The organism is Mesorhizobium sp. Pch-S (assembly GCF_004136315.1).
Lineage (GTDB): Bacteria > Pseudomonadota > Alphaproteobacteria > Rhizobiales > Rhizobiaceae > Mesorhizobium.
Map to the genome: position 1 here is coordinate 6,299,643 of NZ_CP029562.1, position 56,050 is coordinate 6,355,692.

Genomic DNA, 56,050 nt, shown 5'->3' on the forward strand with positions numbered 1-56,050 from the left:
CCGATCGGATTGATTTTCTGACCCATTATGCGGCCTCCCCTTTCTCTTCAACCTCACGCACGACGATCGTGAGGTGCGAAAACGGCTTTTCGATACGGCTGGCGCGACCGCGGCCACGAGCGTGGAAACGCTTCATGACGATCGACTTGCCGACGTAGGCCTCAGCCACGATCAGCGCATCGACATCGAGGTCGTGGTTGTTTTCCGCGTTGGCGATCGCCGATTCCAGCGTCTTCTTCACGGTGTCCGAAATCCGCTTGCGCGAGAATTCGAGATCGTTGAGCGCAGCCGCAACCTTCTTGCCGCGGATCATCGCAGCAACCAGGTTCAGCTTCTGAGGGCTGATGCGGATCGTGCGCAGAACGGCACGAGCCTCGTTATCAGCAAGCCTGCGCGGAGCTTTGGCCTTGCCCATGATTACTTCCTCTTCGCTTTCTTATCCGCGCCGTGACCGTAATAGGTCCGGGTCGGAGCGAATTCACCGAACTTGTGACCGACCATGTCCTCGTTCACGGAGACCGGGACATGCTTCTGGCCGTTGTAGACACCGAAGGTGAGGCCGACGAACTGCGGCAGGATGGTGGAGCGGCGGCTCCACATCTTGATCACCTCACTACGACCACCTTCACGAACCTTGTCTGCCTTCTTCAGAAGGTAGCCGTCGACGAAGGGGCCTTTCCAAATCGAACGAGTCACTTGGCGTTACCTCTTCTTAGCTCTTGCGCTGATGGCGCGAGCGCACAATGAACTTATCGGTCGCCTTGTTGGACCGCGTCTTCTTACCCTTGGTAGGCTTACCCCACGGCGTGACCGGATGACGGCCACCCGAGGTGCGGCCTTCACCACCGCCGTGCGGATGGTCGACCGGGTTCATGGCAACACCGCGGTTGTGCGGACGCTTGCCGCGCCACACCGAACGACCGGCCTTGCCGTCGTTGATGTTGCCGTGGTCAGGGTTCGACACGGCGCCGACGGTCGCAAAGCACGAGCCGTGCACGATGCGCTGCTCACCGGAGTTCAGGCGAAGGATCGCCATGCCCTGGTCGCGGCCGACGAGCTGGGCATATGCACCAGCCGAACGGGCGACCTGGCCGCCCTTGCCGGGCTTCAGCTCGATGTTGTGCACGATGGTGCCGACCGGCATGGCCGAGAGCGGCATCGCGTTGCCCGGCTTCACGTCAACCGATTCACCAGCCACGACCTTGTCACCGGCCTGCAGGCGCTGCGGGGCGATGATGTAGTTCAGCTCGCCGTCCTCATACTTGATGAGAGCGATGAAGGCCGTGCGGTTCGGGTCATATTCCAGGCGCTCGACCGTGCCGACGACATCAAGCTTGCGACGCTTGAAGTCGATGATGCGGTAGGTGCGCTTGTGACCGCCGCCGATGAAGCGGGCCGTGATGCGACCGTAGTTGTTGCGACCGCCCGACTTGGTCAAGCCTTCGGTCAGACCCTTGACGGGCTTGCCCTTGTGCAGGCCCGAGCGGTCGACGATGACCAGCTGGCGGGTGCTTGGCGTTACCGGGTTATATTTCTTCAGTGCCATTGTCGTTGTCCTCGCGGCCTAGCTCAGAGACCCGTCGCGACGTCGATCGACTGGCCATCGGCCAGCGTCACCACTGCTCGCTTGACGTCGCCCTGGCGGCCGATCGTGCCGCGGAAGCGCTTCACCTTGCCCTTGCGGACCAGCGTGTTCACAGCCGTCACCTTGACGCCGAACAGCGCCTCGACTGCTGCCTTGATCTCCGGCTTCGACGCCTTCTTGGCGACGTTGAAGACCACCTGGTTCTGCTCGGACGCCATGGTCGACTTTTCGGTGATCGCCGGCGAGACGATCACGTCGTAATGACGAAGGTCGGTCATTTGAAGCGCTCCTCGAGAGCCTCGACGGCGGCCTTGGAAAGGACCAGCGTGCCGCGGCGCAGAATGTCGTAGACGTTGATGCCCTGGATGGGCAGCACGTCGATGTTCGGGATGTTCGAAGCAGCCCGCTTGAAACCCTGGTCGAGTTCGGCACCGCCGATGAACAGAGCGTTGGTCAGGCCGAGCGACGCGAAGTTCTCGACCAGAGCCTTGGTCTTGGCTTCGGCCAGCTTCAGCTCGTCCACGACGATGAGCGAAGAGCTTTTCGCCTTGGCCGACAGAGCGTGCTTGATGCCGAGCGCGCGGACCTTCTTGGGCAGGTCGTGCTCGTGGCTGCGGGCAACCGGGCCATGAGCCTTGCCACCGCCGCGGAACTGCGGAGCGCGTGCCGAGGAGTGACGGGCGCGGCCCGTACCCTTCTGCTTGTACATCTTGGCACCGGTGCGCGCGATGTCGGCGCGGCCCTTGGCCTGATGCGTGCCCTGCTGCTTCTTGGCGAGCTGCCAGCGAACGACGCGGGCGAGGATGTCCTCGCGGGGCTCAAGGCCGAAGATCTCTTCCGAGAGCTTCACCTTGCCGGCGTCCTTGCCGGCGAGAGTGGTGATCTTGAGGTCCATTATTCCGCTCCCTCGGTGGCCGGAGCCTGATTGTTGGCGGCGGCGCGGATCGCGGCCGGCTTCGGCGCGTTGGCAGGCAGAGCCACCTTGGCGGCGTCGCGAACCAGGATCCAGGCGCCCTTGGTGCCCGGAACCGCGCCACGGATGAGGATGAGGCCGCGATCGGCATCGGTCGAAACGACTTCGACGTTCTGCGTGGTCACGCGGGTAGCACCCATGTGGCCGGCCATCTTCTTGCCCTTGAACACCTTGCCGGGGTCCTGGCGCTGACCGGTCGAACCGTGCACACGGTGCGACAGCGAGTTACCGTGGGTCGCGCGGCCACCACCGAAGTTGTGGCGCTTGATGACACCCTGGAAACCCTTACCGGTCGAAGTACCGGTGACGTCAACCTTCTGGCCGGCGACGAAGTGGTCGACGGTCAGCTCGGCGCCGACGTCCAAGAGGTTGTCCGGCGAAACGCGGAACTCGGCAAGCTTGGCCTTCGGCTCCACGGAGGCGGCGGCGAAATGACCGCGCATGGCCTTCGACGTGTTCTTCACCTTGGCAAGCCCGACGCCGAGCTGAACAGCGGTATAGCCGTTCTTTTCCTGCGTACGCTGCGCGACAACCTGGCAGCTCTCCATGCGGAGAACGGTAACGGGGACATGCTCACCGGCATCATTGTAGATGCGGGTCATTCCCACCTTCTGTGCAATTACACCTGAACGCATAGGTTCATCTTCCTTCAGAGGAGCAGGTCGGGTAACCCCGCCGGCTCATGGTTCAGCTCTTAGAGCTTGATTTCGACGTCCACGCCGGCGGCCAGATCGAGCTTCATCAGCGCATCAACCGTCTGCGGGGTCGGGTCCACGATGTCGAGCAGGCGCTTGTGGGTGCGCATCTCGAACTGTTCGCGGCTCTTCTTGTCGACGTGCGGCGAACGGTTGACCGTGAACTTCTCAATGCGGGTCGGCAGCGGAATCGGGCCGCGGACGTTAGCGCCGGTGCGCTTGGCCGTGGAAACGATTTCCCGCGTCGAAGCATCGAGCACGCGGTGATCGAACGCTTTAAGTCGGATGCGGATATTCTGTCCGTTCATGCGTCTATTCCTTGTTCTGGCGCGGCGCGGGCGTATTCCCGCCCGCGACAGATCTCTTGTTCTTCTTACTCGACGATGGAAGCGACGATGCCGGCGCCGACGGTACGGCCGCCTTCGCGGATAGCGAAGCGCAGCTTCTCTTCCATGGCGATCGGCACGATCAGCTCGACGTCAACGGTGATGTTGTCGCCAGGCATCACCATCTCGGTGCCGGCCGGCAGCGAGACGATGCCCGTCACGTCCGTCGTGCGGAAGTAGAACTGCGGACGGTAGTTCGTAAAGAACGGCGTATGACGGCCACCCTCTTCCTTCGTCAGGATGTAGGCTTCAGCCTTGAACTTCTTGTGCGGCTTCACCGAACCCGGCTTGGCCAGAACCTGGCCGCGCTCGACGCCTTCACGGTCAACGCCACGCAGCAGCGCGCCGATGTTGTCGCCAGCCTGGCCCTGGTCCAGCAGCTTGCGGAACATCTCGACGCCCGTGCAGGTCGTCTTCGTGGTCGGACGGATGCCGACGATTTCCAGTTCCTCGCCGACCTTCACGATGCCGCGCTCGACGCGACCCGTCACAACCGTGCCGCGGCCCGAGATCGAGAACACGTCTTCGATCGGCATCAGGAACGGCTTGTCGATCGGACGCTCCGGCGTCGGGATGTAGGCGTCAACCTCTTCCATCAGCTTGCGGATCGCAGTCTCGCCGATCTCCTTGTTGGAGTCTTCCAGAGCAGCAAGCGCCGAGCCCTTGATGATCGGAATGTCGTCGCCTGGGAACTCGTACTTCGACAGAAGCTCGCGAACTTCCAGCTCGACCAGCTCGAGAAGCTCGGCGTCGTCGACCTGGTCGACCTTGTTCAGGAACACCACGATCGCAGGAACGCCAACCTGACGCGCAAGCAGGATGTGCTCGCGGGTCTGCGGCATCGGGCCGTCAGCGGCCGAAACAACCAGGATCGCGCCGTCCATCTGGGCGGCACCGGTGATCATGTTCTTCACATAGTCGGCGTGGCCGGGGCAGTCGACGTGCGCATAGTGACGGTTCGGCGTCTCGTACTCGACGTGCGCCGTCGAGATCGTGATGCCGCGCGCCTTCTCTTCAGGAGCCGCGTCGATCTGATCGTAAGGCTTGTATTCGCCAAAGTACTTCGTGATCGCTGCCGTCAGCGACGTCTTGCCATGGTCAACGTGACCAATCGTGCCAATGTTCACATGAGGCTTCGTACGCTCGAATTTACCTTTTGCCATGTGAGGTCTCCATTTCCTGCATGCCCGAAGGCGTTAAACCTGGTTACTGACGCAATTCCTCGGAATTACGCGTATTTCTTCTGGACTTCCTGAGCGACCGCAGTCGGAACCGGCTCGTAGTGGTCGAACTGCATCGTGTACTGGGCGCGGCCCTGCGACATCGAGCGCAGCGAGTCGACGTACTTGAACATGTTCGCCAGCGGCACCATTGCATTGACGACGACGGCGACACCGCGGGTCTCCTGACCCTGGATCTGGCCACGACGGCTGTTCAAGTCACCGATGACGTTGCCGACGTAATCCTCTGGCGTAACGACCTCGACCTTCATGATCGGCTCAAGCAGCTGGACGCCAAGCTTCGGGGCAGCTTCCCTGAAAGCAGCACGCGAAGCGATTTCGAAGGCCAGGACCGAGGAGTCGACGTCGTGGAAGGCGCCATCGATCAGCGTCGCCTTGACGCCGATCATCGGGAAGCCAGCGAACGGGCCGGAAGACATCACCGAACCGATGCCCTTTTCGACACCCGGGATGTATTCCTTCGGAACCGAACCGCCGACGATCTTGGACTCGAACACGTAGTCCTCGCCTTCCGGATTCGGCTCGAATACCAGCTTGACGCGGGCGAACTGGCCCGTACCGCCGGTCTGCTTCTTGTGGGTGTAGTCCTGCTCGTGGGTACGGGTGATCGTCTCACGGTAGGCAACCTGCGGCGCGCCGACATTCGCCTCGACCTTGAACTCGCGACGCATACGGTCGACGATGATATCGAGGTGAAGTTCGCCCATGCCGGCGATGATGGTCTGGCCCGATTCCTCGTCGGTCTTGACGCGGAAGGACGGATCTTCGGCAGCCAGGCGATGCAGCGCGAGGCCCATCTTTTCCTGGTCGCCCTTGGTCTTCGGCTCGATCGCGATCTGGATGACCGGATCCGGGAATTCCATGCGCTCCAGGATAACCGGATGCAGCGGATCGCACAGCGTGTCGCCGGTGGTGGTTTCCTTGAGGCCGGCCAGAGCGACGATGTCGCCGGCAAAAGCCTCTTCGATGTCGGCGCGCGAATTGGCGTGCATCTGCAGCATGCGGCCGATGCGTTCCTTCTTGCCCTTCACGGTGTTGTCGAGCGACGAACCCTTGGTGAGCTTGCCCGAATAGATGCGGGCGAATGTGAGCGAGCCGACGAACGGATCGTTCATGATCTTGAAAGCGAGCATGGACAGCGGCTCGTTGTCGTCCGCATGACGCTCGATCTCGGCATCGGTCTTGGCGTCAACGCCCTTGATGGCGGGAACGTCGATCGGCGACGGCAAGTATTCGACAACGGCGTCGAGCAGCGGCTGCACGCCCTTGTTCTTGAAGGCCGAGCCACAGAACATCGGGAAGAACTTCACTGCGATGGTGCCCTTGCGGATCAGCGCACGCAGCTGGTCGTTCGACGGCAGATTGCCTTCGAGATAGGCATTCATCGCATCGTCGTCCATTTCGACGGCGGCTTCGATGAGCTTCTCGCGGAACTCCTCGGCGCGAGCCTGGAGGTCGGCCGGGATCTCGACGACATCCCAGGCAGCGCCCAGCGATTCGTCACGCCAGACCAGTGCGTTCATCTCGATCAGGTCGACAACGCCCTTGAACTCGGACTCAGCGCCGATCGGCAGCTGCATGACGACAGCCTGCGCACCGAGACGCGAACCGATCATCTCCACCGAGCGGTAGAAATCGGCGCCGATCTTGTCCATCTTGTTGCAGAAGATCATGCGCGGAACGCGATACTTGTCGGCCTGACGCCAGACGGTCTCGGTCTGCGGCTCGACACCGGCGTTGGCGTCGAGCAGCGCAATGGCGCCATCGAGCACGCGCAGCGAACGCTCGACTTCGATGGTGAAGTCGACGTGGCCGGGGGTGTCGATGATGTTGAAGCGGCGCATCTTGCCGTCACGACCCTGCCAGAAGGTGGTGGTCGCAGCGGACGTGATGGTGATGCCGCGTTCCTGCTCCTGCTCCATCCAGTCCATGGTGGCAGCGCCGTCGTGGACTTCGCCGATCTTGTGCGACTTGCCCGTATAATACAGGACGCGCTCAGTCGTCGTCGTCTTGCCGGCGTCGATGTGCGCCATGATACCGAAATTGCGGTAGTCTTCGATTTTATATTCGCGGGCCATGGGAGGTGCCTCTCAAGTCTCGTTCGCGCTTACCAGCGGTAGTGCGCGAAAGCGCGGTTGGCTTCCGCCATCTTGTGGGTGTCTTCACGCTTCTTCACAGCGGTGCCGCGGTTGTTGGCCGCGTCCATCAGCTCGCCGGAGAGGCGGTCGACCATGGTGGTCTCGTTGCGGTTGCGTGCAGCCGTGATCAGCCAGCGGATGGCGAGAGCCTGACGACGCTCCGGGCGAACATCGACCGGAACCTGGTAGGTCGCACCACCGACGCGACGCGAACGCACTTCGACGTGCGGAGCGACGTTGTCGAGCGCCTGATGGAAAACCGACACCGGCTCCTGCTTGGTCTTGGATTGCACCTGATCGAGCGCACCATAGACGATCGTCTCGGCAACCGACTTCTTGCCATCATACATGACGGCATTCATGAACTTGGTGATCACCAGATCGCCGAACTTCGGATCCGGGTTGATCTCACGCTTATCTGCACTGTGACGACGGGACATGGTTCTTGTCTCTCAATCTCGCAGGCTTGGCGCACAAACAAAAAGCGCCGAAGCCGGAAAACCTTACTTCGGACGCTTGGCGCCGTACTTCGAACGGCGCTGCTTGCGGTTCTTGACGCCCTGGGTGTCGAGCACGCCACGGATGACGTGATAGCGCACACCCGGAAGGTCTTTCACGCGGCCGCCACGGATCATGACAACCGAGTGCTCCTGAAGGTTGTGGCCTTCACCCGGGATGTAGCCGATCACTTCGAAACCGTTGGTCAGACGAATCTTGGCCACCTTGCGCAGAGCCGAGTTCGGCTTCTTCGGCGTGGTCGTGTAAACGCGTGTGCAGACGCCCCGCTTCTGCGGGTTCTGCTGCATGGCCGGGACCTTGTTTCGCGTTGCCGGCACCTGGCGCGGCTTGCGGATCAGCTGGTTTACGGTAGGCATTAAACCTTCCTTCTAGTTCTCAATCTCGTGTCGCAAACCCGTTATGGGCCGTTTCAAGCGGCTTTCCATACGCAAATTCGGGCCGAAACCGCGCGTTTGCGGTCTTGCCCGAACAAAAAGCAGAGGAAGCGTTGCCGCTTCATGCGTGACGGAAATGTCATTCGCTCGTAAAACGAACCCTGTTTGAGGCAAACTCCAAGGCGCGACGCCTCGGAAAAGCTGACCTCACATCGGTTCAGACGTCGCGGCTTCTACTCGCAACATCGCAAACCGTCAAGCCCGCAAGCCTAGAAATTCCGCTTCGGCCGAGGCTTGGCTGCCATGCGCGCAACGCATGTAATATTCTTGCGCCTTTTTGCATATGCGAGGAAGAAAGTGACCGGGTTGCGGCTGTCCCCTGGCACGGCTTCATGCAAAAAGGGGCAAAACGTCCGTGTGGGCGGCCCATATGAAGGAATCAGTCTTTGCAGGACCCTCTCAACGACAATGACGAGCCCCGTCCGGTCATGATCATCACAGGTCGGGTCTGGAAGAAGAAAAACGGCAAGCCGGAAGGTGTCCATGTGATGCTGATGGCACCCGACGATGATTCTGCCGTGCGCCGCGCCCTGGAATCACTCGCGGCCGAGGGGTATGCCGAAGCCGAGCTCGACCAGATCGGCGAGATGCAGGAAGAACCCGACGAGGAACCACACCTTTCAGCCTATCAAGGCGCGCTCGAGGGTGAAGTCTCGATCGTCACCTTCGACGAGCCGATCTAGCGGAAGACGACGGTGGCTGGGGAGCAGGGCCAAACGGCAACATCGCGGGATTGGGCGGACCGCGCCGTCGCGGCCATCGAAGCCGACCAGCATCGATCAGCCGACACCCATCTGTGGAAGCTGGACGTGACGCCCCTCCCCGGCATCGACCTGTACCTGAAAGACGAATCCACGCATCCGACCGGCAGCCTGAAGCATCGGCTGGCGCGCTCGCTCTTTCTCTATGCCCTGTGCAATGGCCTGATCCGTGAAGGCACGGCAGTGATCGAAGCATCCTCCGGATCCACCGCTGTTTCGGAGGCCTATTTCGCACGCATGATCGGCTCGCCCTTTTATGCGGTGATGCCGCGTTCGACGTCGCGCGAAAAAATCGCCGCGATCGAGCACTATGGCGGCAAGTGTCATTTCATCGACGACGGCCGGCGAATCTACGCCGAATCCGCGGAGCTCGCCGAACGACTCGGCGGCTACTTCATGGATCAGTTCACTCACGCAGAACGTGCCACCGACTGGCGCGGCAACAACAACATCGCCGAATCCATCTTCCAGCAGATGCGGACGGAGCGCTTCCCGATTCCCTCATGGGTGGTGATGGGAGCCGGCACCGGCGGCACCTCGGCGACCATCGGCCGCTACATCCGCTACAAACGCCACGCGACGAGGCTCTCGGTCGCCGACGTCGAACATTCTGCGTTCTTCGAAGGCTATTCGACCCGCGATGCGGGCTGCTCCAGCGAACGGCCTTCCCGCATCGAGGGCATCGGCCGGCCGCGGGTCGAGCCGTCCTTCGTGCCCGGCGTCATCGACCACATGCTGCGCATACCGGACGCGCTGTCGATCGCAGCCAAGCGGGTGCTTTCACGCCGGCTTGGCCGCCGCGTCGGTGGTTCGACCGGCACCAATTTCGCAGCGATGTGCTTTCACGCCGCGCGCATGGTGGCAGCTGGACAAAGCGGCTCGCTGGTGACGCTGATCTGCGACTCAGGCGAGCGTTACGCCAACACCTACTATTCGGACGATTGGTTGCGCGCCAACGCCATCGATCCTTCACCTTTCGAACCGGTGCTGGAGAGCTTCCTGGCCGGTGGCCCATTCGAACTCAAACTTGAAGAAAGCTGGCGATGACTGCTGCACGCCCCATCAACATAGCCATTGTCGGTGTCGGCAAGATCGCCCGCGACCAACATCTGCCGGCACTTGCCCGGGACGAGGACTACAAACTTGTCGCAGCGGCCAGCCCACACGGAAAGGTGGATGGCGTCGCGAACTATCCCGCCATCGAAACGCTGCTGGCGGCCGCGCCGGAAATTGAGGCCGTATCGCTTTGCATGCCGCCGCAGTTCCGGCATGACGCGGCGCGCGCAGCGATCCTTGCCGGCAAGCATGTCTTCCTGGAAAAGCCACCCGGCGCAACGGTGAGCGAAGTCGAGCAGCTCAAGGCACTCGCCAACGGCAAAGGCGTGACACTGTTCGCCTCCTGGCACTCGCGCTACGCGCCCGCTGTAGAAGCAGCACGGGCTTTCCTTGCATCGGCGCGGATCAAGACTGCAGCCATCAACTGGAAGGAAGACGTCCGCCGGTGGCACCCGAACCAGGACTGGATCTGGCAGCCAGGCGGTTTCGGCGTCTTCGACCCCGGCATCAATGCGTTGTCGATTGCCACCCATATCCTGCCGCCGATGTTCATCACCGCGGCGACGCTCGACTTTCCCGAGAACCGCTGCGCACCGATCGCGGCTCAAGTGAGCTTCCGCACCGACACCGGCATCCCGGTCGCCGTCGACTTCGACTGGCGCCAGACCGGACCGCAAAGCTGGGACATCCTGGCCGAGACCGACAAGGGTTCGATGGTGCTTTCAGCCGGCGGCTCCAGGCTCGCCGTCGACGGCAAGGTGCTCCAGGAGGGCCCGGACACCGAATATCCGACACTGTACCGGCGCTTCTCCAAACTGGTGCGCAGCCATGAATCCGATGTCGATCTCGCGCCGCTCCAGCACGTGGCTGATGCCTTCATGCTCGGCAAGCGCAACGTCGTGGAGGCCTTCTTCGACTGACACATCGGGAAGATACAGCACACGAAAACGGCGGGCTTAGACACCCGCCGTTTTCAATCGAGCCTGTCGATCGCCTAGTTGACGGGACCGGGCATACCGCCCTCGCCTACCGTCGGCGCTTCCGGTTTGACACCCGTTGCACGATTGATGAAAACGGTGACCACCCACAACACCACGCCGATCGCCAGGAGCACACCGGCGATCTTGTACTGGTCGGGATTGCGGCCGGTCCATGGTCCCGTCAGGAAACCGCAGGCGATGGCACCGATCACTGGCAGGATGGTCGGCGCCGTGAAATGGTCATGGTCGACCTTGTCCTTGCGCAGCACCAGCACCGCTACGTTGACGACGGTGAAAACGCAGAGCAGCAGCAATGCCGTCGTGCCACCCAGTTGCGGCACCGAGCCGACGAAGGTGATCAGGCCGAAGGCGAGCAGTGTCGTGAAGATGATGGCGATATACGGTGTCTTGCGGCTCGCATGAACCTTGCCGAGCACTGGCGGCAGAACATGCTCACGGCTCATGCCATAGACCAGACGGCTGGCCATCAGCATGTTGATCAGTGCGGAGTTCGCCACCGCGAACATGGTGATGAAAGCGAATATCCAGATCGGGAAGCCCGGTGCGCCGGTAGAAACCACTTTCAGCAACGGCGCTTCGCCCTCACCGAGTTCGGCCGGCTCGACGAGCGTGACCGCCGAGACCGAGACCAGGACGTAGATCACGCCGGTGATCAGCAGGCCGGCAAGCAGGATCTTGGGAAAGATCTTGGTCGGCTCCTTGGTTTCCTCGGCCATGTTCACCGAATCCTCGAAACCGACCATGGCGAAGAAGGCCAGCGTGGTGGCGGCGATGACAGGCCAGAAGGCGTTGACGCCCTCAGGCGTATGGAACTCGGTGACCCGCGAAACGTCGCCCTGCCCCATGCCGATCGCCCAAAGGCCGATGGCGATGACGATGAGCAGGCCTGTAAGTTCGACGCAGGTCAGGACAACGTTCAGCTTCACGCTCTCGCCGACGCCGCGGAAATTCACCGCCGCCACGATCGCCATGAATGCAAGGCCGAGCAGGATGATCCCGGTGCCGCCTTCCAACCCGAGACCGAAAGCAGAAGAAAAGTTGACCGCGAAAGCGCGCGAAGCCGTCGAGGCCGACGTAATGCCGGAACACATCACCGCGAAGGCCACGATGAAGGTGACGAAGTGGATGCCGAAGGCCTTGTGGGTGTAGAGCGCGGCGCCGGCTGCACGAGGATATTTGGTGACCAGCTCCAGATAGCTGAAGGCGGTGATGACGGCGACGATAAAGGCGACCAGGAACGGCAGCCACACCACGCCGCCGACCTGTTTGGCCACCTGCCCGGTCAGCGCATAGATGCCGGTGCCCAGGATGTCGCCGACAATAAAAAGCAGCAGCAGCCATGGCCCCATGACGCGATGCAGGCTGGGCTCCGCCGCATCCGTTTGGCCTGATTTCAGGGTTGCATCGGTCATCGGTCCCTCCTCGCTGCGGCACCGCGACCATCAGGCCGGACAGGAGACCGCATCCTCGTTTCACGCATGAGCCGCTGCCGTGCCGGCCGCGGATCAAACTTCGGACCCACCCTTCATCCCCGGGGCGAGTATGAAGCAGCGGCAAGCGATGTCAAACTGCCGCACCCATGATGCACAGGCGACCAAAAATGCAGTGGAGGCAGCTCGCCCTGGATCGGAGACGCTGGCGATTCAGGCCCCGGCGCAACGCGCTTCATGATCAAGCAACCAGCGCTTGCGCTCCAGCCCGCCACCGTATTTGGTGAGTGCACCGTTGGCGCCGACCAGGCGATGACAGGGTACGACGATCGAAAGCGGATTGGTGCCGTTGGCATGGCCGACGGCACGCGCTGCATTCGGTCGCCCCAGCCTCTCGGCGAAAGCGCCATAGGCCAGTGTTTCGCCCGGTATCACCTCACGCAAGGTCGTCCACATCTCGTTCTGGAATGATGTCCCGTCGAGCCTGAGGGGCAAGGTGCGAAGGATGCCGACCACGCCGTCGAAATAGGCAGCGAACGTCTCTCTTGTCCTGGCCGAGATCGTCCCTGCGCGCAACCGATAGCGGCCGGAAGCAAGCCGATGCCGGAGCCAGCGGTCCATGCGGTGGTCGCAGTCAGCGAATTCGACCATGAAGAGCGCGTCGGCTTCGTCCTCGATCACGACAAGCGGGCCGATCGGCGTGGTCACCGTTCCGGACACCAGCCCGAACTGTTCCTTGCTTTTCCGTGTCATCGCTTCCTCTGCAGTTCTTCAGCGTCTTGTCGGCAACCAACACCAACCGAGATTAGCCGCGACGCGTCTCTTTTCCTGTCAGGAGTGTTCCGAACCTCACGGAAAAAGGCGCGAACCTCTCAGCGCGCGTCATGGAAGATGATCCCGACCGTGTGTCGGTGCCCAGAACGAATCCTGCTCACGCCATGGCGCAGGTTGACGCGGTAATTACCTTTCGTGCCCTGCACCGGCCGGTTGTGAACAGCGAACGCGACGGCATCACCCTGGCGCAACGGCACCACCTCCACCCGGCTCTGCATGCGCGGGCGCTGCTCGGTCAGCACAAATTCGCCACCGGTGAAATCGCGACCGGGCTCGGAAAGCAGCACCGCGACCTGGATCGGGAAGGCAAGGTCGCCATAGAGGTCCTGATGCAGGCAGTTGAAATCGCCTGCCTTGTATTGAAGAAGAAGCGGCGTCGGCCGTTGCTGACCCGCGTCATGGCAAAGATCGAGATAGTCCTGATGTCCGGTCGGATAGTGCTGGTCTATCCCCATGCGCAGATTCCACCGATTGGCAACTTCCGAAAGATGCGGATAGAGCGCCGTACGCAGTCCGCCGATCACGCCCGGGAGCGGGTATCTGAAGTAGCGGTACTCGCCTTTGCCGAAACCATGGCGGGCCATCACGACGTGACTGCGGAAGTGCTCTTCATGCGGGTAGAGCGCGGCGATTTCCGCGCATTCCTGCGGGGACAGCAAATTGCCGATCACCGCGCAGCCATGAGCGTCGAGTTCGGCGCCAAGCACCTCCCAATCATAAGCAGCGACACGCTGTTCAACGGATTGACCGATCGATTGACGGATGTGGACGCTGGCATTCATGGCGGTCTCCCTGGCGTGGCCGCTCTCCACCCAAAGGCTGGAGCGGATTTCTGCCGCCAAAGTTAGAAGCCTCACTACGGTCCCGCATTCCGTTTCTTGCGTTGTTTCAACAATCCCCGCTTCGGAACGATTTCGCCAGACGGGCGACAATCGGATCGAACGCTTTCGCTCTTGCCTGGTCGTACTCGAGACGAAAGTAAGCGACCGCTTCCTTGCAGACCAGGATCGCACGTTCGTAGTAGACGCGATTGCCCTTCGAGCCCGACCACACCGCCCAGCTGGATTTCTGCCGCTGATAGGCAACCGACCAGCCGTCTGCCTCATCCTGGTCGATGCGCCACTTCACGTCCTTCGCAAAACCACCGTCGCTCGGGTAGCTGCCCCACACGGCGAGCCTGGCGTTCCCATCAACCGATTGCGCGATACCACCGTCGCCATTGCCGGATTCCTCGATGGCAGAGAAATCCGTCGGAACATCGATCCAATAGTTGTAGCGGGCATTTCCGTAGGACTTCCAATCGCCGGCCGATGCCTGGGCGGTCGCAAGTGCAAGAACGACGGCAAGCGCAACGTGTTTCATCGCAACCTCGCAATGGGACCGTGATCGACGCGAAGCAGCATCATGCTGCGCACCGATCCTAATCGCCAAAAGAAAAAGGGGCCCAAAGGCCCCTTTTTGCATCGTTTGATAACCGCTTACTGCGCGGCGGTGACCATTTCGGTCAGCATCGGCTCGGCCACTTCAACGCCGGACGTCTTGCGACGCTCGTCGAGGATGAGCTCGTCGCGATGCGTCGCAATGCGACGGATCTGGCTCATCTGGCCACCGGTACCGGCCGGGATCAGACGGCCGACGATGACGTTTTCCTTCAGGCCCTGCAGCATGTCGGTCTTGCCGGCAACGGCAGCTTCCGTCAGCACGCGGGTCGTCTCCTGGAAGGAGGCGGCCGAGATGAAGGACGGCGTCTGCAGCGAGGCCTTGGTGATGCCGAGCAGCACCGGCTGGCCGGCCGCTGGCTTCTTGCCTTCCTCGATCAAGCGCTCGTTGATCTCGTCCAGCTCGATCACGTCGACATGGTCGCCCGGGATATAGGTCGAGTCGCCCTGTTCGGTGATTTCCACCTTCTGCAGCATCTGACGGACGATCACTTCGATGTGCTTGTCGTTGATCGTCACGCCCTGCAACCGGTAGACTTCCTGGATTTCGTTGACGAGGTAGGAGGCCAGAGCCTCCACGCCCTTGATCGCCAGGATGTCGTGCGGCGCAGGATTGCCGTCGAGGATGTAGTCGCCCTTCTCGATGACGTCGCCATCCTGGAGATGGAACGGCTTGCCCTTCGGGATCAGGTATTCGACCGGCTCCAGCGTCGAGTCATGCGGCTCGATGATGATGCGGCGCTTGTTCTTGTAGTCGCGGCCGAAGCGGACCGTACCATCGATCTCGGCGATGATGGCGTGATCCTTCGGACGGCGAGCCTCGAACAGTTCGGCCACGCGCGGCAGACCGCCGGTGATGTCCTTGGTCTTGGCGCTTTCCATCGGGATACGAGCGAGCACGTCGCCCGGCTTGACCGTCGAACCCGGCTCGACCGAGAGGATTGCCTCGACCGAGAGCAGGAAGCGGGCATCGCCACCCTTCGACAGCTTGCCGACCTTGCCCTTGGCGTCCTGGACGACGATCGCCGGCTTGAGGTCCGAACCACGCGGCGTGGACCGCCAGTCGATGACCTCGCGCTTGGTGATACCGGTCGACTCATCGGCAGTCTCCTGAACGGAAATGCCATCGACCAGATCTTCGAACGCCACGCGACCCTCGATTTCGGTGAGGATCGGACGGGTGTACGGATCCCACTCGGCGATACGCTGGCCGCGCTTCACCTTGTCACCGTCGTCCACGTAGATGCGCGAACCATAGGTGACCCGGTGCGTGGCACGCTCCTTGCCGGTTTCGTCAAGGATCAGGATCGCCATGTTGCGGCCCATCACCACGAGGTTGCCATCGGAGTTGCGGACAACGCTGCGGTTGCGAACAGACACGGTGCCTTCATACGACGCCTCGAGATAGGAGGAGTCAACCACCTGGGCGGTGCCGCCCATGTGGAAGGTACGCATGGTGAGCTGCGTGCCCGGCTCGCCGATCGACTGTGCGGCGATGACGCCGACAGCCTCGCCCTGGTTGACCGGAGTACCGCGGGCAAGATCGCGACCGTAGCAGACCGCGCAGACGCCGATGCGGACTTCACAGGTCAGCGCCGAGCGGATGCGGACCGACTGTACGCCTGCCTTCTCGATCTGCTCGACATCGCGCTCGTCCATCATCGTGCCAGCCTTGACCAGCAGATCGCCGGTGACCGGATGGTTGATGTCGTCGAGTGCCGTACGACCCAGCACGCGCTGGCCGATGGACGCGACGATCTGGCCCGCATCGACGATCGGCTGCATGGTGAGGCCCTTTTCGGTGCCGCAATCCACGGAGTTGACGATGCAGTCCTGCGCCACGTCGACCAGACGACGGGTCAGGTAACCCGAGTTCGCGGTCTTCAGAGCGGTGTCAGCCAGACCCTTGCGGGCGCCGTGCGTGGAGTTGAAGTACTCCAGAACCGTCAGGCCTTCCTTGAAGTTCGAGATGATCGGCGTCTCGATGATTTCACCCGACGGCTTGGCCATCAGGCCGCGCATACCGGCGAGCTGACGCATCTGGGTGGGCGAGCCACGCGCACCCGAATGCGACATCATGTAGATCGAGTTCATCGGCTTCTGACGGCCGCTCGGATCGAACTCGACCGCCTTGATGCGGCCCATCATTTCGTCGGCGACCTTTTCCGAGCACTTGGCCCAGGCGTCGACGACCTTGTTGTACTTCTCGCCCTGGGTGATCAGGCCGTCATTGTACTGCTGCTCGTATTCCTTGGCCAAAGCCTCGGTCTCGGCAACCAGCTTCTCCTTGGTGTCCGGGATCAGCATGTCGTCCTTGCCGAACGAAATACCGGCGCGGCAGGCATGGGCGAAGCCGAGGGCCATGATACGATCGCAGAAGATGACCGTCTCTTTCTGACCGCAATGGCGGTAGACCGTGTCGATCATCTTGGAGATGTTCTTCTTGGTCATCTCCTGGTTGGCGGTCTCGAACGGCACGTTGACGTTCTTCGGCAGCAGTTCGCCGAGGATCATGCGGCCGGGCGTGGTGTCGTAGATCTTCGACACGACATTGCCTTCCGCATCAACGGTCCGGAAGCGGCCCTTGATCTTGGCGTGCAGGGTAACGGCCTTGGTCTCCAGCGCATGCTGCAGTTCGCCCATGTCGGCGAAAGCCATGCCCTCTCCCGGTTCGTTCTGGTTGACGATCGAGAGATAGTAGAGGCCCAGAACCATGTCCTGCGACGGCACGATGATCGGTGCGCCGGAGGCCGGGTGCAGGATGTTGTTGGTCGACATCATCAGCACGCGGGCTTCAAGCTGCGCTTCCAGCGACAGCGGCACGTGGACCGCCATCTGGTCACCGTCGAAGTCGGCGTTGAAGGCCGTGCAGACCAGCGGGTGAAGCTGGATCGCCTTGCCTTCGATCAGGGTGGGCTCGAACGCCTGGATGCCGAGGCGGTGAAGCGTCGGCGCGCGGTTGAGCAGCACCGGATGTTCGCGGATGACCTCGTCGAGGATATCCCAGACTTCCGGACGCTCCTTCTCGACCAGCTTCTTTGCCTGCTTGACGGTCGAGGAGTAACCCTTGGCGTCGAGGCGGGCGTAGATGAAGGGCTTGAACAGCTCCAGCGCCATCTTCTTCGGCAGGCCGCACTGATGCAGCTTCAGCTCCGGACCGGTCACGATGACCGAGCGGCCGGAATAGTCGACGCGCTTGCCGAGCAGGTTCTGGCGGAAGCGACCCTGCTTGCCCTTCAGCATGTCGGACAGCGACTTCAGCGGACGCTTGTTGGCGCCGGTGATGACGCGGCCGCGGCGACCGTTGTCGAACAGTGCGTCGACGGCTTCCTGCAGCATGCGCTTTTCGTTGCGCACGATGATGCCGGGCGCGCGCAGCTCGATGAGGCGCTTCAGACGGTTGTTACGGTTGATAACGCGGCGATAGAGATCGTTCAGGTCGGACGTCGCAAAACGGCCGCCGTCCAGCGGAACCAGCGGGCGCAGGTCCGGCGGGATGACGGGGACGACCTTCATGATCATCCATTCCGGACGATTGCCGGATTCCATGAAGTTCTCGACCACCTTGAGGCGCTTCAAGAGCTTCTTCTGCTTCAGCTCCGACGTCGTGGAAGCGAGTTCCGAACGCAGGTCGCCCGCGATCTTCTCCAGTTCCATGCCGGCGAGAAGGTCATGGATGGCCTCGGCGCCGATCATCGCGGTGAAGGAATCTTCGCCGTACTCGTCGACGGCCAGCATGTACTCCTCCTCGCTGAGAAGCTGATGCTCCTTCAGCGCGGTGAGGCCCGGCTCGGTGACGATGTAGTTCTCGAAGTAGAGGACGCGCTCGATATCCTTCAGCGTCATGTCGAGCAGCGTGCCGATGCGCGACGGAAGCGACTTCAGGAACCAGATGTGAGCGACCGGAGCGGCGAGCTCGATGTGGCCCATGCGCTCGCGGCGAACGCGCGACAGCGTGACTTCCACGCCGCACTTTTCGCAGATGACGCCCTTGTACTTCATGCGCTTGTACTTGCCGCACAGGCATTCGTAGTCCTTGATCGGACCAAAGATGCGCGCGCAGAACAGACCGTCACGCTCGGGCTTGAACGTGCGGTAGTTGATCGTCTCCGGCTTCTTGATCTCACCGAACGACCAGGACAGAATCTTGTCAGGCGACGCCAGCGAGATGCGAATGGAATCGAACACCTGCGCGGGCGCCTGCGGATTGAAGAGATTCATGACCTCTTGGTTCATGCCATTCTCCTTTTCGGGGTCCTCGAAAACCCCTTTGCATGTGACTGCGAGCCACCGCTCGCGAAACCCGGCCTGAGCCGGAAAATCTCATTCTTGGTAGACATCGGGGCGGGCGCGAATATCTCCGCGCCCGCTATATGTCTTACTCGGCCGCGTCCGGCAGGCTCTGCGGACCGTTCTCGACCTTGGTGTTCTCGAGCTCGACGTTGAGGCCCAGCGAGCGCATTTCCTTGACGAGAACGTTGAAGCTCTCGGGAATGCCCGCCTCGAAGGTGTCGTCGCCGCGGACGATCGCTTCGTAGACCTTGGTGCGGCCAGCCACGTCGTCCGACTTCACGGTCAGCATTTCCTGCAGCGTGTAGGCGGCGCCGTAGGCTTCCAGAGCCCAGACCTCCATTTCGCCGAAGCGCTGACCGCCGAACTGCGCCTTGCCGCCCAGCGGCTGCTGGGTAACGAGCGAGTACGGGCCGATCGAACGGGCGTGGATCTTGTCGTCGACCAGGTGGTGAAGCTTGAGCATGTAGATATAGCCCATGGTCACCTTGCGGTCGAACGGCTCACCCGTGCGGCCATCATACAATTGAGACTGGCCGGAAGTGTGCAGGCCAGCCTGCTCCAGCATCTCGTTGATGTTGACCTCGTGCGCACCGTCGAACACCGGGGTCGCGATGGAGACGCCGCGCTTCATCTGCTCGCCGAGGCGAACGATGGACTCGTCGTCATACTCGCGGACCGGCTCGTTGCGGTCGTTGGCCGGGATGATCTGCTCGATCGTCTGGCGCAGCGGCTTGATATCGCCACCGCCCTTATAGGCTTCGATCAGCTCGCCGATCTTCCTGCCCATGCCAGCGCAAGCCCAGCCCAGATGCGTCTCCAGGATCTGGCCGACGTTCATGCGCGAAGGCACGCCTAGCGGATTGAGCACGATATCGGCATGCGTGCCGTCCTCGAGGAACGGCATGTCCTCGACCGGAACGATGCGCGAGACCACGCCCTTGTTGCCGTGACGGCCGGCCATCTTGTCGCCCGGCTGCATCTTGCGCTTCACAGCCACGAAGACCTTGACCATCTTCATGACGCCCGGAGGCATCTCGTCGCCGCGCTGCACCTTCTCGACCTTGTCCATGAAGCGCTGCTCGAGCGCCTTCTTGGAGTCGTCGTACTGGCCGCGCAGGGCTTCCAGCTCGCTCTGGAGCTTCTCGTTCTCCACGGCGAACTGCCACCACTGCGAACGCGGATAGTCGTCCAGCGTTTCCTTGGCCAGCGTCGAGCCCTTCTTGAAGCCCTTCGGTCCGGCGATAGCCTCCTTGCCGATGAGCACATCGGACAGACGTGCGTAGACGTTGCGATCGAGGATCGCCTGTTCGTCGTCGCGGTCCTTAGCCAGACGCTCGATCTCCTCGCGCTCGATCGCCATCGCGCGCTCGTCCTTCTCCACGCCGTGGCGGTTGAAGACGCGCACTTCGACGACGGTGCCGAAGGTTCCGGGCGGCATGCGCATGGAGGTGTCACGGACGTCGGACGCCTTTTCACCGAAGATGGCGCGCAGAAGCTTCTCTTCCGGCGTCATCGGGCTTTCGCCCTTCGGCGTGATCTTACCGACCAGGATGTCGCCCGGCTGCACTTCCGCACCGATGTAGACGATGCCGGCTTCGTCGAGGTTCTTCAGCGCTTCTTCCGAAACGTTCGGAATGTCGCGGGTGATTTCCTCTGGCCCGAGCTTCGTATCGCGCGCCATGACCTCGAACTCCTCGATGTGGATCGAGGTGAAGACGTCGTCGGCGACGATGCGTTCGGACAGGAGGATCGAGTCCTCGTAGTTGTAGCCGTTCCACGGCATGAACGCGACGAGCACGTTGCGGCCGAGCGCCAGATCGCCGAGATCGGTCGAAGGACCGTCAGCGATGATGTCGCCCTTCTCGATGCGGTCGCCCACCTTGACCAGCGGACGCTGGTTGATGCAGGTCGACTGGTTCGAGCGCTGGAACTTCATCAGCCGGTAGATGTCGACGCCGGACTTGCCCGGATCGAGATCTTCGGTGGCGCGGATAACGATACGGGTCGCGTCCACCTGGTCGACGATGCCGGTGCGGCGAGCCGCGATGGCAGCGCCGGAGTCACGAGCAACGATCGGCTCCATGCCGGTACCGACGAACGGAGCCTCGGCGCGCACCAGCGGCACGGCCTGACGCTGCATGTTCGAACCCATCAGCGCGCGGTTGGCGTCGTCGTTCTCGAGGAACGGGATGAGCGCGGCTGCGACGGACACCATCTGCTTCGGCGAGACGTCCATCAGGTCGACGTTTTCGCGCGGCGCCATCATCACTTCGCCAGCGTTACGGCAGATGACGAATTCGTCGACGAAACGGCCTTCCCTGTCGAGCTCGGCGTTGGCCTGGGCAACGTAGTGCTTGGCCTCTTCCATGGCCGACAGATAGACGACCTCGTCGGTCAGCTTGCCGTCAACGATCTTGCGGTACGGGCTCTCGATGAAGCCGTACTTGTTGACGCGGGCAAAGGTGGCCAGCGAGTTGATCAGACCGATGTTCGGGCCTTCCGGCGTTTCGATCGGGCAGATACGGCCGTAATGCGTCGGGTGCACGTCGCGGACTTCGAAGCCGGCGCGCTCGCGGGTCAGACCGCCAGGTCCGAGCGCCGAGAGACGACGCTTGTGCGTGATCTCGGAGAGCGGGTTGGTCTGGTCCATGAACTGCGACAGCTGCGAGGAACCGAAGAACTCGCGCACCGCAGCAGCCGCGGGCTTGGCGTTGATCAGGTCCTGCGGCATGACCGTGTCGATCTCGATCGAGGACATACGTTCCTTGATCGCGCGCTCCATACGGAGCAGACCGACGCGGTACTGGTTCTCCATGAGCTCGCCTACCGAACGCACGCGGCGGTTGCCGAGATTGTCGATGTCGTCGATCTCGCCCTTGCCGTCACGCAGTTCGACCAGCGTCTTGACCACGGCAAGGATGTCATCCTTGCGCAGTACGCGCACGGTGTCCTCGGCGTCGAGTTCCAGACGCATGTTCATCTTGACGCGGCCGACGGCCGACAGGTCGTAGCGCTCGCTGTCGAAGAACAGCGAGTTGAACATGGCCTCGGCGGTCTCGAGCGTCGGCGGCTCACCCGGACGCATGACGCGGTAGATGTCGAACAGTGCGTCCTGGCGGCTCTCATTCTTGTCGGCAGCCAGCGTGTTGCGAATGTAAGCGCCGACATTGACGTGGTCGATGTCGAGAATCTGGATCTCGGTCTCGCCCGTGCCGAGCAGGACCTTGAGGGTCTTTTCATCGATCTCGTCGCCGGCTTCGAGGAAGATCTCACCGGTGGCGTAGTTGACGATGTCCTCGGCGAGGTAGTTGCCGAGGAGATCCTCATCCGTCGCCTTGATCGCCTTCAGGCCCTTCTCGGCCAGCTGGCGTGCCTGGCGGGCGGTGATCTTCTTGCCCTGTTCGACGACGATCTCGCCGGTGTCGGCATCAACCAGATCGTTGACGGCCTTCAGGCCGCGGAAACGGTCGACACTGAACGGGATGCGCCAATGGTCGCCGGTGCGCTTGTAGGTGATCTTGTTGTAGAAGGTCGACAGGATCTCTTCGCTGTCCATGCCGAGCGCCATCAACAGCGACGTCACCGGAATCTTGCGACGACGGTCGATGCGGGCGTGAACGACGTCCTTCGAGTCGAACTCGATGTCGAGCCAAGAACCGCGATAGGGGATGACGCGCGCGGCAAACAAGAGCTTGCCCGACGAGTGCGACTTGCCCTTGTCATGGTCGAAGAAGACGCCCGGCGAGCGGTGCATCTGCGAGACGATGACGCGCTCGGTGCCGTTGACGATGAAGGTGCCGTTCATGGTCATGAGCGGCATGTCGCCCATGTACACGTCCTGCTCCTTGATGTCCTTGATGGACTTCGAGCCGGTATCCTCATCGATATCGAACACGATCAGGCGCAGCGTCACCTTGAGCGGCGCAGCGTAGGTCAGGTCGCGCTGACGGCACTCGTCAACGTCGAACTTCGGCGCTTCGAACTCATACTTGACGAATTCCAGCATCGAAGAGCCGGAAAAGTCGGAAATCGGGAACACCGACTTGAAAACGGCCTGCAGCCTTCGTCCGGACGGCCACCCTTCGGCTCGTCCACCATCAGGAACTGATCATAAGATGCCTTCTGAACCTCGATCAGGTTCGGCATCTCCGCAACTTCCGGGATCTTTCCGAAGAACTTGCGTACGCGTCTGCGGCCATTGAAAGTCTGCGTCTGGGCCATCGTCGCTCCTTGGCTAGCTCTTGGGGCAGGCATTCGCCTCGACCTGCCTTGCAATTCTCGACCGCCTCCGCCTGGCGGTCCCTTCGGGTGCCCTTGCCTTGCGGCTCCGGGCCAGAACGGTTGAAAACCCGTTTCCTGAAAGCCGGATTTCGGCCCTCAGGAAAGAGGTTTCCAGAACGTCCCTTCAGGACCGGTGGACGGCATGTGCCGTCCACCGAAACCCTGAATTACTTCAGCTCGACCTTGGCGCCGGCTGCTTCCAGCTGGGCCTTGATCTTCTCGGCGTCGGCCTTGGCCACGCCTTCCTTGACCGGCTTCGGAGCGGCCTCGACCAGGTCCTTGGCTTCCTTGAGGCCCAGGCCGGTGATGGCGCGCACTTCCTTGATGACTTCGATCTTCTTGTCGCCCGAGGCAGCAAGAATGACGTCGAATTCGGTCTTCTCTTCAACCGGAGCAGCAGCAGCGGCACCGCCGCCAGCAGCAGCAACAGCCACCGGAGCGGCAGCCGAAACGCCCCACTTCTCTTCCAGAAGCTTCGAGAGCTCAGCCGCCTCGAGGACGGTCAGGCTCGAGAGGTCGTCAACGATCTTTGCGAGATCAGCCATTTTGATATTCCTTTATAAGGTTCGAACGTGTTGTTGTGATGAGGAACGGCCTCACGCCGCCTCGTCCTTCCGGGCATAGGCGCCAACGACGCGCGCGACCGAAGCCGCCGGCGCATTGACAATCTGAGCGATCCGGGTTGCCGGGGTGGCGATCATGCCAACCAGCTTGGCGCGCAGCTCGTCGAGCGACGGCAGCGAGGCGAGAGCCTTCACACCGTCGGCGTTGAGCGTGGTCGAACCCATCGCGCCGCCGAGAATGACCAGCTTGTCATTTCCCTTGGCGAAATCGGACGCGACCTTCGGCGCCGCAACCGGATCATCCGAATAGGCGACCAGCGTCTGTCCCTTGAACAGATCGATGATGCTTTCGGATTCCGTGCCCTGAAGAGCGATCTTGGCGAGGCGGTTCTTCGCGACTTTGACGGTGCCGCCGGCCTGACGCATCTTCGTGCGAAGATCGTTCATTTGCGCGACGGTGATACCGGCATAGTGGGCCACGACCACTGAGCCGGCGCCCTTGAAGGCGTCGTTCAGGTCCGTGACGAGTTCGCGTTTTTCCGCTCTGTCCACTGCCTATCTCCAGTAGACCGCTTTTCCCATTTGCGAGAACAGCAGTCGGGTTGCCTTTTGCCGGGCGGGCTATCCAGAAATCCAGATCTCCCGAACGGCGCTCGAGGATCCTGCCCCCTTTCGCCACACCGGACGGGTTTCCCCGGCGCGATGCGCAGACAAAAGGCAAACACGGTTCGAACCTTCCATGGAGCAGAAGCTCCGGTGTCGGGTCCTACCCCGTCTCATGCAGGCCATTCCAATTAAGGTCCGCCCTTTCGGGACTAGGCCGCCTGCAATCTCGGACAGGATGCCGGATCTCTTTCGATTTCCGGCATCCGGTCCCCACTTGCGCAGGGACCGGAATTCTTCAGACAAGCCAGCATTTCAGAAGCCGGCTTGCATCAAACTTGTCAGGCGACCGCCAAGGTCGCGACGTCCAGCTTCAGGCCAGGCCCCATCGTCGAGGTGACCGACACCTTCTTGACGTAGTTGCCCTTGGCGCCAGCAGGCTTGGCCTTGGTGACCGCATCGGTGAAAGCGCGGATGTTCTCTTCCAGCGCCTTGACGTCGAACGAGACCTTGCCAACGCCGGCATGCACGATGCCGGCCTTCTCGACGCGGAACTCGACCGCGCCGCCCTTCGACGCCTTGACCGCAGCGGCAACGTCAGCCGTAACGGTGCCGACCTTCGGGTTCGGCATCATGCCGCGCGGGCCGAGCACCTTACCCAGACGGCCGACCAGCGGCATCATGTCCGGGGTGGCGATGCAGCGATCGAAATCGATCGTGCCCTTCTGGACGATGTCGACCAGTTCCTCGGCACCAACGATGTCGGCGCCAGCAGCCTTGGCCTCTTCAGCCTTGTCGCCACGCGCGAACACGGCGACGCGGACGTTCTTGCCCGTGCCGTTCGGAAGGTTGACCACGCCGCGCACCATCTGGTCAGCGTGACGCGGATCAACGCCGAGGTTCATGGCGATCTCGACGGTCTCGTCGAACTTCACCTTCGAGCGATCCTTGAGGATCTGCAGGGCCTCACCCAGGCCATAGGCCTTGTTCGGGTCGATGCCTTCGCGGGTCTTGGCTACACGCTTTGCAATCTTTGCCATCGTCTCAGCCCACCACTTCCAGGCCCATCGAACGGGCGGAGCCTTCGACCATGCGCATTGCTGCTTCCACGTCGTTGGCGTTCAGGTCCTTCATCTTCTTCTCGGCGATCTCGCGCACCTTGTCGCGGGCGATCGTGCCAGCCTTTACCTTGCCCGGCTCCTTCGAGCCCGACTTCAGGTTGGCGGCCTTCTTCAGGAAGTAGCTCACCGGAGGCGTCTTCATGACGAAGGTGAACGACTTGTCCTGATAGTAGGTGATGACGACCGGAATGGGCGAACCCTTCTCCAATTCCTGCGTCTGCGCGTTGAACGCCTTGCAGAATTCCATGATGTTGATGCCACGCTGACCAAGCGCCGGGCCGATCGGGGGCGACGGAGTCGCAGAACCCGCGGCAACCTGGAGCTTGAGCTGGCCCGCTATTTTCTTAGCCATACTCTTTCCTGCCTTCAGTCATGCCGGCTCCCGAACTTCAGGAAAACACCGGCGGTTGCAGTCTGGTGGTTCGGCTCGTTCGGCCGGCTAAGCCGCCCTCACCTCCCACCGTTCACGGCAGCGCCAACCGCGCCGCCCTTTCGCCCTCCCTCGGGAGAGCGAAAACCGGTCAGCCCTTTTCGACCTGACCGAACTCGAGATCGACCGGCACAGCGCGCCCGAAGATCGAAACTTCCACCTTGAGGCGGGCGCGTTCCTCGTCCACTTCCTGGACGAAACCGTTGAACGACGCGAAAGGCCCGTCCGAAACCCGCACCTGCTCGCCGATCTCGAAGGTGACCGACGGCTTCGGCCGCTCCACACCCTCCTGCACCTGATGCAGGATGCGCTCGGCTTCCTTTTCGGTGATGAACATCGGCTTTGCCGTATGCTTGTCCTCACCGAGGAAACCGGTCACGCGCGGCGTGTTCTTCACCAGCGAAATCACCGCATCGTTCAGGTCAGCCTTCATCAGCACATAGCCCGGGAAGAACTTGCGCTCTGCATCGACCTTCTTGCCGCGACGAACCTCGACCACCTTCTCGGTCGGAACCACGATCTGCTCGATGCGCTCCGACAGGCCCTTCTGCTTGGCCTTGTTTTCGATGTCTTCAGCGACCTTCTTCTCGAAGTTCGAATAAGCGTGAACGATGTACCACCGCGCAGTCATCTATCAATTATCCCCGTCGTGGTGGTCTTACTTGCCGATGCCGAGGATCATCTCGACCGCCAGACCCATGATCTGGTCGGCAGCAAAGAAGAAAATCATGGCAATCGCCGCGAAGGCCAGGACCATGACCGTCGAAATCATCGTCTCCCGCCTGGAAGGCCAGGTGACCTTGGCGGTCTCCGCCCTCACCTGCTGAAGGAAGACGAAAGGATTGGTTGTCTTCGACGCCATGTCCGCTCTGCTTTCAAGACCCGTTGACCGGATCTCCTGGATGATCCCGCCGGCCGGGACGTGCCGCAGAACCGAAGATCAAGCCGAATCAGCAAGCCTTCGATCCATGCAAATCAGACGCGCAAAGCTGGCTTCCCAGCTCCACGCGCCGCGTGTCTGTCGTGTCTACATAAAACCGATTCTTGTTCCACGCAAGTGGCAAGCTTCCGCTTTATGGCCAAACGCCGCATCGGAACCATCCAGTCGTTCCGTCCCGGCTATGGGCGCCCTTATGCCCGAAAAATGCTCATATGGCAAGACTTGCGGCCATTTCAAGGCCAGAGCTTTCAAGGAATTCGGGAAACTGGCAGGGGCAGCAGGGCTCGAACCCGCGACCTGCGGTTTTGGAGACCGCCGCTCTACCAACTGAGCTATACCCCTAAGGTCGCGACGCATCATCTGCGCGGCAGGCGCTTCCTAGAAGCTTCCGTGCCGTCTGTAAAGAGCAGCTTTTGTGCAAATCACACCGCAAGCCGGCTCGATCACAAAAGCCTGCGAAACAGCCCCGGGTACGCCGTGACCAGACCATGCTCGTCGAATGCGACCTCGCGACGGAAGTCGCTATCCAGCGATTCATAAAGATAGAGCCTGCCCTCCTCCAGGCAGGTATAGCGCTGGGGGTCCGGAAAGACCTCGAGCGTCGGCGCGTAGACGTAGGCGGTGCGGATTTCCGCGCTTGCGCCCTTGGCCAGACGAAGCCGCTTCACCGGGAGTGTGTTGGTGAACGGGCTGACCGACAGGTCCGGCTCCAATGCGCCGTCCAGCGCCGGCACAGGCCGGCCGTTCATCGTCCAGTGCCCGGCACCGTCGGCTTCAAGCACCAACTCGTCCTTGCGGCCGACCAAAGCGACTTCCACGCGGCGGGTCAGCCAGTCCGTGCCAATCTCGATCCTGTAGTGGACCGCGAAAGGATGCGGATCAGATGAGATCGCAACCGCATCAACGGAGAGCCCGTCGCGCCCGGCATTCAGCACCAGGTGCTGAGTGCCGCTGCCTTCCCACTCCTGCCATCGCGCAACGATTGTCGTATCCATCGGCCGACCCGTTCCTTTACTGCCGGCCACTATGCCTCAGCCGGCTGGTGGTTTGTAGGGCCCGCCCGGCACGCCCCAGCCCCATTGCGGCATCGGCTCTTCCTCCGGATCGCAGGTCGCGCCCAGATTCGAGTTCATCTTCGCCAGCCGTGTGCCCCATTCGATATAGGCTGCGAAGGCCGAGCGGAATTCCGGATCGTCCGGCAGACCCGCCTCGTCTGCCGAATCCATCAGAAGACTGATCCAGCGGCGGCGCTGCTCCTCGGTCAGATGTTTGTCGAGGTGATGCATCACCATCTCTCGATGTCCGCCATGCTTCTCGGAATAGGTCTTCGGTCCACCGAAGACTTCGCCGATGAAGGCCGCTACGTGAGCGGGATGGTGCGGCGACATGTTCCGGAACACCGGCCCGACCACAGGGTCTTTCGCCACCTTGTCATAGAAGATCGACGTCAGGCGGATGAGCCGGTCGGCTCCGCCGGCCCAATCGTAGAGCGTGGGTACATCCGCGGTCATGCCGTCGTCTCCCTTGCTGACATGAAGGGACACAATGTCCCGAAACGCAGCCCAGGATGCAAGCTGACCGGACGGGCAGATTTGGCCTCAAGCCCGTCGAAGCATTTCCTCCTCGCAAAACAAAAAGGGCGGTCCGAAGACCGCCCTTTCGTCATTCACCCAAACCGCCGATTACTCGACGATGGAAGCGACGATGCCGGCGCCGACGGTACGGCCGCCTTCGCGGATAGCGAAGCGCAGCTTCTCTTCCATGGCGATCGGCACGATAAGCTCGACGTCAACGGTGATGTTGTCGCCAGGCATCACCATCTCGGTGCCGGCAGGCAGCGAGACGATGCCCGTCACGTCCGTCGTGCGGAAGTAGAACTGCGGACGGTAGTTCGTGAAGAACGGCGTATGACGGCCACCCTCTTCCTTCGTCAGGATGTAGGCTTCTGCCTTGAACTTCTTGTGCGGCTTCACCGAACCCGGCTTGGCCAGAACCTGGCCGCGCTCGACGCCTTCACGGTCAACGCCACGCAGCAGCGCGCCGATGTTGTCGCCAGCCTGGCCCTGGTCCAGCAGCTTGCGGAACATCTCGACGCCCGTGCAGGTCGTCTTCGTGGTCGGACGGATGCCGACGATTTCCAGTTCCTCGCCGACCTTCACGATGCCGCGCTCGACGCGACCCGTCACAACCGTGCCGCGGCCCGAGATCGAGAACACGTCTTCGATCGGCATCAGGAACGGCTTGTCGATCGGACGCTCCGGCGTCGGGATGTAGGCGTCAACCTCTTCCATCAGCTTGCGGATCGCAGTCTCGCCGATCTCCTTGTTGGAGTCTTCCAGAGCAGCAAGCGCCGAGCCCTTGATGATCGGAATGTCGTCGCCTGGGAACTCGTACTTCGACAGAAGCTCGCGAACTTCCAGCTCGACCAGCTCGAGAAGCTCGGCGTCGTCGACCTGGTCGACCTTGTTCAGGAACACCACGATCGCAGGAACGCCAACCTGACGCGCAAGCAGGATGTGCTCGCGGGTCTGCGGCATCGGGCCGTCAGCGGCCGAAACAACCAGGATCGCGCCGTCCATCTGAGCGGCACCCGTGATCATGTTCTTCACATAGTCGGCGTGGCCGGGGCAGTCGACGTGCGCATAGTGACGGTTCGGCGTCTCGTACTCGACGTGCGCCGTCGAGATCGTGATGCCGCGCGCCTTCTCTTCAGGAGCCGCGTCGATCTGATCGTAAGGCTTGTATTCGCCAAAGTACTTCGTGATCGCTGCCGTCAGCGACGTCTTGCCATGGTCAACGTGACCAATCGTGCCAATGTTCACATGAGGCTTCGTACGCTCGAATTTACCTTTTGCCATAGTCTCTTTCCTTGGACGGCCTGGACCTACGTTCAGTCGGATGCGCGGCGATTAGCGACAAAGGCCGCAAAACACAAGCCTCTTGTAGCTGGCGTCGAAACCGCACGCATCGACTGCGCGGGATCAGTGCTGTGGATTTGACCGAATGTAGGAATTCAAACCTAGTTCGCAAGGGCACTCCTGCGAGGTGCTCCGTTCACGGCCGGTCCACGATCTCGTGACGGCGCGCGATCATGTCGTGATTGGAAGCCGGCCAAGCACCGGCACATATCCGTCATGCCCGCCGATGGTGCTTCCAGAAACCAGCCACGGGTTTGAAATCAAGGAGTTTTCGTCCATGAACAAGATCGTTCTCACCGCAGCCGCCCTGCTGGTTGCCGCTTCCGGCAGCGCCTTCGCCGCCAACGGAACCTATGTGAAGAAGGCAAACCGCCACGTCGTCGAACAGGTCGATCAGACACCCACGGCTTCGATATCAGCGCCGATTGCGACACCCCGCGTCTCGCCGACCGACCAGGATCCCTTTACCATGCCTGACCCCGGCTACGGCCAGGGTATCTGGGGACAGTAAGCGCTCCCGCAATCGAACAGCAGATCAAGAAAGGGCCGCGCGACTGTCGTCCGCGGCCCTTCCATATTTTAATTTTACGGGTTCGAAGCGTTAGGCCCGTCGACCACTGATCGCGTGATAGCCCCACAGAACCACGACCGCACCGATCACGGCGACGATCAAGCTGTAGATATTGAGCCCGGTGACACCGGTAGCGCCAAAGGCGCTGAAGATCACACCACCGACAATCGCCCCGACGATGCCGAGCACGATATCCATCAGGAAGCCCTGACCACTCTTATTAACGATCTTGCTGCCGATGAAGCCGGCGATGACACCGAGGATAATCCAGCTGATGATTCCCATTGCGCTGCTCCGTTTGCCCCCAGGCGGGCAGAGATTTCCATAGGGCGCGCCAAAGCTCAAGCTCGTCTTGAAATTGTCGTGTAGAGGGGCAATTGTCAGGGTGGGCCGGACTGAGTGGGCCAGGACTGTTCACAATGGAGATCCACGATGGGACTGTTCGACAACGCCGTTCCAGGCGGCAACATCACCAAACCCCTGATGATCGCGCTGGGCGCCCTGCTGGTGGGCAAAATGCTCGGTGGTGGCGGTTCGGCACAGCAGCCTGCGCCTGAACCCGCGGCACCCGACAACGCCGGTGCCGATGGCGGCCTGCTCGGCGGTCTTGGCGGTCTGCTCGACAAGCTGAAGGATGCCGGCCACGGTCAGGTTGCCGATTCCTGGGTTGGCACCGGTCAAAACCAGTCGATCGACGCCGGCACGCTCGGAAAGGCACTTGGCCCACAGGTAATCCGTGAGATCGCTGCTCGGACCGGTCTCGATGAACAGGAGCTGCTGAAACAATTGTCCAATGCTCTGCCGGGGGTTGTCGACAAGCTGACGCCCAACGGTCAGGTGCCTTCGCGCAACCAGCTCGAATCACTGTTTGGCAACTGAGTTTCATACTTTTGCCGAATGAAGACGGGCGCCTCGGCGCCCGTTTTTGTTTGAACGACAGCCCCGCTTGCCGGCTGACGCATTCCGGAGAGACCTGCGGTTTCCGCCGCCGCAAAGGAACTTAATCGATTCCATCACGCATCTGCGCGATCACGTCTCCAATTGTGACGAGACCGACCATTTCCTTGCCCCTTTTGGACAGCCAAAAAGGCGCCATCATCAAGGAGACGGACTTCCATGACCGACCTTCGTTTCAACAATCCCGTTTCGATCTTCATGGGCCTCGGCTTCCCACGTGACGTGGACAATGCGCTCGAAGCCTATGACGTGTTGCTTGAATGGAACGGCACCCGCGACGACGACCATGCTGCGGCAATCGCTTCCTGCCGTGACGCCATCGCCCGCGTGCTACCTGCGGCAAAGGCTCGCGACGCGTTCGAACGTTTTGCGCACAACAAGGGTATCTTGACCGAAGAGGCACTCGACCGCGCCGCGCTCACCGTGGCGCAGGAATGGGGACGGCTCAGCGCCTAGCCTGCGTCGCTCATCAGCTTTTGAATCAACACGCGAAACGCCGCCACTCTCCCAGGGCGGCGTTTTCTTTATGGTCAGCGGCGAGCAAAAAACTCCAACAGCCTTTGTAACGCGTTGTCAGGCAACGTTATTTCTTGGATTGCACAATTTCGGAACGAACCGTCCGCCTCCGCCGTTTCGGCTGTGTATCTCGATCAAAGGAGTGTGGAATGGTCGCTACATCCAAACAGACGCACACCAACGGAACAGACATCCAGGCGGCACTCGAAGGGCAACTCGCGGAATTGCGCCGTGAGGTCGCAAAGCTCAACAAATCGCTGGCCGCGCGCGGAGCTGAGGTCTTCGACGAGGCCGTCGATCACGCCGATGACGCCTACCGGACCGCATCGGCAACCGCGGCAAGAGCCATGCGCCATCTGCGCAGCCAGGCACAATCCGTTTCGGAAACGGCAAGGGAGAACCCGCGTGCCACGACCGCGGTCGTGGCGGTGGTCGGCGCTTTGGCGCTGCTTGCCGGCATGGCCCTGGCCAGATCCCACAGCGGCAGGGACAGCTACTGGTAGGCCGGTCCGACGGCTTGAACCGACCCCAGCAAACCTTGTGAGGAAATTGCCATGGCTTCTTCCATGTTGATCAGCATCCTGATCACCTTCCTGGTGATCGTGCTCGTGCTTTATCTCGTGCAGCGGCTGCCGCTCGACGGCCGCATCCGGCAAATCGTGCAGATCATCGTGATTCTGATCGGCATCGTGTCGCTGCTCAAATACCTGGCGGTGTTCTAACCAGCCCGCGCCGACGCCTCCACGCATGGAGGCGCCCCACTCGCAACAGGATAAAGGCCGCGCGTCGCGCGGCCTTTATTTGTCTCGATGACAGAATTGACTGGAGCGGGTGAAGGGAATCGAACCCTCGTATTCAGCTTGGAAGGCTGCTGCTCTACCATTGAGCTACACCCGCTTTGCGTCCGCATCCATAGAGGAGATGACGGCGATCCGGAAGCCCGTTCCACAAGAAATTTGGCCGACTGAACAAGGCAGCGGCCTTGCAGCCATTCGACACTGTTCTCTTGGAGAAGAAGTGGTGGGAGAAGTAGGACTCGAACCTACGAAGGCGTAGCCAGCGGATTTACAGTCCGCCCCCTTTGCCGCTCGGGACATTCTCCCTTAACCGTGACCTGTCCCTGTTACGGGATCGGCCGGCCGGAAACCGGGTGCCTTATGGCGGTTGAGGTTCGGCCTGTCAACCACGGCTGGCAACCACCAGGATGATTTTCTTCATCTCGGGCGGCAGCCGCTCCGACCAAACTCCGCAAACCTGTCGCGGCTAAGAGGAAAGTCGCGAAATGCGGCTCGCCTGACGAAGCTTCGGGCGATTGCCAAGCCCTGTTTCAAAGCCGGAACAAGGGGACCTCGACGCGATTCCGCAATCCCCGGAAAGAAAAACCGACATACCGGTTTACTTTTGGACACGGCCGCGACATCTCCGCTAAAACTGCGCGTGCGCAAAGCCGGAGCCACCTGATGAGCAACGACACCAAGAAGGGAACGCCGAAGGACAGCCACTACGCGCGGCTGCGGCGTGCGCATCGCGAGGAAAAGACCGGCGGGGCTCCGGCCTTCCGGCCGCGCCCGAAAGTTGCGCCAGGCGAAGGCCCGGCAAACGGGCTGGTGCGGCTCTATGGACTGCATACGGTGCGTGCGGCGCTCGACAATCCCGCCCGCCGCATCCGCTCCATGCTGGTCACACGCAACGCGCTGGAGCGGCTCGACATCTCCGACATCACCGCTCTGCCTTTCACGGCCGAACTGGTCGAACCACGTGACATCGACAAGCTGACCGGATCGGACGCCGTACATCAGGGTGTCCTGATCGAGGCCGAGCCGCTGAAGCCAAAGCGGCTCGATGCACTCGGCGACAGCAATCTGGTGCTGGTTCTCGACCAGGTCACCGATCCGCACAATGTCGGCGCCATCCTGCGTTCGGCCGTCGCTTTCGGTGCCGGGGCGCTGATCACCACCGCGCGTCACAGCCCGCAGGAAAGCGGCGTTCTGGCAAAATCGGCATCCGGCGCGCTCGAGCATATCGACCACATCGAAGTGAAGAACCTCGCCGAGGCACTCGGCGAACTGCATGAGGCGGGTTTCCAGACGATCGGCCTCGATTCGGATGGACCGGCAGAGCTCGAGAAAACCTTCTCGGGCGACAGGATCGCCCTGGTGCTGGGTGCGGAAGGCAAGGGACTGCGCCAGAAGACCCGAGAGACGGTAACGGCACTGGCCAAGTTAGACATGCCAGGGGCCATCCGCTCGCTCAACGTCTCCAACGCCGCCGCAGTAGCGCTCTACGCGGTGCGACGCTTCCTCGGCTGAGTTGTTTCCCCAAAAAGAATGCCCTCGCGTTGGGGTCGAGGGCAAGGGCTTGCGCCTGAACATGAGACCCTGATCGAAGCGGAACATCGCCGAACCGGGTCATGATGGGTCGATCCACCTCGCCGCCAGAGCGTTTTCACGAAACGCGGAAATGCTCTGACGACGAAGCGGATCTGGTGGCGGTCCGCCGCTCCCAGCTGACCGCGATCGGGAACCCGCCCTCCCGGAGCCGCCGGGCGTCATCCTCCTCCGAGGACACTTCGTGCCGAAAGACGCTTCGAACGCAGGCTTTAGAAATGGGCCGATCCTGAGGAATGGGCCCGAGCAGAGGTTCCCTTGAGATCACGCCACCGGATGCCCGGCCATCAGCTCCAGCGCCTTGACCACACCCGAATGATCGTCCCTGGCACCGCCATTGGCCGCGCACGCGTTGAAGAGCTGCTGCGTGGTCGAGGTGTTGGGCAAGGCGACGCCCAGCGACTTGGCACCTTCCAGCGCCAGGTTCAGATCTTTCTGGTGCAGCTCGATGCGGAAACCCGGCGCGAAGCTGCGCTTGATCATGCGCTCGCCATGGACCTCCAGGATGCGTGAATTGGCAAGCCCCCCCATCAATGCCTGTCGCACCTTCGCCGGATCGGCACCCGCCTTCGACGCAAACACCAGCGCCTCGGCGACGGCCTCGATGGTAAGCGCGACGATGATCTGGTTGGCCACCTTCGCGGTCTGGCCGGAACCGTTCGGGCCGACAAGGGTGATGTTCTTGCCGAGCTTGTCGAAGATCGGCCTCGCGCGATCGAACGAAGCCTCCTCGCCGCCGACCATGATGGCGAGCGAAGCAGCCTTTGCGCCGACCTCGCCGCCCGAAACCGGAGCGTCGAGATAGTCCGCGCCCGTTGTCTTGACCTTGGCGGCGAACTCCTTGGTGAAGATCGGTGAGATCGAGCTCATGTCGATGACCAGCTTGCCGGTTGACAGGCCCTCGGCGACGCCCTTGCCGCCGAACAGGACTTCCTCGACCTGCGGGGTGTCCGGAACCATCAGGATGATGATGTCGGCCGCACGCGCCACCGCATCATTACCGGTCACCACCTTGATGCCCTTGGCGGAAAGCTCCGGCGCGGGCTTTGCGAAATGGTCGGTGGTCACGACCTCATAGCCGGCGTCGAGCAGATGTCCCGCCATCGGCGTGCCCATGATGCCCAGGCCGATGAAACCGATCTTTTCCATTGTCATTGTCCTTTTCGAAGTCAATCGTCCTCCCGCCAGCCGGCTCCGCCGCTGGACGAGGTAGAAGTTTCCAGAGGGTGCGGTCAGGCTGCGGCGCTGCCCTTGCCGGTCAGAGCCTGGAACCAGCCCAGCCCGGCCTCGGTGCCGGCCTTCGGCTTGTATTCAGCGCCGATCCAGCCCGCATAGCCGATGCGGTCGATGTGCTCGTACAGGAATCGATAGTTGATCTCGCCCGTCCCCGGCTCGTTGCGTCCGGGATTGTCCGCAAGCTGGATATGCGCGATGCGGCTGAGATTGGCCTCGATCGTGCGGGCGAGATCCCCCTCCATGACCTGCATGTGATAGATGTCGTACTGCAGATAGAGATTCTTCGAGCCGACCCGCTCGATGATCTCGAGCGCCTGCCTGGTGTTGGTCAGGAAGAAGCCCGGAATGTCGCGGGTGTTGATCGGTTCGATCAAGAGCTTGATACCCGCCTGCTCCAGTTTTTCGGCGGCGAAGCCGAGATTCTCGATGAAGACATTTTCCAATGCCTGGGTCGACACGCCGGCCGGCGTGATACCGGCAAGGCAGTTGAGCTGGTCGCAACCAAGGGCATGGGCATAGGTGATAGCCTTGGCAACACCCTGCCGGAACTCGTGGATACGGTCCGGCAGCACGGCGATACCACGTTCGCCCTTGCCCCAGTCACCGACCGGAAGGTTGAACAGGACCTGTGTCAGGCCGTTCTTCTTCAATCTGGCGGCGACCGCCTCGGGCGTGTGATCGTAAGGACCGATATATTCGACCCCCTTGAAGCCGGCGCGGGCCGCGGCGTCGAAACGATCGAGAAATTCATGCTCGTTGAAGAGCATCGAAAGATTGGCTGAAAACCGTGGCATAGCGGAACTTTCTTGGAAATTGAGTCAACGACTTCAGGAACAGATTCAATCGAGCAGCACGATCGCCGTGGGAGCGTCTTCGTTCTTCTCGGCCAGTTCCTCGAACTCGGTGATGTTGTTGATCTCGGTGCCCATGGAGATGTTGGTGACACGCTCCAGGATGAATTCCAGAACGACCGGAACCTGATGCTCCTTCATCAGCCGTTCCGCCTCCTTGAAGGCACCTGCGAACTCTTCCGGCTTGCGGACGCGAACCGCCTTGCAGCCCATCGCCTCGGCGACCGCGACATGGTCGACGCCGTAACCCGCCTCCGGGTCATCCTTCCTGTTCTGGTTTTCGAAGGCAAGGCTGACTTCGTAGTCCATCTGGAAGCCCCGCTGCGCCTGGCGGATCAGGCCGAGATACGCATTGTTCACGACGACGTGGATGTAGGGCAGCTTGTGCTGGGCGCCGACCGCCAGTTCCTCGATCATGAACTGGAAATCATAGTCACCCGACAGCGCAACGATGAAGGCCTCCGGATTGGCGGCGCGAACACCCAGCGCTGCCGGCAGCGTCCAGCCGAGCGGGCCGGCCTGGCCGCAATTGATCCAGTTGCGCGGCTTGTAGACATGCAGGAACTGCGCGCCGGCGATCTGGCTGAGACCGATCGTAGTGACATAGGTGGTGTCGCGTGGGAACGCCTTGTTCATCTCCTCGTAGACGCGCTGCGGCTTAAGCGGCACCTGCTCGAAATGGGTCTTGCGCTTCAGGGTCTTCTTGCGTTCCTGGCATTGCTTGGCCCAGCCCGACCAGTCGCGCAGCTTGCCGGCCGTCTTCCATTCGGTGGCGACGTCGAGCAGTGCCTTCAGCGCGGCACCGGCATCGGAGACAAGGCCAAGATCCGGCGCGAAGACACGGCCGATCTGGGTTGGTTCGATGTCGACATGGATGAACTTCTTGCCTTTGGTGTAGACATCGACCGACCCTGTGTGGCGGTTGGCCCAGCGGTTGCCGATGCCGAACACGAAGTCGGCTTCCAGCATGGTCGCGTTGCCATAGCGGTGCGACGTCTGCAGGCCACACATCCCGGCCATCAGGGCGTGATCGTCGGGGATGGTGCCCCAGCCCATCAGGGTCGGAACAACCGGAACACCGGTGATCTCGGCAAATTCGATGAGCAGATCAGAAGCGTCGGCGTTGATGATGCCGCCACCGGCTACGATCAACGGCTTCTCGGCCTGGTTCAGCATGGTCAGAGCTTTTTCGGCCTGGGCGCGGGTCAACGCTGGCTTGGCCAGCGGAAGCGGCTCATAGGCGTCGATATCGAACTCGATTTCGGCCAGCTGCACGTCAATCGGCAGGTCGACCAGGACCGGGCCCGGGCGGCCCGAACGCATCAGATAGAAGGCTTTCTGCAGCGTCATCGGAACCAGGTAGGGCTCCATGACCGTCACCGCCCACTTGGCGACCGGGCCAGCGATGGCTGCGATGTCGACGGCCTGGAAGTCTTCCTTGGTGAGACGGGCACGCGGCGCCTGGCCGGTGATGCACAGGATCGGGATCGAGTCGGCCGCGGCCGAATAGAGGCCGGTGATCATGTCGGTGCCAGCCGGACCGGAGGTGCCTATGCACAGGCCTATGTTGCCGGCCTTGGCGCGGGTGTAACCCTCAGCCATGTGGGAGGCGCCCTCGACGTGGCGGGCCAGGACGTGACCGATGGTGCCCCGCGCCTTCAGCGCCGAATAGAATGGGTTGATGGCAGCGCCCGGCACACCAAAGCCGCACTTGATCCCCTCTTTCTCGAGAACGAGAACCGCCGCATCGACTGCGCGCATCCTGGCCATATCTGAGCCCTCCAAAACGGTGATGTTCGAATGGCTGGACTCTGCCAGCGCCTCGCGTATTTTTCAATTTTTCCAAAATAATTTTTCATTTTTTAAATTTGCCAAATTCGCTTTGAATTTAAACGCAATTTTGTTTTCCAAATAAACTCACCAGCCTATTTCAGAAAAATTTTTTATTGCCGTTTGGCCGATTTGGGTGACAATGCAGCTATGGAACAGACGGAAAAACGCCAGCGCGGGCGCCCACGCGCATTCAACGCCCCCGCAGACGCCGCGCAGGTCCAATCGCTGGATCGTGCACTCCGCATCCTTGCCATTGTCGCGGAGGGCAGCGGCCTGTCGCTCTCGGAGGTCGCCAACGCCTCCGGAATTGCCGCCTCGACCGCTTACCGGATGCTGACGACACTCGAAACGCACGGCATGGTCGAGTTCGACAAGACCGATCAACTCTGGTCGATCGGCGTGGAAACCTACCGCATGGGCGCCGCATTTCTGCGCCGGCGCAAGCTGGTCGACCGTGCGCGCGTGGTTATGCAGGAATTGATGGAAAGGACTGGCGAAACCGCCAATCTCGGCCTGGCCGAAGACGACTGCGTTGTCTTTGTCAGCCAGGTCGAGACACATCAGGCGATCCGCGCCTTCTTCCGGCCGGGTACGCGCAGCCCGTTTCATGCCTCCGGCATCGGCAAGGCGGTGCTGGCCTATCTCGATGGCGATCGTGTTGCCGCCATAAGCCGCAAGACCGGACTCGAAGCCTTTACCGCGAAAACCTTGTCCACCCTGCCCGCGCTGGCGCTCGATCTGAAGGATATTCGCGAAAGAGGCTGGTCCGTCGACGACGAGGAACGGAACCTTGGCATGCGCTGCATTGCCGCCGCGATTTTCAACGAGTTCGGAGAACCGATCGGTGGCGTTTCAGTATCGGGACCAACGGCGAGGGTGACGCCCGAACGCCTGGCAGAGATCGGGCCGCTGGTGCGGAATGCGGCGGTGGAGATCACCAAGATGATCGGTGGCAGCACCAAACGCTGACCTTGCGATCAGCCCATGCCGGTGACGTGGCGGAGCCAGAACGCCAATACGATAAAGCCGATGGCGAAGCTCACGCCAGTCCAGTCGACATTGGCGCCTTTGAGGGCACGCAGCACTTTCACCGCCAGAATCCAGACGGCGAATACGATCAAACCGACAATGACGATTCGGATCATGGACAAACCCCATCAACGACGCCTGCTGACAGGCATCTCCGATGGATATAAGGATGAAACCAGCCAATTTCATGCTCAACCTGGGATCAGGCGAGCGTCGCAGCGCGCAAGTTGCCGACAATTGTCTTTACTGGCGCAGCAAATGTGCTAACCGGTGCGCCGTGCTTCTCCAACCTTGGAACTGAAATCGGGTTCGGAGGACACAAGTACCGATTGGCCACCAAGTTGCGGTGTCCTGGAGCCGGCGTAGCACAGCGGTAGTGCAGCGGTTTTGTAAACCGAAGGTCGGGAGTTCGATCCTCTCCGCCGGCACCATTCAATCCAGCGTGCAGTTCAAATATACAGCCCGGGCTTGTCCCCTTCCCGCCTTTCAGATCCTGATCAACGCTTGCTCAGGCACGGCATCAGCACGCCCGTGCATTTTGATGACACGACCGGCTGGTTCATCTGGTCGGAGGCCCGGACCACGATGGAAAACATCACGGCGAACGAACCGAGCATCAGGAAAAGGATCATCAGGCGTGACATCGACAATGGGAAGCTCTCGACTTGGCCCCCGCCCACCGATTGCTGCCCCAAGCATGGCCAAAGCAAATTTCAGAAAAATTAAGACGGATTTTAACCATGTTGGCGCAAGCAGGCACGGCGCAATGATTCGCCCGTTGCGAATGGCAGTGATCTCGCCTCGCTTGCCACCACGCTCTTTGCAGGCACCGGTTGACCATGCTACGCCGCGCGGGTCGATGCCGAGGATCGCCCGCCGGGAGCCATGACGAATACCGCAAGCCGCCTCGCCTTTGTTTCCTCAGAAACCGCCGACGCCCGGGCTGCGCTGGAGCGGCTGAGTGCCCGCTATGGCCAGGTGCCGGTCGATGAAGCCGACACCATCGTCGCCCTCGGGGGTGACGGTTTCCTGCTGCAGACGCTGCGCGACACGATGAGCAGTGGCAAGCGTGTCTACGGCATGAACCGGGGCACGATTGGCTTCCTGATGAACGAGTTCCGTGAAAAGGGCCTGACCGAGCGCATTGCCAAGGCGGTGCCTGAAACCATCCGACCGCTGGAAATGTCGGCGACCAACGCCGAAGGCGAAACCGTCGAAGCACTTGCGATCAACGAGGTCGCCCTGTGGCGCCAATCTTACCAGACAGCCAAGATCCGCATCACCGTCGACGACCATGTCCGCCTCGAGGAATTGAGCTGCGACGGCGTCATGATCGCGACGCCGGCAGGCTCCACCGCCTATAACCTTTCCGCCCACGGGCCGATCCTGCCGCTCGACGCGCCGCTGCTGGCGCTGACGCCGGTGAGCCCGTTCAGGCCACGCCGCTGGCGTGGCGCGCTGCTTTCCAATCGGGCGACCGTGCGGTTCGACATACTGGAGGCCGAAAAGCGGCCGGTGAACGCCGCCGCCGACCACACCGAAGTGAAGGCCGTGACGTCGGTGACAGTGCGGGAATCCTTGACGGCAACAGCCACGGTGCTGTTCGACCCCAATCATTCCTGGGACGAACGCATTCTTGCAGAACAGTTCCGATATTGAGTCCCAATCCGGGTTGAACGAACCATATCGGACACTACCTTAGGCCAATCACCGCGTGATTGCTGGCTTTCAAGCCCGTTTGTGTTGACAAAACGTGGACTTGCGCCTATCGGCGTTCACGATATTGCAGGCGCGAGGCGTCTGCCGCGACGGAAGCCGCCGCGCTCCCATACAAGCCAAAGACAGTAAAACTTGTCCTCAGACACCCAGACCGCTCAAGAAGCGTTGCTTTTCTCCGACCTCGGCCTCTCGCCCAAGGTTCTCTCGGCCGTCACCGATGCCGGGTACACGCAGCCGACGCCGATCCAGGCCGGCGCGATCCCGCACGCGTTGCAGGGCAAGGATGTCTTAGGCATCGCCCAGACCGGAACAGGCAAGACGGCATCTTTCGTGCTGCCGATGCTGACACGGCTGGAAAAGGGGCGGGCCCGCGCACGCATGCCGCGCACGCTGATCCTGGAGCCGACCCGCGAGCTGGCGGCGCAGGTCGAAGAGAATTTCGTCAAATACGGCAAGAACCATCGCCTCACCGTGGCGCTGCTCATCGGTGGTGTCTCCTTCGAGGACCAGGAAAAGAAGCTGGAACGCGGTGCCGACGTGCTGATCGCGACCCCAGGTCGCCTGCTCGATCACTTCGAGCGCGGCAAACTGCTGCTGACCGGCGTCGAAATCCTCGTCATCGACGAGGCCGACCGCATGCTCGATATGGGCTTCATTCCCGACATCGAGCGCATCTGCAAGCTCATCCCCTTCACCCGGCAGACGCTGTTCTTCTCGGCGACCATGCCGCCCGAGATCACCAAGCTGACCGAGCAGTTCCTGCATGCCCCGGTACGCATCGAGGTCGCCAAGGCTGCGACCACCGCTTCGACGGTAACACAGCGCCTGGTCAAGGCCGGCTCGAAACCGTGGGACAAACGCGCTGTCCTGCGCGACCTGATCCACGCCGAAGAAGAAGGGCTGAAGAACGCCATCATCTTCTGCAACCGCAAGGTCGAGGTCTCGGAACTGTTCCGCTCGCTGCTGAAGCATGACTTCAACGCTGGCGCATTGCATGGCGACATGGACCAGCGCGCGCGCATGACCATGTTGTCCAACTTCCGTGACGGCAAGCTGAAATTGCTGGTGGCGTCGGACGTCGCCGCCCGCGGGCTGGACATTCCAGACGTCAGCCATGTCTTCAACTACGACGTACCAATCCATGCCGAAGACTATGTCCATCGTATCGGCCGCACCGGCCGTGCGGGGCGCTCCGGCAAGTCGTTCACCATCGCCACCAAGGGCGACACCAAATATGTCGACGCGATCGAGAAGCTGATCGGCAAACGGATCGAATGGTTCGACGGCGACCTATCCACGCTGGTTGTCAGCGAGGACGCTGATGAAGCGCCACGCCGCGGTCGCGGCGACAAGCGCCGTGGCGGCCGCAAGGATAGCGACGACCGTCGCAGCAAGGGCAAGCGCGGCGACAGGCACGCCGCAAACGAAAATGGCGAGGCAACACCGGCTCCCGCTGAAGCGGCCCCTCCTGCGGGCGACGACCGCAAGCAGCGTAAGGAGGCGATCCGCGCCGACAATGCCGATCGCAGGGATGCCGATCGCAAGGACCAGCGCCCGCATCGCGAACAGCGCCATTCCCGCCATCGCGAGGAAGAAGACGACAAGACAATCGGCTTCGGCGATGACGTGCCCGCCTTCATGAAGATCGTCGCCAAGGTCTGAATACAGCAGGCCGGATCCCGACCGACGTTGGACCGAATTTTCTACAGATATCCAAATGAAAACGGCCCCGAGCGGGGCCGTTTTCATATCTGCATAAACCGGTCTCAGGTGAGCGGCGAAAGCTGAATCTCGACGCGGCGGTTCTGCGCGCGGCCTTCGGCGGTGTTGTTGGGAGCAACCGGCCGGGTCTTGCCGAAGCCGGTAACCGCGAAACGCCGTGAATCGACGCCCTGCGACGACAGGTAGTTCGCCACCGAGAGCGCGCGGCGCTGCGACAGGTCGAAATTGTGCTGGTCCGAACCGGTCGAGTCGGTGTGGCCGAACACGTCGACGGTGGTCTGATTGTACTTCTTCAGGACCAGCGCAACGGAGTTCAGCACCGAGTAGAAACTCGCCTTCACGGAATCCTGATCGGTGGCGAAGGTGATGTCGGACGGCATGTTGAGAACGATCTGGTTGCCCACGCGGGTAACGCTGACGCCGGTGCCCTGCAGCTGCTGGCGCAGCGCATTTTCATTTTGGTCCATCACCGAACCGATGGCTCCGCCGGCCAGTGCGCCGATACCCGCACCGATCAGCGCGTTGCGGCGATCGTTGCCACCGGCAAGCGTGCCAAGTGCGGCACCAGCCAGGCCACCGAGAACGGCGCCGCCCGCGGTGTTGGAAACCTTCTGCTCACCCGTGTAGGGATCGGTCGTGCAGGCACTGGCCAACACCGCCGTAGCCACCACGCTGAGCACAATTTTCTTCATGGGATATCCCTCTCCAAACTACGGCCGCGACTCGGCGCGCGGGCAAGTCCTTAGCCGCCCTTCTAGCACGAATTGCGGCAGAAACCGGAGCATGAAATGGCGGAGCGCGGGGTTTTTCCGCGCGCCTTCAAGATCATTGCGTCAGGCAAGGGAAACGCCCGTCGCGGCTACCACAGGTTCCTGCCGTCGATGACCACCACCTCGACGGTGTCGAGCTCGAAATCGTCGAACAGGCGGGAATTGATGCTGATCTTGGGGTTGTCGAAATCCGGCTCGCCGGTCGACCAGTCCGGGGTCTCGGTGAAGGTGCCGCAGCCACAAATTGCGCAGAATCCGTGCTTGATGGTCTTCGAGCCCCAACGGTAGAAGCTCACATTTTCAGGAGGGCTGGTCAGCTTGAACTTGTCGGGCGTGTAGTAGGCCCAGAGCGAGCCACGCTTCGAACAGAAGGAGCAGGTGCACTGCGTCACCGTCTGCGGCGCTTCCGATACCTCGAACGTCGTAGCCTTGCAGTGACAGCTTCCCTTGATGATCATTTTTCCTCTCCATGCCACGCGCGCCTGAAGCGCAACACACCACAGAGAGAGCCTCCTGACAACTTAAAGCAATTCCGGAAAAGTGCGTAGCGGTTTTCCGTTCGGAATTGCGTAAAAACAAATAGTTAGAGCGTTTCCGCGAAAACGGAAACGCTCTAAAGTCGGCCAGGGCCCTTGAGATGAGGCAGATGCCTCTAGTCGATATCCGCGACCGGCTGCCCGACGCCGCCTTCGATGCGTTGCGACAACGAAGCTTCCATGAAATCGTCGAGGTCGCCATCGAGCACGTCCGATGGGCTTGTCGACTCCACTCCGGTGCGCAGGTCCTTCACGAGCTGGTAGGGCTGCAAAACATAGGAGCGGATCTGGTGCCCCCAGCCGATGTCGGTCTTGGCCGCTTCGGTTGCGCTGGCTGCCGCCTCACGCTTCTTCAGCTCTTCTTCGTAGAGGCGTGAGCGAAGCATCTCCCATGCCTTGGCACGGTTCTGATGCTGTGAACGGCCGGCCTGGCAGGCAACAGCGATACCGGTCGGAATGTGCGTGATACGCACGGCCGAGTCGGTGGTGTTGACGTGCTGACCACCTGCGCCCGACGAGCGGTAGGTGTCGATGCGCACGTCGGATTCATTGACCTCGATCTGGATGTTGTCGTCGATCACCGGGTAGACCCAGATCGACGAAAATGAGGTGTGGCGACGCGCATTGGAATCGTAGGGCGAGATGCGCACAAGACGATGCACGCCCGACTCCGTCTTCAGCCAGCCATATGCGTTATGCCCCTTGATCAGCACCGTCGCCGACTTGATGCCGGCTTCTTCGCCATCGTGGACTTCCAGCACTTCGACCTTGAATTTGCGACGCTCGGCCCAGCGCGTGTACATGCGCAGCAGCATGTTCGCCCAGTCCTGGCTCTCGGTGCCACCGGCACCGGCATGGACTTCCAGATAGGTATCGTTGGAGTCGGCCTCGCCTGAAAGCATGGTCTCGACCTGGCGCGCCCTGACCTCACCGGCCAGCGAGCGGATCGCAGTCTCGGCCTCCTGGATGACGCTCTCGTCGCCCTCTTCTTCACCGAGTTCGATAAGGCCGATATTGTCCTCGAGTGCCTGGGTGACGCCTTTGACCGTGCCGATGCCCTCTTCCAGGCCCTGCCGCTCGCGCATCAGCTTCTGCGCTTCCTGCGGGTCATTCCAGAGGCTGGCGTCCTCGGCACGGACGTTCAGGTATTCAAGCCGTTTTAGCGCTTGATCCCAGTCAAAGATGCCTCCTCAGCAGGGTTATCGCCTGCCTGATTTCGTCGACAATGTTCTGCGTTTCCGCGCGCATGATCTCTTTTTCTTTTCCGGTTTGCGAAGTGACGACCGTCGCCACTCAGGGCCAACTGGGTTTCAAAGGACACCTGCTCGCCGATGCCGGCTCAAGATGCCATGAATCCCAACAAGCAAGTCGGCGCGATACATAGGCATCACCCTGCCGCCTGTAAAGCAAAATGGGCCGGCATGGAGCCGGCCCATCAGTGACTGTCGCGTCGTCAGTAAAGGCCGCCGCCGCCCGACTGGATCGCCTGCGATGCCTGCGGCGAAATCCCCGTGCCAGGACCGTTCGAGCCATCCGAGCCCATGCCGATGACCCAGTAGCTGTCAGCCGGACCCGTGCCGGGCTTGAAGGCTTCCATGATCGTGTTGGGGTCGCCCTCGTTGGCACGCATGCCGGTCTTGCGGTTGATCGCGACCAGCGACATGCCTTCCGGTACCTTGAATTCGATCTTCGGCTGACCGACCAGCGCCTCGCGCATCATGTCCTTGAAGATCGGCGCGGCGAGACCACCACCGGTGATGCCCTTGCCGAGCGGCTTGGGCTGGTCATAACCGAGATAGAGACCGACCAGCAGGTTCGGCGTGAAGCCGATGAACCAGGCGTCCTTCTCGTCGTTGGTCGTGCCGGTCTTGCCGGCCATCGGGTAGCCGAGTTCGGCAACGGTGGCGCCGGTACCGCGCTTGATAACGCCCTCCATCATGGACGTGATCTGGTAGGCCGTCATCGGGTCCAGCACCTGCTCGGAATTGTCGGTCAGTTCGGGCTCGGGCTGGTTCTTCCATTCGGTGGCGTTGCAGTTCTCGCAGGTGCGCTCGTCCTGACGAAACACCGTCTTGCCGTAACGATCCTGGATGCGGTCGATGACCGACGGCTTGATCGACTTGCCGCCATTGGCCATGATCGCATAAGCCGAAACCATGCGCATCACCGTGGTTTCACCGGAGCCCAACGCCATCGGCAGATATGGCGCCAGCTTGTCATAGACGCCGAAACGTTCCGCATATTCCGCAACCAGCTTCATGCCCATGTCATTGGCCAGACGAACGGTCATCAGGTTACGCGAACGCTCGATGCCGTTGCGCAGGGTCGACGGGCCGGCGGAATTGCCATCATAGTTCTTCGGCGTCCAGGTGGTGTTGCCGGACTGGATGGTGATCGGACCGTCCATGATGACGGAGGCTGGCGTATAGCCGTTGTCCAGTGCCGCCGCATAAACGATCGGCTTGAACGATGAGCCGGGCTGGCGCATCGCCTGGGTGGCACGATTGAACTCGGAAGCGGCGTAGGAGAAGCCGCCGACCATGGCAAGGACGCGGCCGGTGTGGGGATCCATGGCGACGAGACCGCCCTCGACCTGCGGCACCTGGCGCAGCAGATAATCGGAGCCGCTGTCACCCTTCCTCTGAACGAAGATGACATCACCGGCCTTCAGGACTTCCGCCGGGGACTTCGCCTTCAGCGTCTTGTCGCCCTGCTTGTAGCGCATCGCCCACGCCATGTCCTCACGCGATACCGTACCTTCGACCCGCTCCTTGACGAGGTCACCGGAGGCCTCGCGGTCGGGCTGCACGCCGATCGACAGGCCCTCGCCGGAGCTGTCGAGCACGACGGCGAGCGTCCATTCCGGCACGTCGCTCAAGGCCTTGACCGCGCCCAGTCCGGGACCCCAGTCACCGGACACGTCGATATGCGTGATCGGGCCACGGTAGCCGCGCAACGTATCGAATTTCATCAGGCCGTTCTGCATCGCCTTGCGGGCGAACAGCTGCAGCTTGGGATCGAGTGTGGTTCGGACGGAGAGGCCACCTTCGTAGAGTGCGTTCTCGCCATAGCGGGAGATGATCTGGCGGCGGACTTCCTCGGTGAAATATTCACCGGCGAAAAGGTAGGTGCCGTTGCGGCGCGGCTTGACGCCGAGCGGCTCGGCCTTGGCCTTGGCGCCCTCCTCCTTGGTGACGTAACCGTTCTCGACCATCTGGTCGATGACCCAGTTGCGGCGCTCGATGGCACGCTCGGTATGCCGGAACGGGTGGTAGTTGGACGGGCCACGCGGAAGTGCAGCGAGATAGGCAGCCTCGGCCACCGTCAGCTCGTTGACCGACTTGTCGAAATAGGTCAGCGCTGCACCCGCAACGCCATATGCGTTCAGGCCAAAGAAGATCTCGTTGAGATAGAGTTCAAGGATACGATCCTTGGAATAGGCCTGCTCGATGCGGAAGGCGAGGATCGCTTCCTTGATCTTGCGGTCCATCGTCTGGTCGGCGGTGAGCAGGAAGTTCTTCGCCACCTGCTGCGTGATGGTCGAGGCACCGACCGGGCGGCGCGAGCCCCAGTTCTGCACGTTGACGATGATGGCGCGACCAAGACCGGTGATGTCGATGCCGGGATGCGAATAGAAATTCTTGTCCTCAGCCGACAGGAAAGCGGCCTTGACACGATCCGGCACGGCCTGGATCGGCAGGTAGAGACGACGCTCACGGGCATATTCGGCCATCAGCGCGCCATCGGAAGCGTGGATGCGGGTGGTGACAGGTGGCTCGTATTTGGCCAGGACCTCGTAGTCAGGCAGCTCCTTGGCCAGATTGCCGACATAGATCGCGACAACCGCGGCGGCCAGCAGAGCCAGCATCGTGCCGATGCCGAAAAAATAGCCGATAAGACGAATCATGCCCACTCCAGTCCGTGGCCCAGGATTTCCCTAGCGCATGGTCCCGGGAATCGGAATCGATTTCCCGGGCGCTCCTGCGCCGCTTTCATACGCTACGGCAATCCTTGCGTCCTGCCCTTGCATGAGACGCCATAAACGATACTGCCTGCCACGCAAGGCTCGGGAACCACCCGGCCGTTCGCCACCCATTGTCGCGGCGATGTGGGTAAATTGCGGCAATCGCAAATTTCCTGGCCAATCGGCCGGAATATTAACACCCGGTGTTGTCCGGGCGCAACGCTGCCAAAGGCCAACAGCACCCTGCTCCAATGCTGGCAGGCTTATCCGCCTGCATTCACCCGCGACGCAGCAAACGCCGACACCGCCTTGCTGATGCTGTCAGCCGCCTTGCCCCGCCATTCCGGATTGGTGAGCTGCGCCTCGTCCTTGGCATTGGACAGATAGCCCAATTCGACCAGAACCGACGGCACGTCCGGCGCCTTAAGCACGCGGAAGCCGGCGAAGCGATGCGGATTGTTGATCAGCCCGACACTGTTGCCGAGCTCGCCGACCAGTGTCTGGGCAAAGCTCATCGAGAAGGAATGGGTCTCGCGGCGGATCAGATCGATCAGGATATCGGTAACTTCCTGGCTGTCCTCCTTGATCTCCATGCCGGCGAACTGGTCGGACAGATTTTCCCGATCCGCCAGGGCCTGTGCTTCCGGATCGGAGGCCTTGTCGGAGACGGTGTAGACCGTGGCGCCACGGATGCCCTTCAGACGAATGGTGTCGGCATGGATTGAGATAAACAGATTGGCGCCACGCTGCCGCGCGATACGCACCCGGTCGTCCAGCCGCAGGAAGGTGTCGTCGTCGCGGGTGAGCGAGATGTCATACTTCCCTTCTGCGGAAAGCTTGTCTCGCAGCTCCTTGGCAAAGGCCAGCGTGACATTTTTTTCGACCGTGCCGTTCAGCCCCTCGGCGCCACCATCGACGCCGCCATGGCCGGGATCGATGACGATGGTGAATTTATGGGAGGCTGGAGCCGGCTTGGCCAAACGCTCACGTTTGTCGGGAGAAACGGTCGAAGCTGTGGTCACCGCCTGGTCGGCAAGTGCCGCATCGAACTCGCGATCCGAAACGGCCGAAATATCGACTGCCATACGGTAACCGGAACCATCTTCGTTCTTGAGCACATCCAGCTTGTCGACGCGGAAAGGCCCTTTGCTGATCAGGATCAGCCGCGAAGCCCCCGCCTCGATCTGGCCATAACGCACGCTCTTGATCAGCCCACGGGCCTTGAGATCCTTGGCGCTGAAGGCCAGCTTGGAGTTGGGCACATCGATGACCAGCCGGTGCGGACCGCGCAGCAGGAACCAGCGCGGATTTGGCTCACGATCGAAATCGACGACGATACGCATCTTGGTGGCGTCGCCGGCCATCTTGTAGCCGGTCGCCGCGAGAGGAACCTCGGCTGCGCGCGCGATCGCCGGAAGGATCATGCTGGCAAACACGACGAACAGGGCGCAGCACAATACGCCGACCCAACCGCCGAGCCTCTTGTTCGTGATTGCTTTCAGCCCCATCTCAGTTCCAGTCGCTGCCGATTCATCGAACCAGCCCGGTTGTTCGATCGAAGACGCGCTTAAGCGGTAAACTCGATTAACGATTGGTATCCAGAGAAGGTTAACCAAGCCTTTTCAAGAGCGATTTCGTTGAGGGAACGGCCCTTTGCCGGCATGGAAATCGGGGTTGCCTTCCTACGCGTCAAATCATAAAAGCGATGGTGGGTCACTGCAATCCAGGGACAACCTTTCCCCTCAGCTTTCTGCTGGGTCAAGGTGAGAGGCAGGTCATCGCCAAAGCGGCGGGAATGCAGGTGATCGCGACGATTTTCGCAGGTGCTCGCCCGAGGCGGGGGAAGTGCCTGCGGCAGGAAAACGGCAAGGGTTGCACCGCGCCGGCTCGACAGGAGCAAAACAAGCTGGTCCGGGTTTCCGGGCTTAGGTTCAAAAAGGTCCGTTCGGTTTTGACGGTTTCAGGTACTGCATTGGAAAGGTCCGCATTCAACCGCGCCAACATGGCTGCGGGCGGCACCGCCATGCCCCTGAAGCGGCCCACTGCGGACGCACAAATATCCGGCACTCACGCACAAACAGCATCACGGCAGCGGGCATTGTCCCGTCGGTCGCGGCTGGCGGCTGCCGGGAGGAAACATAATAATGCCCAACAAGATGCTAATCGACGCCTCCCACCCGGAGGAAACACGCGTAGTCGTCGTTCGCGGTAACCGCATCGAAGAATTCGACTTCGAATCGCAAGACAAGAAGCAGCTCAAAGGAAACATCTACCTTGCCCGCGTCACGCGGGTTGAGCCGTCGCTGCAGGCAGCGTTCGTGGAATATGGCGGCAACCGCCATGGTTTCCTGGCTTTCAGCGAAATTCATCCCGATTACTACCAGATACCTGTTGCTGATCGTCAGGCGCTGTTGCGCGCCGAGGCTCAGGAACATGAGGACGAGGAAGACGAGGAAAACGGCGAGAATGGCGATGATCGCCAGGAGCGCAATCGCGGACGGCGTGGCCGTCGTCGCGGACGCAATCGCGACCGTGGCGAGCGCAAGCGTGATGCTGCGGCCAGCGAAAACGATGAAACGAGCGATGAGGCCGTAGCGGCCGACGAAAATGCCGATGATGTCGAAACCGTCGAGCCGAACGACAGCGGCGATGCCGACGAAGGCGCCAAAGGCGGTTCGATTGCTGCCAGCGTCGAAGTCGATGTGATTTCGGAAGAAGTGGACGTTGCGCAGGAAAGCCGTGAAGAACAGCCGCACGCCCCCGAGGACAATCATGGCGACGAAGTCGCGCCTGCCGCGGACGCCGACCGTGGCACGCTGGAAGAAGTCCCCTCCTCCCATTCCGACGACCACGAGATCGAGTCAGTCGGCGCCGAGGACGCGCTTGAGGAGATCCGCGATCGTCGCAGGCCGGTACGCAAGCAGTACAAGATCCAGGAAGTCATCAAGCGTCGCCAGATCCTGCTGGTTCAGGTCGTCAAGGAAGAACGCGGCAACAAGGGCGCCGCTCTGACCACCTACCTGTCGCTGGCCGGACGTTATTCCGTCCTGATGCCGAACACCGCCCGCGGTGGCGGCATCTCGCGCAAGATCACCAACGCCCAGGACCGCAAGCGTCTCAAGGAAGTGGTCGCCGACCTCGAAGTGCCGCAGGGCATGGGTGTGATCCTGCGCACCGCCGGCGAAAGCCGAACCAAGGCCGAAATCAAGCGTGACTACGAATACCTCATGCGGTTGTGGGAGAACGTCCGCAATTTGACGCTCAAGTCCACCGCGCCCGCGCTGGTCTATGAGGAAGGATCGCTGATCAAGCGCTCGGTGCGCGATCTCTACAACAAGGAGATCGACGAGATCCTTGTTGCAGGCGAAGACGGGTATCGCGAGGCGAAGGACTTCATGCGCATGCTGATGCCCAGCCATGCCAAGATGGTCCAGCCCTACCGCGACACCTCGCCGATCTTCGCGCGCAACGGCATCGAGGCGCAGCTCGACAAGATGCTGCAGCCGCAGGTGACGCTGAAGAGCGGCGGCTACCTGATCATCAACCAGACAGAGGCCTTGGTTTCGATCGACGTCAACTCGGGCCGCTCGACGCGTGAGCACTCGATCGAAGACACCGCACTGCAGACCAATCTCGAAGCCGCTGAAGAAGTGGCCCGACAGTTGCGACTGCGTGACCTTGCCGGCCTGATCGTCATCGACTTCATCGACATGGAGGAGAACCGGAACAACCGGGCTGTCGAGAAGAAGCTCAAGGATTGCCTGAAGAACGATCGTGCGCGCATCCAGGTCGGCCGCATTTCGCATTTCGGCCTGATGGAGATGAGCCGCCAGCGTATTCGCGCCAGCGTGCTGGAATCGACCATGAAGCCTTGCCCGCATTGTGGCGGCACCGGCCATGTTCGCTCCGATTCCTCCGTCGCGCTGCTTGTCGTGCGTGCCATCGAGGAGTTCCTGCTCAAGGATTCGCGCAGCCACATCACCGTGCGCACCCCGGCAGCGACCGCGCTTTACGTGCTCAACCACAAGCGCTCCACACTGGTCGAGCTGGAAACACGCTTCGGCCTGACGATTACCGTCGAGGCAGATGAGACTGTCGGTTCGCAGCACTACACGATCGCGCGTGGTGCGATCGCAGAGAAGCCGGAAGGCTTCGTCGAGATGAAGCCGCAGCCGATCCCGGTCGAACCCGAAGAGCCGGAAGACGAGATCATCGTCGAGGACGAGGAAGAGGCCGGAGAAGATCAGCCTCGCCAGGAACAGCAGCAGGCACGCGAGGGCGACAGCCAGCGCGACCGCAAGCGTCGTCGGCGCAGGCGCCGTCGCGGCGGCCGCGATCGCGATCAGGCGGCCACGGAAGCAGGCAACGATGAAGATACTGCCGCAGACGACGAGGACGCCAGCGAAGAGAGTGATGCCGCTGTCGTTGAAGCCGCCGCAGAGGTCGAGACGATCGTTGTCGCGGAAGAGAACGACGACGAACCGGCCAAGAAGCGGCGACGCGGCAAGCGTGGCGGCAAGCGCAGCCGCAAGGAAGACGGCGAGACTGCCGACGATGCGGCAGAGGCTGCCACGGCCGACAGCGAAACCGTGACCGCAGAGGTCGTCGCCGAAGCTGCGGTGGTCGAGCCGGAACCCGCGCCTGCCGTGGAAGAAGCTCCGGCCGAAAAGCCGAAAAAGCCGCGCCGTACGGCAAAGTCGAAGAAGGCCGAAGCTGCCGCAGCCGAGGCAGCAGTCGTGGAGGTCACGACCGAGACGGCCGCAGACATCGTCGTCGAGCCGGCTCCGTCCGAAGCCAAGGATGCTCCCGCCGGCAAGAAACCACGCGCGTCGCGTCGCAAGGTCGCAAGCGCGGAGACGCCGGCCGCACCTGTCGTTTCTTCCACCACCGCAGCAGAAGCTGAAGAAGCAGTTGAAGAAAAGCCGAAGCGTGGCGGCTGGTGGCAGCGCAAGGGTTTCTTCTGAGCCGACTGCCCGGCCTCGGCGGAGAAACCGCCAGAGCGTAGCTCGAACAAGAAAAGCGGCGGCACCAGGTGCCGCCGCTTTCTTCAACTTGGACGCGTTTAGTGGTGGCGGATATGCCGTTCCGCCGAAACCTCACCTTCGCTGAACGCCTGTACGAACGGCATGAGCTGCCACACGGCCGAAAGGCCGATGATGACAGAAACCAGCCGGGCGAGCGGGGTGCCGGTGCCTCCGGACAGCATTCCGAGGACATCGTAACCCGCAACGCCCATGACCAGCCAGTTCAGGCCGCCAATGATGATCAGGACGAGGGTTACAAGGTTCATGGCGCGCATCGGTGCCTCCATGAGTTGTTGCCTGACGCTAAAACGCGCTCGGTCGCTGCTGGTTCCGACAGTCGCGAAATCGTGATGGACGTCAGCCAGTCATTGCCCTTGCCTATTTTAGCCAGCGCTCTATCCGGGCAACGGCTTCCACCATCTCGTCATGGCTGCCTGCGTAGGAGAAGCGCATATAGCGATGCCCCTGCAGCGGATCGAAGTCGCGACCGGGCGTGGCAGCGACATGCGCTTCGACCAACATCTTGCCTGCGAATGCCATGCTGTCATTGGTCAGACGCGAGACATCGCAGAAGGCATAGAACGCGCCATCCATGGGAGCGGCAAGTGCAAAGCCCAATTCCGGCAGGCGTTTCATCAGCAATTCGCGGTTCCAGGCGTAACGCGCCTTCACAGCTTCGAGTTCCTCGGTCGCCTTGAAGGCCTCCATGGCCGCCACCTGCGAAAGCTCCGGCGCAGAAATGTAGAGACTCTGCGCGATGCGCTCGACAGGTCTCACCAGTTTTTCCGGCAACACCATCCAGCCGATACGCCAGCCGGTCATGCAGTAATATTTGGAGAAGGAGTTGATCACCGCGACGTCCGGACCGAAGGCCAGCGCGGTGGTATCGGGTGCAGCATAGGCCAGCCGATGGTAGATTTCATCGGAGATCACCGCGATTCCGAGCTGGTCCGCCGTTTCGACCAACGCCTTCAACGCCTCGACAGGGATGACCGCACCGGTAGGATTGGCCGGACTGGCAAACAGCACGCCCTTCAACGTTTTTTTGGCGTGCGCACTGGCGAGATGTTCGGCGTGGAGATACGCGGCGCCTTCCAGTTCGATCTCGACCACCTCGATGCCGAGCGCCGCCATGATGTTGCGATAGGCAGGGTAGCCTGGTGCAGCGATGGCAACACGATCGCCACCGTCGAACATGGCGAGAAACGCCAGATTGAAGGCGGCGGAAGAGCCCGTGGTGACAGCGACGCGTTCCGGCGCGACGTCGATCTGATAATGTTCGCGGTAGTGGCCGGCGATGGCACGACGCAAGCCGGCCAGGCCAAGCGCGTCAGTGTAGCCGATACGGCCGCTCTTCAAGGCAGCGGCAGCTGCCTCGCGCACAACGGCGGGCGCCGGATCGGATGGTTGGCCGACGGCCATGGAAATCACCGGTACGCCTTCGGCCTTCAGTTTATTGGCGCCAGCCAGGACATCCATGGCGTGGAACGGCTCGACGTCTCCGCGCCGTGACAACGAAACAACCATTTTTGGGCAAAACTCCTGTTAACGAGGCCCCGCCATCCGCGTCCGGCTGCCGGACGGTGCCGCACAAATGCCCGATTGATGGGGATCACAAGTTCAGCAAGTTTTCGCGCGCCGGCTTTTCATCGTCAACCGCCTCGTCTACCAGTGTACGCATCATGTTGAGCCTCTCACGTCCCGGACAGACGATCACAAGGACCGTGCGCACCCTGGCGACATTGGCGCTTGGCGCGGCCGTCGCCGTCTCCGGTACCATGAATGCTTTCGCGCAGAACGTGCCGGTCGTGCGGGATGCCGAGATCGAGGCGCTGGTGCGCGACTATGCCAGGCCGATCTTCAAGGCAGCGGGCCTTTCCAACGCCGGCATCCAGATCGTGCTGGTCAACGATCCCTCCTTCAACGCCTTTGTCGCCGGTCGCCGCGTCTTCATCAACACCGGCACGTTGATGCAGGCCGAAACGCCAAACGAGGTGATCGGGGTTCTGGCACACGAAACCGGGCACATTGCCGGTGGCCACCAGCAACGGCTGCGCGAACAGCTTGAGCGTGCAAAGACGATGGCAATCGTCGCCGGCCTGCTCGGTGCCGGTGCGCTGGTGGCAGGCGCGGCCAGCAACAGCAAGGGCCTTGCAGGTGCCGGCATGGGGCTCGCCACCGGCGGCACCGAGTTGGCGCAACGTTCGCTGCTTGCTTATCAGCGCGGTGAGGAAATGACGGCCGACCGCTCAGCCATCACCTACCTCAACGCCACCGGACAATCCGGTGCCGGCATGCTGAAAACCTTCCAGCGTTTCCAGAGCGCACTGTCACTCTCGGGCGCACGCGTCGATCCCTACCGCGTCAGCCACCCGATGCCGCAGGAGCGTATCTCGAACCTGCAGGAACTGGTGAGCAGGAGCCCTTACCTTGATGCCAAGGATCCGCCCGCCCTGCAGCAGCGCCACAACATGATGCGGGTCAAGATCGCCGCCTTCACGCAAGGTCAGGCGGCCACATCGCGATTGCTGCGCAAGAATCCTGATCCGGTTGCCGTGCAGTATGGCGAAGCGATTTCGAACTACCTGAACGGCAATCCGAGTTCCGCGCTGGCCAAGACTGACGCGATGATCAAGTCTCAGCCCAGGAATGCTTACCTTCAGGAGTTGCGTGGCGACATCCTGATGAAAGCCAACAAGCCCAAGGAAGCGGCTTCTGCCTACGCCAAGGCTGTCAGCCTCGATCCGGCGAAATCGGGACTTCTTTCCGTGTCCTATGGGCAGGCGTTGCTTGCACAGGGCACACCGGACTCATTGAAACAGGCCGTCACCCAGCTCTCCAACGGCCTGAGCGCGACCGCGAGAATGCTGGCGGCTACCGTTTCCTGGCGCAGGCCTATGGCGAACTCGGCGATGTCGGCAAGGCCGAGTTGGCGACGGCCGAAGGTTACTATTACCAGGGCGCTACCAAGGACGCCAAGATCTTCGCCATGCGCGCGCAGAAGCTGTTGAAGCCGGGCGAACCGGCCTGGGTGCGTGCGCAGGACATCATCGGTGCCAAAGCGCCAACCAAGAAATCGAACTGAAGACGGCACGGGCGGCAGGACGGGATCCCGCCGCAGCGTCTGAAAGGCAAAGGAAGACGACCATGAACAAGGCCTATCTGCTCAGCACCGCCGGAGCGGCCATTGCCCTCGCCGCCTTTACCTTCGGCTTCACTGCTGGCGACATCCGTCCGGCATCTGCCGACACCAAGCTCGATCGCGCCCAGGTCGAGGAGATCGTCCGCAACTAT

Annotated in this window: 53 protein-coding genes, 4 tRNA genes and 2 pseudogenes (2 of these 59 only partly in view); 16 read left to right on the plus strand and 43 right to left on the minus strand. The window is 61.6% G+C overall.

Going from position 1 to position 56,050, the window contains the following annotated elements:
• The 12 genes from rpsC to rpsL form a co-directional block, all read right to left on the minus strand.
• Window positions 1–26: the 5' portion of a 30S ribosomal protein S3 gene (rpsC, locus tag C1M53_RS29800; RefSeq protein ID WP_129415658.1), read on the minus strand. The gene continues 697 nt to the left of window position 1, outside the view; the window shows 26 of its 723 coding nt (coding positions 1–26); the start codon lies at window positions 24–26; the stop codon falls past the left edge of the window.
• Window positions 26–415: a 50S ribosomal protein L22 gene (rplV, locus tag C1M53_RS29805; protein WP_101934562.1), complete on the minus strand. Its 390-nt coding sequence runs from the start codon at window positions 413–415 to the stop codon at window positions 26–28. Before rplV ends, rpsC begins: the two co-directional genes overlap by 1 nt.
• Before the next feature lie 2 nt (window positions 416–417).
• Complete coding sequence (gene rpsS / locus C1M53_RS29810; protein WP_054311480.1) at window positions 418–696, minus strand: 30S ribosomal protein S19; 279 nt, start codon at window positions 694–696, stop codon at window positions 418–420.
• Window positions 697–712: 16 nt separating this feature from the next.
• Window positions 713–1,546, minus strand: coding sequence for a 50S ribosomal protein L2 (gene rplB, locus C1M53_RS29815; RefSeq protein WP_129415659.1), 834 nt, complete (start codon window positions 1,544–1,546; stop codon window positions 713–715).
• Between the two features lie 23 nt (window positions 1,547–1,569).
• On the minus strand, window positions 1,570–1,863 hold the full coding sequence (locus tag C1M53_RS29820; protein ID WP_054311478.1) for a 50S ribosomal protein L23: 294 nt from the start codon (window positions 1,861–1,863) through the stop codon (window positions 1,570–1,572).
• Window positions 1,860–2,480 carry a 50S ribosomal protein L4 gene (rplD, locus tag C1M53_RS29825; RefSeq protein WP_129415660.1) on the minus strand — a complete coding sequence of 207 codons (621 nt, stop codon included), beginning with the start codon at window positions 2,478–2,480 and terminating at the stop codon, window positions 1,860–1,862. The genes C1M53_RS29820 and rplD overlap by 4 nt, the downstream gene beginning before the upstream one ends.
• The gene (gene rplC / locus C1M53_RS29830; protein WP_054311476.1) at window positions 2,480–3,193 is read right to left on the minus strand and encodes a 50S ribosomal protein L3; all 714 of its coding nucleotides are present in this window, start codon (window positions 3,191–3,193) and stop codon (window positions 2,480–2,482) included. The genes rplD and rplC overlap by 1 nt, the downstream gene beginning before the upstream one ends.
• 59 nt (window positions 3,194–3,252) lie before the next feature.
• Window positions 3,253–3,561, minus strand: coding sequence for a 30S ribosomal protein S10 (gene rpsJ, locus C1M53_RS29835; RefSeq protein ID WP_006205468.1), 309 nt, complete (start codon window positions 3,559–3,561; stop codon window positions 3,253–3,255).
• Between the two features lie 65 nt (window positions 3,562–3,626).
• On the minus strand, window positions 3,627–4,802 hold the full coding sequence (tuf, locus tag C1M53_RS29840; protein ID WP_129415661.1) for an elongation factor Tu: 1,176 nt from the start codon (window positions 4,800–4,802) through the stop codon (window positions 3,627–3,629).
• 65 nt (window positions 4,803–4,867) lie between these two features.
• Complete coding sequence (fusA, locus tag C1M53_RS29845) at window positions 4,868–6,958, minus strand: elongation factor G (RefSeq protein WP_129415662.1); 2,091 nt, start codon at window positions 6,956–6,958, stop codon at window positions 4,868–4,870.
• A 29-nt stretch (window positions 6,959–6,987) separates the two neighbouring features.
• Entirely contained in the window at window positions 6,988–7,458 is a 471-nt protein-coding gene (gene rpsG / locus C1M53_RS29850) for a 30S ribosomal protein S7 (protein ID WP_129415663.1), read from the minus strand.
• A 63-nt stretch (window positions 7,459–7,521) separates the two neighbouring features.
• Window positions 7,522–7,893: a 30S ribosomal protein S12 gene (gene rpsL / locus C1M53_RS29855; protein ID WP_024927095.1), complete on the minus strand. Its 372-nt coding sequence runs from the start codon at window positions 7,891–7,893 to the stop codon at window positions 7,522–7,524.
• 506 nt (window positions 7,894–8,399) lie between these two features.
• On the opposite strand from rpsL, the gene C1M53_RS29860 reads away from it, so the two are divergent.
• The 3 genes from C1M53_RS29860 to C1M53_RS29870 are packed head-to-tail and all read left to right on the plus strand — an operon-like array spanning window position 8,400 to window position 10,708.
• A complete protein-coding gene (locus C1M53_RS29860) occupies window positions 8,400–8,654 on the plus strand; it encodes a transcriptional regulator (protein ID WP_129416422.1) in 255 nt (84 codons plus the stop codon).
• A 12-nt stretch (window positions 8,655–8,666) separates the two neighbouring features.
• On the plus strand, window positions 8,667–9,779 hold the full coding sequence (locus C1M53_RS29865; RefSeq protein ID WP_129415664.1) for a PLP-dependent cysteine synthase family protein: 1,113 nt from the start codon (window positions 8,667–8,669) through the stop codon (window positions 9,777–9,779).
• On the plus strand, window positions 9,776–10,708 hold the full coding sequence (locus tag C1M53_RS29870) for a Gfo/Idh/MocA family oxidoreductase (protein WP_129415665.1): 933 nt from the start codon (window positions 9,776–9,778) through the stop codon (window positions 10,706–10,708). The genes C1M53_RS29865 and C1M53_RS29870 overlap by 4 nt, the downstream gene beginning before the upstream one ends.
• A gap of 74 nt (window positions 10,709–10,782) precedes the next feature.
• On the opposite strand, the gene C1M53_RS29875 is transcribed toward C1M53_RS29870, so the two are convergent.
• The 16 genes and pseudogenes from C1M53_RS29875 to tuf (C1M53_RS29950) all read right to left on the minus strand — a co-directional run bounded on the left by C1M53_RS29875 (window position 10,783) and on the right by tuf (C1M53_RS29950) (window position 29,581).
• Window positions 10,783–12,201, minus strand: coding sequence for an APC family permease (locus C1M53_RS29875; protein WP_129415666.1), 1,419 nt, complete (start codon window positions 12,199–12,201; stop codon window positions 10,783–10,785).
• 231 nt (window positions 12,202–12,432) lie between these two features.
• Window positions 12,433–12,972 (minus strand): methylated-DNA--[protein]-cysteine S-methyltransferase, encoded by a 540-nt coding sequence (locus C1M53_RS29880; RefSeq protein ID WP_129415667.1) that lies wholly within the window; start codon window positions 12,970–12,972, stop codon window positions 12,433–12,435.
• 119 nt (window positions 12,973–13,091) lie between these two features.
• Window positions 13,092–13,835, minus strand: a complete 744-nt coding sequence (locus C1M53_RS29885; RefSeq protein ID WP_129415668.1) for a 2OG-Fe(II) oxygenase — start codon at window positions 13,833–13,835, stop codon at window positions 13,092–13,094.
• A gap of 106 nt (window positions 13,836–13,941) precedes the next feature.
• Window positions 13,942–14,415, minus strand: a complete 474-nt coding sequence (locus C1M53_RS29890) for a hypothetical protein (RefSeq protein ID WP_129415669.1) — start codon at window positions 14,413–14,415, stop codon at window positions 13,942–13,944.
• Between the two features lie 116 nt (window positions 14,416–14,531).
• The gene (gene rpoC, locus C1M53_RS29895; protein ID WP_129415670.1) at window positions 14,532–18,728 is read right to left on the minus strand and encodes a DNA-directed RNA polymerase subunit beta'; all 4,197 of its coding nucleotides are present in this window, start codon (window positions 18,726–18,728) and stop codon (window positions 14,532–14,534) included.
• 142 nt (window positions 18,729–18,870) lie between these two features.
• Window positions 18,871–23,006: pseudogene (rpoB, locus tag C1M53_RS29900) on the minus strand (DNA-directed RNA polymerase subunit beta).
• Window positions 23,007–23,233: 227 nt separating this feature from the next.
• Window positions 23,234–23,611, minus strand: coding sequence for a 50S ribosomal protein L7/L12 (gene rplL, locus C1M53_RS29905; RefSeq protein WP_129415671.1), 378 nt, complete (start codon window positions 23,609–23,611; stop codon window positions 23,234–23,236).
• Window positions 23,612–23,662: 51 nt separating this feature from the next.
• On the minus strand, window positions 23,663–24,181 hold the full coding sequence (gene rplJ / locus C1M53_RS29910) for a 50S ribosomal protein L10 (protein ID WP_129415672.1): 519 nt from the start codon (window positions 24,179–24,181) through the stop codon (window positions 23,663–23,665).
• A 392-nt stretch (window positions 24,182–24,573) separates the two neighbouring features.
• Window positions 24,574–25,272 (minus strand): 50S ribosomal protein L1, encoded by a 699-nt coding sequence (rplA, locus tag C1M53_RS29915; RefSeq protein WP_129415673.1) that lies wholly within the window; start codon window positions 25,270–25,272, stop codon window positions 24,574–24,576.
• A gap of 4 nt (window positions 25,273–25,276) precedes the next feature.
• A complete protein-coding gene (gene rplK / locus C1M53_RS29920; protein WP_101934581.1) occupies window positions 25,277–25,705 on the minus strand; it encodes a 50S ribosomal protein L11 in 429 nt (142 codons plus the stop codon).
• A gap of 169 nt (window positions 25,706–25,874) precedes the next feature.
• Window positions 25,875–26,414 carry a transcription termination/antitermination protein NusG gene (gene nusG, locus C1M53_RS29925; protein WP_054314106.1) on the minus strand — a complete coding sequence of 180 codons (540 nt, stop codon included), beginning with the start codon at window positions 26,412–26,414 and terminating at the stop codon, window positions 25,875–25,877.
• 27 nt (window positions 26,415–26,441) lie between these two features.
• Window positions 26,442–26,645, minus strand: a complete 204-nt coding sequence (gene secE, locus C1M53_RS29930; RefSeq protein WP_054314107.1) for a preprotein translocase subunit SecE — start codon at window positions 26,643–26,645, stop codon at window positions 26,442–26,444.
• Between the two features lie 344 nt (window positions 26,646–26,989).
• A tRNA-Trp gene (locus tag C1M53_RS29935) sits at window positions 26,990–27,065 on the minus strand.
• Between the two features lie 101 nt (window positions 27,066–27,166).
• Window positions 27,167–27,718: a putative glycolipid-binding domain-containing protein gene (locus C1M53_RS29940; RefSeq protein WP_129415674.1), complete on the minus strand. Its 552-nt coding sequence runs from the start codon at window positions 27,716–27,718 to the stop codon at window positions 27,167–27,169.
• A 36-nt stretch (window positions 27,719–27,754) separates the two neighbouring features.
• Entirely contained in the window at window positions 27,755–28,234 is a 480-nt protein-coding gene (locus C1M53_RS29945; protein WP_129415675.1) for a group II truncated hemoglobin, read from the minus strand.
• A gap of 171 nt (window positions 28,235–28,405) precedes the next feature.
• Window positions 28,406–29,581: an elongation factor Tu gene (gene tuf, locus C1M53_RS29950; protein ID WP_129415661.1), complete on the minus strand. Its 1,176-nt coding sequence runs from the start codon at window positions 29,579–29,581 to the stop codon at window positions 28,406–28,408.
• A 337-nt stretch (window positions 29,582–29,918) separates the two neighbouring features.
• Here tuf (C1M53_RS29950) and C1M53_RS29955 point away from each other — a divergent pair, with 337 nt between their 5' ends.
• A complete protein-coding gene (locus C1M53_RS29955; RefSeq protein WP_129415676.1) occupies window positions 29,919–30,152 on the plus strand; it encodes a DUF680 domain-containing protein in 234 nt (77 codons plus the stop codon).
• 90 nt (window positions 30,153–30,242) lie between these two features.
• Here the strand turns inward: C1M53_RS29955 and C1M53_RS29960 are convergent, their stop codons facing one another.
• Window positions 30,243–30,497, minus strand: coding sequence for a GlsB/YeaQ/YmgE family stress response membrane protein (locus C1M53_RS29960; RefSeq protein ID WP_129415677.1), 255 nt, complete (start codon window positions 30,495–30,497; stop codon window positions 30,243–30,245).
• Window positions 30,498–30,644: 147 nt separating this feature from the next.
• Here C1M53_RS29960 and C1M53_RS29965 point away from each other — a divergent pair, with 147 nt between their 5' ends.
• From C1M53_RS29965 to C1M53_RS29980, 4 genes are all read left to right on the plus strand, one after another.
• The gene (locus tag C1M53_RS29965) at window positions 30,645–31,091 is read left to right on the plus strand and encodes a YidB family protein (RefSeq protein ID WP_129415678.1); all 447 of its coding nucleotides are present in this window, start codon (window positions 30,645–30,647) and stop codon (window positions 31,089–31,091) included.
• A 237-nt stretch (window positions 31,092–31,328) separates the two neighbouring features.
• On the plus strand, window positions 31,329–31,625 hold the full coding sequence (locus tag C1M53_RS29970; RefSeq protein ID WP_129415679.1) for a DUF982 domain-containing protein: 297 nt from the start codon (window positions 31,329–31,331) through the stop codon (window positions 31,623–31,625).
• Between the two features lie 209 nt (window positions 31,626–31,834).
• Window positions 31,835–32,188, plus strand: a complete 354-nt coding sequence (locus tag C1M53_RS29975; RefSeq protein ID WP_129415680.1) for a hypothetical protein — start codon at window positions 31,835–31,837, stop codon at window positions 32,186–32,188.
• Window positions 32,189–32,239: 51 nt separating this feature from the next.
• Window positions 32,240–32,407, plus strand: a complete 168-nt coding sequence (locus C1M53_RS29980; RefSeq protein WP_129415681.1) for a Thivi_2564 family membrane protein — start codon at window positions 32,240–32,242, stop codon at window positions 32,405–32,407.
• Between the two features lie 101 nt (window positions 32,408–32,508).
• Here C1M53_RS29980 and C1M53_RS29985 read toward each other — a convergent pair.
• Window positions 32,509–32,582: transfer RNA gene (locus C1M53_RS29985), tRNA-Gly, on the minus strand.
• Window positions 32,583–32,703: 121 nt separating this feature from the next.
• Window positions 32,704–32,788, minus strand: a tRNA-Tyr gene (locus C1M53_RS29990).
• Between the two features lie 357 nt (window positions 32,789–33,145).
• On the opposite strand from C1M53_RS29990, the gene C1M53_RS29995 reads away from it, so the two are divergent.
• On the plus strand, window positions 33,146–33,994 hold the full coding sequence (locus C1M53_RS29995; RefSeq protein WP_129415682.1) for an RNA methyltransferase: 849 nt from the start codon (window positions 33,146–33,148) through the stop codon (window positions 33,992–33,994).
• A 342-nt stretch (window positions 33,995–34,336) separates the two neighbouring features.
• On the opposite strand, the gene C1M53_RS30000 is transcribed toward C1M53_RS29995, so the two are convergent.
• From C1M53_RS30000 to gcl, 3 genes are read right to left on the minus strand one after another with little or no spacing between them, the layout of a single operon-like run.
• Entirely contained in the window at window positions 34,337–35,245 is a 909-nt protein-coding gene (locus tag C1M53_RS30000; RefSeq protein WP_348630017.1) for a 2-hydroxy-3-oxopropionate reductase, read from the minus strand.
• Between the two features lie 59 nt (window positions 35,246–35,304).
• Window positions 35,305–36,102: a hydroxypyruvate isomerase gene (hyi, locus tag C1M53_RS30005; protein ID WP_129415684.1), complete on the minus strand. Its 798-nt coding sequence runs from the start codon at window positions 36,100–36,102 to the stop codon at window positions 35,305–35,307.
• Between the two features lie 45 nt (window positions 36,103–36,147).
• Entirely contained in the window at window positions 36,148–37,929 is a 1,782-nt protein-coding gene (gene gcl / locus C1M53_RS30010) for a glyoxylate carboligase (RefSeq protein WP_129415685.1), read from the minus strand.
• Window positions 37,930–38,139: 210 nt separating this feature from the next.
• Here gcl and bhcR point away from each other — a divergent pair, with 210 nt between their 5' ends.
• Window positions 38,140–38,961 (plus strand): HTH-type transcriptional regulator BhcR, encoded by an 822-nt coding sequence (bhcR, locus tag C1M53_RS30015; protein WP_129415686.1) that lies wholly within the window; start codon window positions 38,140–38,142, stop codon window positions 38,959–38,961.
• A gap of 8 nt (window positions 38,962–38,969) precedes the next feature.
• Here the strand turns inward: bhcR and C1M53_RS31835 are convergent, their stop codons facing one another.
• Window positions 38,970–39,137, minus strand: a complete 168-nt coding sequence (locus C1M53_RS31835) for a hypothetical protein (protein WP_165358283.1) — start codon at window positions 39,135–39,137, stop codon at window positions 38,970–38,972.
• A 240-nt stretch (window positions 39,138–39,377) separates the two neighbouring features.
• Here C1M53_RS31835 and C1M53_RS30020 point away from each other — a divergent pair.
• Window positions 39,378–39,452: transfer RNA gene (locus C1M53_RS30020), tRNA-Thr, on the plus strand.
• A gap of 66 nt (window positions 39,453–39,518) precedes the next feature.
• On the opposite strand, the gene C1M53_RS30025 is transcribed toward C1M53_RS30020, so the two are convergent.
• A complete protein-coding gene (locus C1M53_RS30025) occupies window positions 39,519–39,665 on the minus strand; it encodes a hypothetical protein (RefSeq protein WP_245488354.1) in 147 nt (48 codons plus the stop codon).
• 241 nt (window positions 39,666–39,906) lie between these two features.
• Here C1M53_RS30025 and C1M53_RS30030 point away from each other — a divergent pair, with 241 nt between their 5' ends.
• Complete coding sequence (locus tag C1M53_RS30030) at window positions 39,907–40,680, plus strand: NAD kinase (protein WP_129415687.1); 774 nt, start codon at window positions 39,907–39,909, stop codon at window positions 40,678–40,680.
• A 192-nt stretch (window positions 40,681–40,872) separates the two neighbouring features.
• Window positions 40,873–42,402: a DEAD/DEAH box helicase gene (locus C1M53_RS30035; protein WP_129415688.1), complete on the plus strand. Its 1,530-nt coding sequence runs from the start codon at window positions 40,873–40,875 to the stop codon at window positions 42,400–42,402.
• 104 nt (window positions 42,403–42,506) lie between these two features.
• Here the strand turns inward: C1M53_RS30035 and C1M53_RS30040 are convergent, their stop codons facing one another.
• The 5 genes from C1M53_RS30040 to C1M53_RS30060 all read right to left on the minus strand — a co-directional run bounded on the left by C1M53_RS30040 (window position 42,507) and on the right by C1M53_RS30060 (window position 49,240).
• Window positions 42,507–43,154, minus strand: coding sequence for an OmpA family protein (locus C1M53_RS30040; protein WP_129415689.1), 648 nt, complete (start codon window positions 43,152–43,154; stop codon window positions 42,507–42,509).
• 167 nt (window positions 43,155–43,321) lie between these two features.
• A complete protein-coding gene (locus tag C1M53_RS30045) occupies window positions 43,322–43,690 on the minus strand; it encodes a GFA family protein (protein ID WP_129415690.1) in 369 nt (122 codons plus the stop codon).
• Window positions 43,691–43,884: 194 nt separating this feature from the next.
• Window positions 43,885–45,016 (minus strand): peptide chain release factor 2 gene (gene prfB / locus C1M53_RS30050; protein WP_129415691.1). Its coding sequence is split into 2 segments (ribosomal slippage): window positions 43,885–44,949 and window positions 44,951–45,016, totalling 1,131 coding nucleotides; the frame shifts between segments, so codons are not numbered across the junction.
• 205 nt (window positions 45,017–45,221) lie between these two features.
• Window positions 45,222–47,675: a penicillin-binding protein 1A gene (locus C1M53_RS30055; RefSeq protein ID WP_129415692.1), complete on the minus strand. Its 2,454-nt coding sequence runs from the start codon at window positions 47,673–47,675 to the stop codon at window positions 45,222–45,224.
• A gap of 320 nt (window positions 47,676–47,995) precedes the next feature.
• Window positions 47,996–49,240: an N-acetylmuramoyl-L-alanine amidase gene (locus tag C1M53_RS30060; protein ID WP_129415693.1), complete on the minus strand. Its 1,245-nt coding sequence runs from the start codon at window positions 49,238–49,240 to the stop codon at window positions 47,996–47,998.
• 636 nt (window positions 49,241–49,876) lie between these two features.
• Between C1M53_RS30060 and C1M53_RS30065 the strand changes: the two genes are divergently transcribed.
• Window positions 49,877–52,696 carry a ribonuclease E/G gene (locus C1M53_RS30065; protein ID WP_129415694.1) on the plus strand — a complete coding sequence of 940 codons (2,820 nt, stop codon included), beginning with the start codon at window positions 49,877–49,879 and terminating at the stop codon, window positions 52,694–52,696.
• Window positions 52,697–52,794: 98 nt separating this feature from the next.
• Here C1M53_RS30065 and C1M53_RS30070 read toward each other — a convergent pair whose 3' ends face one another.
• Window positions 52,795–53,031 (minus strand): DUF378 domain-containing protein, encoded by a 237-nt coding sequence (locus tag C1M53_RS30070; RefSeq protein ID WP_129415695.1) that lies wholly within the window; start codon window positions 53,029–53,031, stop codon window positions 52,795–52,797.
• A gap of 103 nt (window positions 53,032–53,134) precedes the next feature.
• Window positions 53,135–54,283, minus strand: a complete 1,149-nt coding sequence (locus C1M53_RS30075) for an aminotransferase class I/II-fold pyridoxal phosphate-dependent enzyme (RefSeq protein WP_129415696.1) — start codon at window positions 54,281–54,283, stop codon at window positions 53,135–53,137.
• Between the two features lie 155 nt (window positions 54,284–54,438).
• Here C1M53_RS30075 and C1M53_RS30080 point away from each other — a divergent pair.
• Both C1M53_RS30080 and C1M53_RS30085 read left to right on the plus strand, forming a co-directional pair.
• Window positions 54,439–55,841: pseudogene (locus C1M53_RS30080) on the plus strand (M48 family metalloprotease).
• A gap of 62 nt (window positions 55,842–55,903) precedes the next feature.
• A protein-coding gene (locus C1M53_RS30085; protein WP_129415697.1) for a DsbA family protein crosses the window boundary here: on the plus strand, window positions 55,904–56,050 show its 5' end (the start). The gene runs 624 nt beyond the window's last position; 147 of the gene's 771 nt are visible here — the first part of the coding sequence; its start codon is at window positions 55,904–55,906; its stop codon lies off the right edge, out of view.

What these genes read in the sequence shown, in the direction of transcription:
- rplV (WP_101934562.1), bottom strand. Translation starts at nt 415, where the DNA reads ATGGGCAAGGCCAAAGCTCCGCGCAGGCTTGCTGATAACGAGGCTCGT.
- rplB (WP_129415659.1), bottom strand. Translation starts at nt 1,546, where the DNA reads ATGGCACTGAAGAAATATAACCCGGTAACGCCAAGCACCCGCCAGCTG.
- C1M53_RS29820 (WP_054311478.1), bottom strand. Translation starts at nt 1,863, where the DNA reads ATGACCGACCTTCGTCATTACGACGTGATCGTCTCGCCGGCGATCACC.
- rplD (WP_129415660.1), bottom strand. Translation starts at nt 2,480, where the DNA reads ATGGACCTCAAGATCACCACTCTCGCCGGCAAGGACGCCGGCAAGGTG.
- rplC (WP_054311476.1), bottom strand. Translation starts at nt 3,193, where the DNA reads ATGCGTTCAGGTGTAATTGCACAGAAGGTGGGAATGACCCGCATCTAC.
- rpsJ (WP_006205468.1), bottom strand. Translation starts at nt 3,561, where the DNA reads ATGAACGGACAGAATATCCGCATCCGACTTAAAGCGTTCGATCACCGC.
- tuf (WP_129415661.1), bottom strand. Translation starts at nt 4,802, where the DNA reads ATGGCAAAAGGTAAATTCGAGCGTACGAAGCCTCATGTGAACATTGGC.
- fusA (WP_129415662.1), bottom strand. Translation starts at nt 6,958, where the DNA reads ATGGCCCGCGAATATAAAATCGAAGACTACCGCAATTTCGGTATCATG.
- rpsG (WP_129415663.1), bottom strand. Translation starts at nt 7,458, where the DNA reads ATGTCCCGTCGTCACAGTGCAGATAAGCGTGAGATCAACCCGGATCCG.
- rpsL (WP_024927095.1), bottom strand. Translation starts at nt 7,893, where the DNA reads ATGCCTACCGTAAACCAGCTGATCCGCAAGCCGCGCCAGGTGCCGGCA.
- C1M53_RS29860 (WP_129416422.1), top strand. Translation starts at nt 8,400, where the DNA reads ATGATCATCACAGGTCGGGTCTGGAAGAAGAAAAACGGCAAGCCGGAA.
- C1M53_RS29870 (WP_129415665.1), top strand. Translation starts at nt 9,776, where the DNA reads ATGACTGCTGCACGCCCCATCAACATAGCCATTGTCGGTGTCGGCAAG.
- C1M53_RS29875 (WP_129415666.1), bottom strand. Translation starts at nt 12,201, where the DNA reads ATGACCGATGCAACCCTGAAATCAGGCCAAACGGATGCGGCGGAGCCC.
- C1M53_RS29880 (WP_129415667.1), bottom strand. Translation starts at nt 12,972, where the DNA reads ATGACACGGAAAAGCAAGGAACAGTTCGGGCTGGTGTCCGGAACGGTG.
- C1M53_RS29885 (WP_129415668.1), bottom strand. Translation starts at nt 13,835, where the DNA reads ATGAATGCCAGCGTCCACATCCGTCAATCGATCGGTCAATCCGTTGAA.
- C1M53_RS29890 (WP_129415669.1), bottom strand. Translation starts at nt 14,415, where the DNA reads ATGAAACACGTTGCGCTTGCCGTCGTTCTTGCACTTGCGACCGCCCAG.
- rpoC (WP_129415670.1), bottom strand. Translation starts at nt 18,728, where the DNA reads ATGAACCAAGAGGTCATGAATCTCTTCAATCCGCAGGCGCCCGCGCAG.
- rplL (WP_129415671.1), bottom strand. Translation starts at nt 23,611, where the DNA reads ATGGCTGATCTCGCAAAGATCGTTGACGACCTCTCGAGCCTGACCGTC.
- rplA (WP_129415673.1), bottom strand. Translation starts at nt 25,272, where the DNA reads ATGGCAAAGATTGCAAAGCGTGTAGCCAAGACCCGCGAAGGCATCGAC.
- rplK (WP_101934581.1), bottom strand. Translation starts at nt 25,705, where the DNA reads ATGGCTAAGAAAATAGCGGGCCAGCTCAAGCTCCAGGTTGCCGCGGGT.
- nusG (WP_054314106.1), bottom strand. Translation starts at nt 26,414, where the DNA reads ATGACTGCGCGGTGGTACATCGTTCACGCTTATTCGAACTTCGAGAAG.
- secE (WP_054314107.1), bottom strand. Translation starts at nt 26,645, where the DNA reads ATGGCGTCGAAGACAACCAATCCTTTCGTCTTCCTTCAGCAGGTGAGG.
- C1M53_RS29940 (WP_129415674.1), bottom strand. Translation starts at nt 27,718, where the DNA reads ATGGATACGACAATCGTTGCGCGATGGCAGGAGTGGGAAGGCAGCGGC.
- C1M53_RS29945 (WP_129415675.1), bottom strand. Translation starts at nt 28,234, where the DNA reads ATGACCGCGGATGTACCCACGCTCTACGATTGGGCCGGCGGAGCCGAC.
- tuf (WP_129415661.1), bottom strand. Translation starts at nt 29,581, where the DNA reads ATGGCAAAAGGTAAATTCGAGCGTACGAAGCCTCATGTGAACATTGGC.
- C1M53_RS29955 (WP_129415676.1), top strand. Translation starts at nt 29,919, where the DNA reads ATGAACAAGATCGTTCTCACCGCAGCCGCCCTGCTGGTTGCCGCTTCC.
- C1M53_RS29960 (WP_129415677.1), bottom strand. Translation starts at nt 30,497, where the DNA reads ATGGGAATCATCAGCTGGATTATCCTCGGTGTCATCGCCGGCTTCATC.
- C1M53_RS29965 (WP_129415678.1), top strand. Translation starts at nt 30,645, where the DNA reads ATGGGACTGTTCGACAACGCCGTTCCAGGCGGCAACATCACCAAACCC.
- C1M53_RS29970 (WP_129415679.1), top strand. Translation starts at nt 31,329, where the DNA reads ATGACCGACCTTCGTTTCAACAATCCCGTTTCGATCTTCATGGGCCTC.
- C1M53_RS29975 (WP_129415680.1), top strand. Translation starts at nt 31,835, where the DNA reads ATGGTCGCTACATCCAAACAGACGCACACCAACGGAACAGACATCCAG.
- C1M53_RS29980 (WP_129415681.1), top strand. Translation starts at nt 32,240, where the DNA reads ATGGCTTCTTCCATGTTGATCAGCATCCTGATCACCTTCCTGGTGATC.
- C1M53_RS29995 (WP_129415682.1), top strand. Translation starts at nt 33,146, where the DNA reads ATGAGCAACGACACCAAGAAGGGAACGCCGAAGGACAGCCACTACGCG.
- hyi (WP_129415684.1), bottom strand. Translation starts at nt 36,102, where the DNA reads ATGCCACGGTTTTCAGCCAATCTTTCGATGCTCTTCAACGAGCATGAA.
- gcl (WP_129415685.1), bottom strand. Translation starts at nt 37,929, where the DNA reads ATGGCCAGGATGCGCGCAGTCGATGCGGCGGTTCTCGTTCTCGAGAAA.
- bhcR (WP_129415686.1), top strand. Translation starts at nt 38,140, where the DNA reads ATGGAACAGACGGAAAAACGCCAGCGCGGGCGCCCACGCGCATTCAAC.
- C1M53_RS31835 (WP_165358283.1), bottom strand. Translation starts at nt 39,137, where the DNA reads ATGATCCGAATCGTCATTGTCGGTTTGATCGTATTCGCCGTCTGGATT.
- C1M53_RS30025 (WP_245488354.1), bottom strand. Translation starts at nt 39,665, where the DNA reads ATGTCACGCCTGATGATCCTTTTCCTGATGCTCGGTTCGTTCGCCGTG.
- C1M53_RS30030 (WP_129415687.1), top strand. Translation starts at nt 39,907, where the DNA reads ATGACGAATACCGCAAGCCGCCTCGCCTTTGTTTCCTCAGAAACCGCC.
- C1M53_RS30040 (WP_129415689.1), bottom strand. Translation starts at nt 43,154, where the DNA reads ATGAAGAAAATTGTGCTCAGCGTGGTGGCTACGGCGGTGTTGGCCAGT.
- C1M53_RS30045 (WP_129415690.1), bottom strand. Translation starts at nt 43,690, where the DNA reads ATGATCATCAAGGGAAGCTGTCACTGCAAGGCTACGACGTTCGAGGTA.
- C1M53_RS30055 (WP_129415692.1), bottom strand. Translation starts at nt 47,675, where the DNA reads ATGATTCGTCTTATCGGCTATTTTTTCGGCATCGGCACGATGCTGGCT.
- C1M53_RS30060 (WP_129415693.1), bottom strand. Translation starts at nt 49,240, where the DNA reads ATGGGGCTGAAAGCAATCACGAACAAGAGGCTCGGCGGTTGGGTCGGC.
- C1M53_RS30065 (WP_129415694.1), top strand. Translation starts at nt 49,877, where the DNA reads ATGCCCAACAAGATGCTAATCGACGCCTCCCACCCGGAGGAAACACGC.
- C1M53_RS30070 (WP_129415695.1), bottom strand. Translation starts at nt 53,031, where the DNA reads ATGCGCGCCATGAACCTTGTAACCCTCGTCCTGATCATCATTGGCGGC.
- C1M53_RS30075 (WP_129415696.1), bottom strand. Translation starts at nt 54,283, where the DNA reads ATGGTTGTTTCGTTGTCACGGCGCGGAGACGTCGAGCCGTTCCACGCC.